Source organism: Sandaracinobacteroides sp. A072, from assembly GCF_052616365.1.
This window is the reverse complement of sequence record NZ_JBQXGU010000001.1, coordinates 836,947-892,321: the sequence shown is the minus strand read 5'-3', so window position 1 is coordinate 892,321 and position 55,375 is coordinate 836,947. Positions and strand designations below refer to the sequence as shown.

Annotated in this window: 55 protein-coding genes, 2 tRNA genes and 1 riboswitch (2 of these 58 running past the window's edge); of the genes, 28 read left to right on the top strand and 29 right to left on the bottom strand. The window is 65.9% G+C overall.

The annotated features are described in order from the left end of the window. From nuoI to tkt, 16 genes are all read right to left on the bottom strand, one after another. Nucleotides 1-409, bottom strand: the 5' portion of a protein-coding gene (gene nuoI / locus ACUJ46_RS04360) for an NADH-quinone oxidoreductase subunit NuoI (RefSeq protein WP_445389211.1). The gene continues 77 nt to the left of window position 1, outside the view; 409 of the gene's 486 nt are visible here — the first part of the coding sequence; the start codon lies at nucleotides 407-409; its stop codon lies beyond the left edge, outside the window. After that, nucleotides 406-1,461, bottom strand: a complete 1,056-nt coding sequence (gene nuoH / locus ACUJ46_RS04355; RefSeq protein WP_445389530.1) for an NADH-quinone oxidoreductase subunit NuoH — start codon at nucleotides 1,459-1,461, stop codon at nucleotides 406-408. The genes nuoI and nuoH overlap by 4 nt, the downstream gene beginning before the upstream one ends. Next, on the bottom strand, nucleotides 1,461-3,473 hold the full coding sequence (gene nuoG, locus ACUJ46_RS04350; protein ID WP_445389210.1) for an NADH-quinone oxidoreductase subunit NuoG: 2,013 nt from the start codon (nucleotides 3,471-3,473) through the stop codon (nucleotides 1,461-1,463). Before nuoG ends, nuoH begins: the two co-directional genes overlap by 1 nt. Nucleotides 3,474-3,476: 3 nt before the next feature. Continuing rightward, nucleotides 3,477-4,784: an NADH-quinone oxidoreductase subunit NuoF gene (nuoF, locus tag ACUJ46_RS04345; protein ID WP_445389209.1), complete on the bottom strand. Its 1,308-nt coding sequence runs from the start codon at nucleotides 4,782-4,784 to the stop codon at nucleotides 3,477-3,479. Then, nucleotides 4,774-5,376 (bottom strand): NADH-quinone oxidoreductase subunit NuoE, encoded by a 603-nt coding sequence (gene nuoE, locus ACUJ46_RS04340; protein WP_445389208.1) that lies wholly within the window; start codon nucleotides 5,374-5,376, stop codon nucleotides 4,774-4,776. Before nuoE ends, nuoF begins: the two co-directional genes overlap by 11 nt. Continuing rightward, entirely contained in the window at nucleotides 5,373-6,599 is a 1,227-nt protein-coding gene (locus ACUJ46_RS04335) for an NADH-quinone oxidoreductase subunit D (RefSeq protein WP_445389529.1), read from the bottom strand. The genes nuoE and ACUJ46_RS04335 overlap by 4 nt, the downstream gene beginning before the upstream one ends. A 17-nt stretch (nucleotides 6,600-6,616) precedes the next feature. After that, nucleotides 6,617-7,246, bottom strand: a complete 630-nt coding sequence (locus tag ACUJ46_RS04330; RefSeq protein ID WP_445389207.1) for an NADH-quinone oxidoreductase subunit C — start codon at nucleotides 7,244-7,246, stop codon at nucleotides 6,617-6,619. Between the two features lie 11 nt (nucleotides 7,247-7,257). Further along, entirely contained in the window at nucleotides 7,258-7,869 is a 612-nt protein-coding gene (locus ACUJ46_RS04325; RefSeq protein ID WP_445389206.1) for a NuoB/complex I 20 kDa subunit family protein, read from the bottom strand. After that, nucleotides 7,866-8,261, bottom strand: coding sequence for an NADH-quinone oxidoreductase subunit A (gene ndhC / locus ACUJ46_RS04320; protein ID WP_445389205.1), 396 nt, complete (start codon nucleotides 8,259-8,261; stop codon nucleotides 7,866-7,868). Before ndhC ends, ACUJ46_RS04325 begins: the two co-directional genes overlap by 4 nt. A gap of 87 nt (nucleotides 8,262-8,348) precedes the next feature. Beyond that, entirely contained in the window at nucleotides 8,349-9,146 is a 798-nt protein-coding gene (locus tag ACUJ46_RS04315) for an inositol monophosphatase family protein (protein ID WP_445389204.1), read from the bottom strand. A 68-nt stretch (nucleotides 9,147-9,214) separates the two neighbouring features. Beyond that, a complete protein-coding gene (efp, locus tag ACUJ46_RS04310; protein WP_445389203.1) occupies nucleotides 9,215-9,778 on the bottom strand; it encodes an elongation factor P in 564 nt (187 codons plus the stop codon). A 36-nt stretch (nucleotides 9,779-9,814) separates the two neighbouring features. Further along, complete coding sequence (thiE, locus tag ACUJ46_RS04305) at nucleotides 9,815-10,495, bottom strand: thiamine phosphate synthase (protein ID WP_445389202.1); 681 nt, start codon at nucleotides 10,493-10,495, stop codon at nucleotides 9,815-9,817. Then, nucleotides 10,492-11,406, bottom strand: coding sequence for a class I fructose-bisphosphate aldolase (locus ACUJ46_RS04300; RefSeq protein WP_445389201.1), 915 nt, complete (start codon nucleotides 11,404-11,406; stop codon nucleotides 10,492-10,494). Before ACUJ46_RS04300 ends, thiE begins: the two co-directional genes overlap by 4 nt. Continuing rightward, nucleotides 11,403-12,611 (bottom strand): phosphoglycerate kinase, encoded by a 1,209-nt coding sequence (locus ACUJ46_RS04295; protein WP_445389528.1) that lies wholly within the window; start codon nucleotides 12,609-12,611, stop codon nucleotides 11,403-11,405. The genes ACUJ46_RS04300 and ACUJ46_RS04295 overlap by 4 nt, the downstream gene beginning before the upstream one ends. Then, a complete protein-coding gene (gene gap, locus ACUJ46_RS04290; RefSeq protein ID WP_445389200.1) occupies nucleotides 12,608-13,612 on the bottom strand; it encodes a type I glyceraldehyde-3-phosphate dehydrogenase in 1,005 nt (334 codons plus the stop codon). The genes ACUJ46_RS04295 and gap overlap by 4 nt, the downstream gene beginning before the upstream one ends. 49 nt (nucleotides 13,613-13,661) lie before the next feature. Then, nucleotides 13,662-15,650 carry a transketolase gene (tkt, locus tag ACUJ46_RS04285; protein ID WP_445389199.1) on the bottom strand — a complete coding sequence of 663 codons (1,989 nt, stop codon included), beginning with the start codon at nucleotides 15,648-15,650 and terminating at the stop codon, nucleotides 13,662-13,664. Nucleotides 15,651-15,927: 277 nt separating this feature from the next. On the opposite strand from tkt, the gene ACUJ46_RS04280 reads away from it, so the two are divergent. The 6 genes from ACUJ46_RS04280 to ACUJ46_RS04255 all read left to right on the top strand — a co-directional run bounded on the left by ACUJ46_RS04280 (nucleotide 15,928) and on the right by ACUJ46_RS04255 (nucleotide 18,942). Next, entirely contained in the window at nucleotides 15,928-16,089 is a 162-nt protein-coding gene (locus ACUJ46_RS04280; protein ID WP_445389198.1) for a hypothetical protein, read from the top strand. Then, nucleotides 16,082-16,399, top strand: coding sequence for a cell division protein ZapA (locus ACUJ46_RS04275; RefSeq protein ID WP_445389197.1), 318 nt, complete (start codon nucleotides 16,082-16,084; stop codon nucleotides 16,397-16,399). Before ACUJ46_RS04280 ends, ACUJ46_RS04275 begins: the two co-directional genes overlap by 8 nt. Before the next feature lie 343 nt (nucleotides 16,400-16,742). Beyond that, on the top strand, nucleotides 16,743-17,351 hold the full coding sequence (locus ACUJ46_RS04270; protein WP_445389196.1) for a 5-formyltetrahydrofolate cyclo-ligase: 609 nt from the start codon (nucleotides 16,743-16,745) through the stop codon (nucleotides 17,349-17,351). Next, nucleotides 17,348-17,557 carry a DUF2842 domain-containing protein gene (locus ACUJ46_RS04265; RefSeq protein ID WP_445389195.1) on the top strand — a complete coding sequence of 70 codons (210 nt, stop codon included), beginning with the start codon at nucleotides 17,348-17,350 and terminating at the stop codon, nucleotides 17,555-17,557. Before ACUJ46_RS04270 ends, ACUJ46_RS04265 begins: the two co-directional genes overlap by 4 nt. Then, nucleotides 17,554-17,883, top strand: a complete 330-nt coding sequence (locus tag ACUJ46_RS04260) for a chorismate mutase (protein ID WP_445389194.1) — start codon at nucleotides 17,554-17,556, stop codon at nucleotides 17,881-17,883. The genes ACUJ46_RS04265 and ACUJ46_RS04260 overlap by 4 nt, the downstream gene beginning before the upstream one ends. Before the next feature lie 63 nt (nucleotides 17,884-17,946). Beyond that, nucleotides 17,947-18,942, top strand: a complete 996-nt coding sequence (locus ACUJ46_RS04255) for an NADPH:quinone oxidoreductase family protein (RefSeq protein ID WP_445389193.1) — start codon at nucleotides 17,947-17,949, stop codon at nucleotides 18,940-18,942. Nucleotides 18,943-19,028: 86 nt separating this feature from the next. Here the strand turns inward: ACUJ46_RS04255 and ACUJ46_RS04250 are convergent. After that, nucleotides 19,029-19,105, bottom strand: a tRNA-Asp gene (locus tag ACUJ46_RS04250). Nucleotides 19,106-19,227: 122 nt separating this feature from the next. Between ACUJ46_RS04250 and hemF the strand changes: the two genes are divergently transcribed. After that, nucleotides 19,228-20,112, top strand: coding sequence for an oxygen-dependent coproporphyrinogen oxidase (gene hemF / locus ACUJ46_RS04245; RefSeq protein WP_445389192.1), 885 nt, complete (start codon nucleotides 19,228-19,230; stop codon nucleotides 20,110-20,112). 27 nt (nucleotides 20,113-20,139) lie between these two features. On the opposite strand, the gene ACUJ46_RS04240 is transcribed toward hemF, so the two are convergent. From ACUJ46_RS04240 to ACUJ46_RS04220, 5 genes are all read right to left on the bottom strand, one after another. Next, entirely contained in the window at nucleotides 20,140-20,919 is a 780-nt protein-coding gene (locus ACUJ46_RS04240; RefSeq protein ID WP_445389191.1) for an ABC transporter ATP-binding protein, read from the bottom strand. Nucleotides 20,920-20,927: 8 nt separating this feature from the next. After that, a complete protein-coding gene (locus tag ACUJ46_RS04235) occupies nucleotides 20,928-21,896 on the bottom strand; it encodes a FecCD family ABC transporter permease (protein ID WP_445389190.1) in 969 nt (322 codons plus the stop codon). After that, the gene (locus tag ACUJ46_RS04230) at nucleotides 21,893-22,675 is read right to left on the bottom strand and encodes an ABC transporter substrate-binding protein (protein WP_445389189.1); all 783 of its coding nucleotides are present in this window, start codon (nucleotides 22,673-22,675) and stop codon (nucleotides 21,893-21,895) included. The genes ACUJ46_RS04235 and ACUJ46_RS04230 overlap by 4 nt, the downstream gene beginning before the upstream one ends. Then, the gene (locus ACUJ46_RS04225) at nucleotides 22,662-24,569 is read right to left on the bottom strand and encodes a TonB-dependent receptor plug domain-containing protein (RefSeq protein WP_445389188.1); all 1,908 of its coding nucleotides are present in this window, start codon (nucleotides 24,567-24,569) and stop codon (nucleotides 22,662-22,664) included. Before ACUJ46_RS04225 ends, ACUJ46_RS04230 begins: the two co-directional genes overlap by 14 nt. A gap of 122 nt (nucleotides 24,570-24,691) precedes the next feature. After that, nucleotides 24,692-24,901: riboswitch (cobalamin riboswitch) on the bottom strand. 72 nt (nucleotides 24,902-24,973) lie between these two features. Next, nucleotides 24,974-25,759: an SDR family NAD(P)-dependent oxidoreductase gene (locus ACUJ46_RS04220; protein WP_445389187.1), complete on the bottom strand. Its 786-nt coding sequence runs from the start codon at nucleotides 25,757-25,759 to the stop codon at nucleotides 24,974-24,976. Between the two features lie 74 nt (nucleotides 25,760-25,833). On the opposite strand from ACUJ46_RS04220, the gene ACUJ46_RS04215 reads away from it, so the two are divergent. From ACUJ46_RS04215 to ACUJ46_RS04205, 3 genes are read left to right on the top strand one after another with little or no spacing between them, the layout of a single operon-like run. Then, complete coding sequence (locus ACUJ46_RS04215; protein WP_445389186.1) at nucleotides 25,834-27,336, top strand: FGGY family carbohydrate kinase; 1,503 nt, start codon at nucleotides 25,834-25,836, stop codon at nucleotides 27,334-27,336. A 2-nt stretch (nucleotides 27,337-27,338) separates the two neighbouring features. Then, on the top strand, nucleotides 27,339-27,560 hold the full coding sequence (locus ACUJ46_RS04210) for a hypothetical protein (protein ID WP_445389185.1): 222 nt from the start codon (nucleotides 27,339-27,341) through the stop codon (nucleotides 27,558-27,560). 18 nt (nucleotides 27,561-27,578) lie between these two features. After that, nucleotides 27,579-28,301, top strand: a complete 723-nt coding sequence (locus ACUJ46_RS04205; protein WP_445389184.1) for a MerR family transcriptional regulator — start codon at nucleotides 27,579-27,581, stop codon at nucleotides 28,299-28,301. On the opposite strand, the gene ACUJ46_RS04200 is transcribed toward ACUJ46_RS04205, so the two are convergent. From ACUJ46_RS04200 to ACUJ46_RS04190, 3 genes are all read right to left on the bottom strand, one after another. Next, entirely contained in the window at nucleotides 28,298-29,659 is a 1,362-nt protein-coding gene (locus tag ACUJ46_RS04200; protein WP_445389183.1) for an NfrA family protein, read from the bottom strand. The two genes, ACUJ46_RS04205 and ACUJ46_RS04200, sit on opposite strands and share 4 nt — an antisense overlap. Next, the gene (locus ACUJ46_RS04195) at nucleotides 29,652-31,037 is read right to left on the bottom strand and encodes a glycosyl transferase family protein (RefSeq protein WP_445389182.1); all 1,386 of its coding nucleotides are present in this window, start codon (nucleotides 31,035-31,037) and stop codon (nucleotides 29,652-29,654) included. Before ACUJ46_RS04195 ends, ACUJ46_RS04200 begins: the two co-directional genes overlap by 8 nt. A 208-nt stretch (nucleotides 31,038-31,245) precedes the next feature. Next, entirely contained in the window at nucleotides 31,246-31,863 is a 618-nt protein-coding gene (locus ACUJ46_RS04190; protein WP_445389181.1) for an acyl-homoserine-lactone synthase, read from the bottom strand. A gap of 288 nt (nucleotides 31,864-32,151) precedes the next feature. Between ACUJ46_RS04190 and thyA the strand changes: the two genes are divergently transcribed. The 5 genes from thyA to ACUJ46_RS04165 all read left to right on the top strand — a co-directional run bounded on the left by thyA (nucleotide 32,152) and on the right by ACUJ46_RS04165 (nucleotide 35,526). Continuing rightward, nucleotides 32,152-33,066 carry a thymidylate synthase gene (gene thyA, locus ACUJ46_RS04185; protein ID WP_445389180.1) on the top strand — a complete coding sequence of 305 codons (915 nt, stop codon included), beginning with the start codon at nucleotides 32,152-32,154 and terminating at the stop codon, nucleotides 33,064-33,066. A 35-nt stretch (nucleotides 33,067-33,101) separates the two neighbouring features. Continuing rightward, a complete protein-coding gene (locus ACUJ46_RS04180; RefSeq protein ID WP_445389179.1) occupies nucleotides 33,102-34,223 on the top strand; it encodes a beta-ketoacyl-ACP synthase III in 1,122 nt (373 codons plus the stop codon). 92 nt (nucleotides 34,224-34,315) lie between these two features. Beyond that, nucleotides 34,316-34,402: transfer RNA gene (locus tag ACUJ46_RS04175), tRNA-Leu, on the top strand. Between the two features lie 207 nt (nucleotides 34,403-34,609). Beyond that, nucleotides 34,610-35,197 (top strand): DUF2478 domain-containing protein, encoded by a 588-nt coding sequence (locus tag ACUJ46_RS04170; protein WP_445389178.1) that lies wholly within the window; start codon nucleotides 34,610-34,612, stop codon nucleotides 35,195-35,197. After that, entirely contained in the window at nucleotides 35,194-35,526 is a 333-nt protein-coding gene (locus ACUJ46_RS04165; protein WP_445389177.1) for a carboxymuconolactone decarboxylase family protein, read from the top strand. Before ACUJ46_RS04170 ends, ACUJ46_RS04165 begins: the two co-directional genes overlap by 4 nt. 26 nt (nucleotides 35,527-35,552) lie before the next feature. Here the strand turns inward: ACUJ46_RS04165 and ACUJ46_RS04160 are convergent, their stop codons facing one another. After that, nucleotides 35,553-36,311 carry a cyclic nucleotide-binding domain-containing protein gene (locus ACUJ46_RS04160; protein WP_445389176.1) on the bottom strand — a complete coding sequence of 253 codons (759 nt, stop codon included), beginning with the start codon at nucleotides 36,309-36,311 and terminating at the stop codon, nucleotides 35,553-35,555. 309 nt (nucleotides 36,312-36,620) lie between these two features. Here ACUJ46_RS04160 and ACUJ46_RS04155 point away from each other — a divergent pair, with 309 nt between their 5' ends. From ACUJ46_RS04155 to ACUJ46_RS04120, 8 genes are read left to right on the top strand one after another with little or no spacing between them, the layout of a single operon-like run. After that, a complete protein-coding gene (locus ACUJ46_RS04155) occupies nucleotides 36,621-39,305 on the top strand; it encodes a nitrate/nitrite transporter (protein WP_445389175.1) in 2,685 nt (894 codons plus the stop codon). 12 nt (nucleotides 39,306-39,317) lie between these two features. Further along, nucleotides 39,318-43,052 (top strand): nitrate reductase subunit alpha, encoded by a 3,735-nt coding sequence (locus tag ACUJ46_RS04150; RefSeq protein WP_445389174.1) that lies wholly within the window; start codon nucleotides 39,318-39,320, stop codon nucleotides 43,050-43,052. After that, nucleotides 43,049-44,575, top strand: a complete 1,527-nt coding sequence (gene narH, locus ACUJ46_RS04145; protein WP_445389173.1) for a nitrate reductase subunit beta — start codon at nucleotides 43,049-43,051, stop codon at nucleotides 44,573-44,575. The genes ACUJ46_RS04150 and narH overlap by 4 nt, the downstream gene beginning before the upstream one ends. Nucleotides 44,576-44,578: 3 nt before the next feature. Beyond that, the gene (narJ, locus tag ACUJ46_RS04140) at nucleotides 44,579-45,292 is read left to right on the top strand and encodes a nitrate reductase molybdenum cofactor assembly chaperone (RefSeq protein WP_445389172.1); all 714 of its coding nucleotides are present in this window, start codon (nucleotides 44,579-44,581) and stop codon (nucleotides 45,290-45,292) included. A gap of 3 nt (nucleotides 45,293-45,295) precedes the next feature. Continuing rightward, nucleotides 45,296-46,078, top strand: a complete 783-nt coding sequence (narI, locus tag ACUJ46_RS04135) for a respiratory nitrate reductase subunit gamma (protein ID WP_445389171.1) — start codon at nucleotides 45,296-45,298, stop codon at nucleotides 46,076-46,078. Further along, complete coding sequence (locus tag ACUJ46_RS04130) at nucleotides 46,075-46,938, top strand: peptidylprolyl isomerase (RefSeq protein ID WP_445389170.1); 864 nt, start codon at nucleotides 46,075-46,077, stop codon at nucleotides 46,936-46,938. The genes narI and ACUJ46_RS04130 overlap by 4 nt, the downstream gene beginning before the upstream one ends. After that, nucleotides 46,935-47,243: a hypothetical protein gene (locus ACUJ46_RS04125; RefSeq protein WP_445389169.1), complete on the top strand. Its 309-nt coding sequence runs from the start codon at nucleotides 46,935-46,937 to the stop codon at nucleotides 47,241-47,243. The genes ACUJ46_RS04130 and ACUJ46_RS04125 overlap by 4 nt, the downstream gene beginning before the upstream one ends. Continuing rightward, on the top strand, nucleotides 47,240-47,809 hold the full coding sequence (locus ACUJ46_RS04120; RefSeq protein ID WP_445389168.1) for a hemerythrin domain-containing protein: 570 nt from the start codon (nucleotides 47,240-47,242) through the stop codon (nucleotides 47,807-47,809). Before ACUJ46_RS04125 ends, ACUJ46_RS04120 begins: the two co-directional genes overlap by 4 nt. Here the strand turns inward: ACUJ46_RS04120 and ACUJ46_RS04115 are convergent. Further along, nucleotides 47,806-49,023 carry an NnrS family protein gene (locus ACUJ46_RS04115; protein WP_445389167.1) on the bottom strand — a complete coding sequence of 406 codons (1,218 nt, stop codon included), beginning with the start codon at nucleotides 49,021-49,023 and terminating at the stop codon, nucleotides 47,806-47,808. The genes ACUJ46_RS04120 and ACUJ46_RS04115 overlap by 4 nt on opposite strands. Next, the gene (locus ACUJ46_RS04110; RefSeq protein WP_445389166.1) at nucleotides 49,023-50,216 is read right to left on the bottom strand and encodes a hypothetical protein; all 1,194 of its coding nucleotides are present in this window, start codon (nucleotides 50,214-50,216) and stop codon (nucleotides 49,023-49,025) included. The genes ACUJ46_RS04115 and ACUJ46_RS04110 overlap by 1 nt, the downstream gene beginning before the upstream one ends. Before the next feature lie 9 nt (nucleotides 50,217-50,225). Here ACUJ46_RS04110 and ACUJ46_RS04105 point away from each other — a divergent pair, with 9 nt between their 5' ends. From ACUJ46_RS04105 to ACUJ46_RS04085, 5 genes are all read left to right on the top strand, one after another. Further along, a complete protein-coding gene (locus ACUJ46_RS04105) occupies nucleotides 50,226-50,858 on the top strand; it encodes a hypothetical protein (RefSeq protein ID WP_445389165.1) in 633 nt (210 codons plus the stop codon). 121 nt (nucleotides 50,859-50,979) lie between these two features. Continuing rightward, nucleotides 50,980-51,576 (top strand): TetR/AcrR family transcriptional regulator, encoded by a 597-nt coding sequence (locus ACUJ46_RS04100; protein ID WP_445389164.1) that lies wholly within the window; start codon nucleotides 50,980-50,982, stop codon nucleotides 51,574-51,576. Next, complete coding sequence (locus tag ACUJ46_RS04095; RefSeq protein WP_445389163.1) at nucleotides 51,573-52,751, top strand: efflux RND transporter periplasmic adaptor subunit; 1,179 nt, start codon at nucleotides 51,573-51,575, stop codon at nucleotides 52,749-52,751. Before ACUJ46_RS04100 ends, ACUJ46_RS04095 begins: the two co-directional genes overlap by 4 nt. Next, a complete protein-coding gene (locus ACUJ46_RS04090) occupies nucleotides 52,748-53,950 on the top strand; it encodes an ABC transporter permease (protein ID WP_445389162.1) in 1,203 nt (400 codons plus the stop codon). Before ACUJ46_RS04095 ends, ACUJ46_RS04090 begins: the two co-directional genes overlap by 4 nt. Continuing rightward, nucleotides 53,943-54,641: an ABC transporter ATP-binding protein gene (locus ACUJ46_RS04085; protein ID WP_445389161.1), complete on the top strand. Its 699-nt coding sequence runs from the start codon at nucleotides 53,943-53,945 to the stop codon at nucleotides 54,639-54,641. Before ACUJ46_RS04090 ends, ACUJ46_RS04085 begins: the two co-directional genes overlap by 8 nt. 22 nt (nucleotides 54,642-54,663) lie before the next feature. Here the strand turns inward: ACUJ46_RS04085 and ACUJ46_RS04080 are convergent, their stop codons facing one another. Then, nucleotides 54,664-55,375, bottom strand: partial view of a class I SAM-dependent methyltransferase gene (locus tag ACUJ46_RS04080; protein ID WP_445389160.1) — the 3' portion only. The gene runs 8 nt beyond the window's last position; only the last 712 of its 720 coding nucleotides appear in the window; the start codon falls outside the window, past its right edge; it ends in the stop codon at nucleotides 54,664-54,666.

The following is a 55,375-nucleotide window of genomic DNA, read 5'->3' as shown; positions in this document are numbered from 1 at the left end:
GCTTGTCATAGAGCAGTTCCTCCCGCGTCTCGGTTGCAAACTCGAAGTTCGGCCCCTCGACGATGGCATCCACCGGGCAGGCTTCCTGGCAGAGGCCGCAGTAGATGCACTTCGTCATGTCGATGTCGTAGCGCGTCGTCCGGCGGCTGCCATCGGCGCGCGGCTCCGCTTCGATGGTGATGGCCTGCGCCGGGCACACGGCCTCGCACAGCTTGCACGCGATGCAGCGCTCCTCGCCATTGGGGTAGCGACGCAGCGCATGCTCCCCGCGGAATCGCGGCGAGATCGCCCCCTTTTCATAGGGGTAGTTCACCGTGCTCTTGGGGCGGAACGCATATTTCAGCGTCAGCCAGTGGCCCTGGATCATTTCCAGAAGCAGGAGCGACTTTGCAGCCTGGAAAAGGCTCATGCGGCACCTCCGGAGAAATGGCCGGTGAAGACCAGCCAGCCCGAGACGAGAACGACCCAGAACAGCGACAATGGCAGGAACACCTTCCAGCCCAGCCGCATCAGCTGGTCATAGCGGTACCTCGGCACCGTCGCCTTCACCCAGGCAAAGACGAAGAACATGAAGACGATCTTCAGGAACAGCCAGACAAGGCCCGGCACATGATAGAGCGGCGCCCAGTCGACAGGCGGCAGATAGCCGCCGAGGAACAGGATGGACGTCAGCGTGCACATCAGCAGGATGTTCATATATTCGCCCAGGAAGAACAGGGCGAAGGTCATGGACGAATATTCCACCTGATAGCCGGCAACCAGTTCCGCTTCCGCTTCCGGAAGATCGAAGGGCGGGCGGTTGGTTTCGGCCAGCGCCGAGATCAGGAAGACGATTCCCATGGGAAACAGCAACGGGTTGAAGATGTTGCCGTTCAGGAAACCCAGGATGTTGCCGCGCTGGCTTTCGACGATGTCGGAGAGGTTGAAGCTGGAGGCATAGAGCACGACCGTGACGAGAACGAAGCCGAGGGAGACTTCGTAGGACACCATCTGCGCCGCCGAGCGTAGGCCGCCGAGGAAGGGGTATTTCGAGTTGGAGGCCCAGCCCGACATGATGATGCCATAGACGCCCATCGACGAGATGGCGAAGAGGAAGAGCACGCCGACATTGATGTCGGAGAGCACCCAGCCGGCATCGAAGGGAATGACAGCCCAGGCGACCAGCGCCAGCACGAAGCTGATGATGGGCGCGATGAAGAAGACACCCTTGTTCGCGCCCGAAGGAACGATCGTTTCCTTCAGGAACAGCTTGAGGCCATCCGCGAAGGGCTGGAGGATGCCGATGGGGCCGACGACGTTCGGGCCGCGGCGCATCTGCATCATCGCCCAGACCTTGCGGTCCACCCAGGTGGACAGCGCCATGGCGAGCATGACAGGCAGCGCAATCAGCAGGATCAGCGCGAGATGGGCCACGACATAGCCGCCAATCTCACCCAGAAAGCCCTGGAACCATTCGACGATCATTCCGCGGCCTCCAGTGCGGCCGGCGCGCGGCCTTCGAGTATCTCGGCGACACAGGCCCGCATGGTCGGGCTGGCGCGCAGGATCGGGTTGGTGGAATAGAAATCGCGCACCGGGCGCTTCGCGGGGCCGGATGGCGTGCTGGCGGAAAGCTGCGCCGGCTGCCAGCTTGCCGAAACCATGCCCTCCTGGCCCAGTTCGGGCCATTCGGCGGCGATCCGGGCGCGCAGCTGGTCGGCATTGTCATAGCCGAGGCGGATGCCCAGCACATCGGACAGGGCGCGGAAGATCGTCCAGTCCTCGCGCGCGTCGCCCGGCGGGAAGGTGGCGCGCAGCGATCGCTGCACCCGGCCTTCCATGTTGACATAGGTGCCGGGCTTTTCGGCCCATGCAGCTGCCGGAAGGATGATGTCTGCGGTGGCGGCGCCGGCATCCCCGTGGGAACCGACATAGATCTTCACGGCCGCGGCGAACGGCGCAAGCTCGATCTCGTCCACACCCAGAAGGAACAGCACGGATGGCGGGCTGGCCACCATGGCGTCCAGCCCCTCCCCTGCCCAGCCGGTCATCATCGCGCCAAAGCGCGAGGCAGCCGTGTGCAGGATGTTGAAGCCGTTCCAGCCATCCTTGACGAGATGCGGCGCAAGTGCATGGGCCGCAGCGAGCACGGCGGGCGTGGCGTTGCGGCTGCCGAGGATGAGGGCCGGGCGCTGGGCGGCCGTCAGCCTTTCGAGTGCGGCGCCGGGCAGGTTGGCAAGAATGCCCATGTCGTCGCCGAGATTGGTGACGGGGTAGCTCGGATCGAGGCCTTCGCCGATTCGGAAGACGACGGCGCCGCCCCGGCGCACCGCCTTGCGGATGCGGCTGTTGACCAGCGGCGCATCCACACGCGGGTCGGCCCCGACGATCAGCACCACGTCCGCCGTCTCGAGGGCTGCAATGCCGGTGTTGAAGCGCCAGTGGGCGGCAGGGCCTTCATAGGCTGCGCCGTCGGTGCGGCATTCCAGCCGCTTCGAGGCGAGGCCAGTCAGCAGATCCTTTGCAGCCACCAGATCCTCTACCGCGCAGAGATCGCCGGCGATCGCGGCGACCTGTTCGCCGGGCTTGCCCTCGAGCGCCTTTGCAACGGCGGCGAAGGCCTGTGCCCAGCTGGCGGGCTGCAGCTTGCCGTTCACGCGCACCCATGGCCGGTCGAGCCGGCGCTCCTTCAGGCCATCGGCCGAGAAGCGGGCGGTATCCGAAATCCATTCCTCGTTCACATCGTCGTCAAGGCGCGGCGTGACGCGCACGACAGCGCCGGACCGGCTGCCGATCACGATGTTGGAACCGACCGCGTCCATCACGTCGATGCCGTCGGTGCGCTTCAGTTCCCAGGGGCGGGCCTGGAAGGCCGTGGGCTTGGAAGTGAGCGCGCCGACCGGGCAGAGGTCGATCACATTGCCCGAAAGTTCGGAGCTGACCGCCTTTTCCAGATAGGAGGTGATCTGCATGTTCTCGCCGCGGTAGAGCGCGCCGATTTCCTCGACGCCCGCCACTTCCTCGGAAAAGCGAACGCAGCGGGTGCAGTGTATGCAGCGCGTCATCACCGTCTTGATGAGCGGGCCCATGTGCTTTTCGGTGACGGCGCGCTTGTTCTCGTCAAAGCGGCTGAAACCCTTGCCATAGGCCATGGCCTGGTCCTGCAGGTCGCATTCGCCGCCCTGGTCGCAGATGGGGCAATCCAGCGGGTGGTTGATGAGCAGGAACTCCATCACCCCCTCGCGGGCCTTGCGCACCTTGTCGCTTTCGGTGGTGATCACCTGGCCTTCGGCGGCGGGCAATGCGCAGCTTGCCTGCGGCTTGGGCGGGCCGGGCGACACCTCGACAAGGCACATGCGGCAATTGCCGGCAATCGACAGGCGCTCATGGTAGCAGAAGCGCGGTATCTCCTTGCCGGCCAGTTCGCAGGCCTGCATCACGGTGGCGCCTGCCGGCACCTCCACTTCGATCCCGTCTACGGTCAACTTGGGCATGGCTTACTCCGCCGCCTGCGGCAGGCCGGGCACCTGTGCGAACCCGCGCCTACTGGCGATGCGTGCTTCGATTTCGGGGCGGAAATGGCGGATCAGGCCCTGGATCGGCCAGGCGGCCGCGTCGCCGAGGGCGCAGATGGTATGGCCTTCCACCTGTGTCGTCACATCGAGCAGCGTGTCGATTTCATGGGGTTCGGCATCGCCGGTCGCGAGCCGTTCCATCACCCGCCACATCCAGCCGGTGCCTTCGCGGCACGGCGTGCACTGGCCGCAGCTTTCATGCTTGTAGAAATAGCTGATGCGGGCAATCGCGCGGATGATGTCGGTGGATTTGTCCATCACGATCACCGCCGCCGTGCCGAGGCCCGACTTCAGGTCGCGCAGGCCGTCGAAATCCATCGGCGCGTCCATGATCTGGTGCGCGGGCACCAGCGGCACCGACGATCCGCCCGGAATGACGGCAAGCAGATTGTCCCAGCCGCCGCGAATGCCGCCGCAATGCGTCTCGATCAGTTCGCGGAAGGGCACGCTCATCGCCTCTTCCACCACGCACGGGCGGTTCACATGGCCGGAAATCTGGAACAGCTTGGTGCCGGCATTGTTGGGCCGGCCGAAGCTGGCGAACCAGTCGGCGCCGCGACGCAGGATGGTGGGAACGACGGCGATCGATTCGACATTGTTGACCGTGGTCGGGCAGCCATAGAGGCCGACGCCGGCCGGGAACGGCGGCTTCAGGCGCGGCTGGCCCTTCTTGCCCTCGAGGCTTTCGATCATCGCGGTTTCCTCGCCGCAGATGTAGGCCCCGGCGCCACGGTGGACAAAGACGTCGAAGTCATAGCCCGAGCCGCAGGCATTCTTGCCCAGGAAGCCCTTCGCATAGGCTTCCTCGACCGCTGCGAACAGCACCTCGGCTTCGCGGATATATTCGCCGCGAATGTAGATATAGGCTGCCCGCGCCCGCATGGCGAAGCCGGCGATCAGCGCCCCCTCGACCAGCTTGTGCGGATCGTGGCGGATGATCTCGCGATCCTTGCAGGAGCCGGGCTCGGATTCATCGGCGTTGATGACGAGGAAGGACGGCCGGCCATCCTTCGATTCCTTGGGCATGAAGCTCCACTTCATGCCGGTGGAGAAGCCGGCGCCGCCGCGACCGCGCAGCCCGGAATCCTTCACCGTCTGGATGATCGCGTCCTGGCCGATCGCCATCAGCGATTTCGTGTCGGCCCAGTCACCGCGCTTCATCGCATGCTCGATGCCCCACGGCTGGAAGCCGTAGAGGTTGGTGAAGATACGGTCCTTGTCAGCCAGCATGGGCCATGTCCTTCAGCGTCGTCGGCCCGCCTTCCGGGCAGCTCGCCTGCCGGCCGGTCTGGCTGCCGGGCTTCGGCGCGCGGCCGGCAATCAGGTCATCGAGGATGGCCGACATGCTCTCGTAGGTCAGGTCCTCGAAATTGTCGTCGTTGATCTGAACCATGGGGGCGTTGGCGCAGGTGCCCATGCATTCCACCTCGGTCAGGGTGAAAAGGCCGCCGTTGGTGATCGCGCCCTTCTTCAGCCCCTTGTCATGGCAGGCGCGCATCACGTCGTCGGAGCCGCGCAGCATGCAGGGGGTGGTGCCGCACACCTGAACGTGGAAACGGCCGACCGGCTGCAGATTGTACATGGTGTAGAAGGTGGCGACCTCGAGCGCGCGGATCTTCGGCATGCCGATCTGCGCCGCCACATATTCGATCACCGGCAGCGGCAGCCAGGCAACGCCCGTCTGCTCGCGCATCTGATATTGCGCCAGCCAAAGCAGCGGCATGATGGCCGATGCCTCGCGCCCCTTGGGATAACGGCCGATGATCTCCTCGGCCCTGGTGGCGTTTTCTGCCGTCCACTGGAAATCGCTGTAGTCGCTCACCGGTCAACCTCGCCGAACACGATGTCGAGGCTTCCAAGCACGGCCGGCGCGTCGGCCAGCATGTGCCCCTTCAGAAGGAAGTCCATCGCCTGCAAATGGCTCATCCCCGTCGCGCGGATGTGGCAGCGATAGGGTTTGTTCGTCCCGTCCGAGACGAGATAGATGCCGAATTCGCCCTTGGGGCTTTCTGTCGCCACATAGACTTCGCCCGGCGGCACCTTGAAGCCCTCGGTATAGAGCTTGAAGTGATGGATGAGCGCTTCCATCGAACGCTTCATCTCGCCCCGCTTCGGCGGCGCCACCTTGCGGTCGAGCGTCGCGATCGGCGCGCCCTTCAGATGCTCGAGCCTGTTGAGGCACTGCTCGATGATGCGGAGCGACTGGCGCATTTCTTCCACGCGCACCATGAAGCGGTCGTAGCAGTCGCCATTGTTGCCCACCGGAACCTCGAAATCGAGGTCGGCATAGATTTCATAGGGCTGGGACTTGCGCAGATCCCAGGGGATGCCGGACGCGCGGAGGCACGGGCCGGTGAAGCCCCAGGCAATGGCGTCCTTGGCGGAGATGACGCCGATGTCGACATTGCGCTGCTTGAAGATGCGGTTGTTGATGACGAGGGTGGTCACCTCGTCCAGCACCGTCGGGAAATGGGCGATGAACGCGCGGATGTCCTCGGCCAGGCCCTCGGGCATGTCCTGGTGGACGCCGCCGGGGCGGAAATAGGCCGCATGCATGCGCGCACCGGAGACTCGCTCCGAGAAGCGGTAGATCTTTTCCCGCTCGGCGAAGAGCCAGATGATGGGCGTCAGCGCGCCCACGTCCATGGCATGGCTGCCCGCGTTCAGGATGTGGTTCGATATGCGCATCAGTTCCGCCCACAGCACGCGGATCACCTGCGCGCGGATCGGAACCTCGACGCCCATCAGCTTCTCGATGGCAAGCACATAGCTGTGCTCCATCGACATGGGCGAACAATAGTCCAGGCGGTCCATATAGGGCAGCGCCTGAAGGTAGGTCTTGTATTCGCACAGCTTTTCGGTGCCGCGGTGCAGCAGGCCGATGTGCGGGTCGCAGCGCTCGATGACTTCGCCGTCAAGCTCCAGCACCAGGCGAAGCACGCCATGGGCCGCCGGGTGCTGCGGCCCGAAGTTGATCATGTAGTTCTGGATCTTCGTGTCAGGCGTGACCAGTGTCGGGTCGATCACCTGGCCTTCCAGTGTCACGGTCTCGGGCGCGTGGGTCATTGTCCGCCCTCCTGTCCTTCGGCCTTTTCATCGCCGGGCAGCTTCCAGTTCCCTTCCCAGGGAGACAGGAAGTCGAAGTTGCGGAAGTCCTGCTTCAGCCGCACCGGCTCGTAGATCACGCGCCCATGCTCCTCGGAGTAGCGCAGCTCGACATGGCCGGTCAGCGGGAAGTCCTTGCGGAAGGGATGCCCTTCGAAGCCATAGTCGGTGAGGATGCGGCGGAGGTCCGGATTGTTCTCGAAGAAGATGCCGTAGCAGTCCCAGGTCTCGCGCTCGAACCAGCCGGCGCAGGGGAAAAGCGCCGTCACGGAGGGCACGGCCTCGACTTCGTCCGTCGTCACCTTCACCCGGATGCGGCGGTTATGCTTCATCGAAAGCAGGTGATAGTTCACCTCGAACCGCTCGGCCCGATCGGGATAGTCGGCGCCGCAGATGTCGAGCAGCTGCTCATAGGCAAGATCGGGCGTGTCGCGAAGCGTGCGCAGGACCAGCGCGATGGATTCGCGGCGCACCAGAAGCGTCAGCTCGCCGACAGCCTCGGCGGCGTCGATCACATGCTCGCTCAGGATGGAAAGCGCGCGCTCGGCGACACCCTCGTTTCCGGCAACGGCGGGAACATGGCTCATCGCTTGGGCTCCTAGCGCTCGAACGTGCCGGCGCGGCGGATCTTCCGCTGCAGCGCCATGATGCCATAGAGCAGCGCCTCGGCGCTCGGCGGGCAGCCGGGCACATAGATGTCGACCGGAACGATCCGGTCACAGCCGCGCACGACCGAGTAGCTGTAATGATAATAGCCGCCGCCATTGGCGCAGCTTCCCATCGAGATGACGTAGCGCGGCTCGGGCATCTGATCATAGACGCGGCGGAGCGCAGGGGCCATCTTGTTGCACAGCGTGCCGGCCACGATCATCACGTCGGACTGGCGTGGCGAAGCGCGCGGCGCAGCGCCGAAGCGCTCCATGTCGTAATCCGGCATGGAGGCGTGCATCATCTCGACGGCGCAGCAGGCAAGGCCGAAGGTCATCCACCAGAGCGAGCCGGTGCGCGCCCAGTGCGTCAGATCCTCGAGGCTGGTGACAAGGAAGCCCTTGTTGTCCAGCTCCTTGCCGACATCGGCAAAAAACTGGTCACCGGCGGAAAGCGGGGTGCCATCGGGCCGCACGAGGCCGCCCGATGCCTTGCTGGCGCCGGGGGCGCCGGCTGTGTTCAGGGCGCCGGGGGCGCCGGAGGCGAGAGCGTTGCCCATCATTCCCAGTCCAGAGCTCCCTTCTTCCATTCATAGATGAAGCCGACCGTGAGAACGCCGAGGAAAAGCATCATGGAGCCCCAGGCGAAAACGAGATCCGGCCCCATTTCCTTCAGGCTGACAGCCCAGGGAAAGAGGAAGGCAACCTCGAGGTCGAAGATGATGAACAGGATAGACACAAGATAGAAGCGCACGTCGAACTGGCCGCGCGCGGACGAGAAGGCGGGGAAGCCGCTTTCATATTCCGACAGCTTGCCGCTGTAGGGCTTGTTCGTGCCGACCACGTTCGAGACGAGGATCGGCAGGGCCACGAAGGCGAGCGCGAACAGGATCGCGACGCCGAAGAAGAGAAGAATCGGGAGATACTCCCGTCCGATGTCGGCAAGCTCTGGCATGGCGGTTCCTCTAGGGAAGCTGGCGCGGCCCGGCAAGCATCAGAATGGCCGCAATGACCATGCCGCCGAGCGGAAAACCGGGGTCTGCTAGCGCAGCGCTCCGGCAACCAGCCTGTGCAGCCTCGAATGGATCTGGTCATTGGCGGCGATCACCTCGCGGCGCTCCACCATCTGTTCGCTGCCGCGGAAGTCGGTCACGAAGCCGCCGGCCTCCTTCACCAGAAGCATGCCGGCCGCCACGTCCCAGTGGCTCAGCCCCTGTTCCCAGAAGCCATCGAAACGCCCGGCCGCGACCCAGGCGAGATCGAGGCTCGCGGCACCGAAGCGGCGGATGCCGGCGACTTCGGGCATGACATTGTGGAGGATCGACTCGAACTCGGCCTGCTTCCCATGGCCCATATAGGGAATGCCGGTGGCAAGCAGCGCCTGATCGAGATCGCGCCGCCCCGAAACCCTGAGCCTTGCGTTGTGAAGCCAGGCGCCACGCCCGCGCTCGGCCCAGAAACTCTCGTCCGTCAGCGGCTGGTAGATCATGCCGGCCACCACCACGCCCAGATGCTCGACGGCGATCGATATGGCGAAATGGGGAATGCCGTGCAGGAAATTGCTGGTGCCATCCAGCGGGTCGATGATGAAGCGCGGCGAATCCGCTTCCTCGCCTGGAATCTCTCCGCCCTCTTCCAGCAGGAAGCCCCAGCCAGGCCTCGCCTTCTGCAGTTCCTCGACAAGGGTGTTCTCGGCTGCCCTGTCGGCCTGCGAGACGAAATCCGCCGGCCCCTTGCGGGACACCTGAAGCTGGCTGACCTCGCCGAAGTCGCGGCGCAGGCGCGGCGCCGCCTTGCGGCAGGCCCGCTCCATGACGGTGATGATGGCGGATTGCGACACGCTGTTCTCCCTTGCGCCGCCATGCCTTCTTCGGCGCGGCGGACGTGGGCCACTCCTGAAGTCGGGCCTCAGTCGGCCCGGCGGACGTAGGCCTGTTCGTAAACGTCGACGATGATGCGCGTGCCGCTTCCAATATGCGGCGGCACCATGATGCGGACGCCATTGTCAAGGATCGCGGGCTTGTAGCTGGACGAAGCCGTCTGCCCCTTCACCACGGCGTCGGCCTCGACGATGGTGCATTCGACCTGATCGGGCAGCTGCACGCTGAGCGGCCGCTCCTCGTAGAGTTCCATGGTGACGTCCATGCCATCCGAGAGGAAGGCCGCTGCATCGCCGAGAAGATCGCGCGGCAGGGTCACCTGATCGTAGGTATCCTTGTCCATGAAGACGAGATTGTCGTCCTCGGCATAAAGATACTGGAAATCCTTGGTATCGAGACGGACCCGTTCCACTGTTTCCGCCGAGCGGAAACGAACGTTGGTCTTGCGGCCGTCGATGAGGTTCTTCATCTCGACCTGCATATAGGCCCCGCCCTTGCCCGGCTGGGTGTGCTGGGTCTTGACGGCGCGCCAGATGCCGCCCTCATACTCGATGATGTTGCCGGGACGGATGTCGACGCCGCTGATCTTCATGGATTCACCTGTGGGCTTGAAAGAGCGTGGCGCGCCTTAGCGCATCGCACGGGCGAATGCCAAGATGGCCTCTGCGGGATCCTCCGCATTCCAGACGCCGGCAGACACCGCGAGGAAATCCGCCCCTGCCTCGACGAGCGGGCGGCAATTGTCGGCGGTGATCCCGCCGATCGCCACGCACGGGATGGGGCTGATCCCGGTCCACCAGGCGAGAATGTCGGGGCTGGCATGATGCGCGACCGTCTTGGTGCCGGTGGGATAAAAGGCCCCGAAGGCGACATAATTGGCCCCGGCCTCCCCTGCCTCCATGGCGAGGTGCCGGCTGTCGTGGCAGGTCACGCCGATCTGGGCGTCATGGCCGAGAAGGCGACGCGCCGATTCGACGCTGCCATCCGACTGGCCGAGATGGACGCCATCGGCGCCACATGCCTTTGCGAGATCGGCGCGGTCGTTCAGGATGAAGGCGACATCATGAGCGGCGCAGATGGGCATCAGCCGGGCCGCCGCCGAAAGGATGGCGTCATCCGGCACGCCCTTCAGCCGCAGCTGATAGGCCGCAACCGGGCCGCCTCCGGACGCGCCGCCCGCCTTGAGCGCAGCGTCAAGGGCTGCCGCATGCGCCTCGATATCGGGCGCCGGCGGCGAAATCAGGTAGAGCTGGCAGGGAGGACGCGCCTCCCTGCCGAACCCGTCGAGACTGTCGGTGGTCCCGCTCATTCCTTGTTAAGATAGATGCGGACGATGCGGTCGAGCAGCGCCAGCGCTTCCTCGCGCGGGCGCTGGAAGCTGTTGCGGCCGATGATCGAGCCATTGCCGCCGCCGTCACGGATGGCGCGGGCATCCTCGTAGACAGCGTCGGCGCCCTTGGTCGCGCCGCCCGAGAAGACGACGAGACGGCGACCGTTGAAGCAGCTCTGCACCACATGGGCGACACGCTTGGCCTGGGTCGACCAGTCGCCGCCCTCATAGGCCTTTTTCGCATCCTTCTGCTCGATATGGTCGGACGGCAGCTTCACCTTGATGATGTGGGCGCCGGCAAGCGCCGCCATATGCGCCGCATAGGCCCCGACATCGAGCGCCAGCTCCCCTTCCTTGGAAAGCGCGCCGCCGCGCGGATAGGACCAGATGACGGTGGCGATGCCGACGGACTTGGCTTCGGCCGACAGTTCGCGGATTTCCTCGAGCAGTTCGAAGAAATATTCGGAACCCGGATAGATGGTGAAGCCGATGGCCGAGCAGCCGAGGCGCAGCGCATCATCGACCGAAGCGGTCACGGCCTGGTCCTTGGCGTCGGCCCAGCTGTTGGAGCTGTTGGCCTTCAGGATCGTCGGGATCTGGCCGGCGAAAGTGTCGGCGCCGGCTTCCAGCATGCCGAGCGGAGCCGCAAAGGCGTTGAGGCCGGCATCGATCGCCAGCTGAAAATGATAATGGGGGTCATAGCCGGCCGGATTGGGCGCGAAGCTGCGCGCCGGTCCATGTTCAAAGCCCTGGTCGACGGGCAGGATCACCATCTTGCCCGTGCCGCCGAGGCGGCCCGCCATCAGCATGCGGGCGATATTGGCCTTGGTGCCGGGGTTGTCGCTCTCGTAATTGGCCAGAATCTTGCGGACAGTCTTGGTCATCTTCATGCGTGATCTCCTGATTTCAGGGCTTCCACGCCGGGAAGCGCCTTGCCTTCCATCCATTCCAGAAACGCGCCGCCAGCTGTCGACACGAAGGTGAAGCTGTCGGCGACGCCAGCGTGATTGAGCGCCGCGACCGTGTCGCCGCCGCCGGCGACCGAAACAAGTGCGCCTTCCTGCGTAAGCGCAGCAGCGGTCCGGGCCAGCGCCACGGTTGCTGTATCGAAGGGCTCCAGTTCGAAGGCGCCCAGCGGCCCGTTCCAGATCAGCGTCGCGCAGGTCTTCAGCGCATCGCCGAGCGCCTCGACAGCGTGCGGCCCGAGGTCGAGGATCATTTCCTCCGCCTCGACATGGTGCACGTTCACGATGCGGTTGTCGGCATGGGCCTTGAATTCGTGCGCCACCACCACGTCCCACGGCAGGTGCACGGTGCAGCCAGCCGCTTCGGCGCGGGCGAGAATGTCGCGCGCGGTATCGGCGAGGTCGTGCTCGCACAGGCTCTTGCCAACCGCGATGCCCTTGGCGGCGAGGAAGGTGTTGGCCATGCCGCCGCCGATGATCAGATGATTCACCTTGCCGACAAGGTTCGTCAGAACGTCGAGCTTGGTCGAGACCTTGGCGCCGCCGACAACGGCCGCTACCGGGCGTCTGGGCTGGCCGAGCGCTGCTTCCAGCGCCTTCAGCTCGGCTTCCATCGCCCGGCCGGCAAAGGCCGGAAGCACATGGGCCAGGCCCTCGGTCGAGGCGTGGGCGCGATGCGCCGCCGAGAAGGCGTCGCTGACGAAGAAATCGCCCAGAAGCGCCATGGCGGCGACAAGGCCGGGGTCGTTCTTTTCCTCGCCCTTGTGGAAACGGGTGTTCTCGAGGACCGTGATGCTGCCATCGGCGAGCTTGCGGGTTTCGTCCGCCATGTCGGCGCCCTGGCAATCGGCAAGGAAGCCGACGCTGCGGCCGAGCACGTCGGCCAGCGCCGGCACCACCATGCCCAGCGACATGTCTTCACGCACCTCGCCCTTCGGCCGCCCGAAGTGCGACAGGACAAGCACCTTCGCCCCCCTGTCGGCCAGTTCGGCAAGAGTCGGCACGGCTGCGGCAAGACGGGTCGCGTCGGAAACGGCGCCCCCCTGCATCGGCACGTTGAGATCGCAGCGGACCAGCACGCGCTGGCCCGCCAGATCCCCCGGCATGTCGTCGAGCGAGCGGAACATCAGAGGAAGCGGCCCATCGCCACCGCAGTGTCCGCCATGCGGTTCGAGAAGCCCCACTCATTGTCGTACCAGGAGACAACGCGGACGAGTTTGCCCTCGATCACGGCCGTTTCCAGGCTGTCCACCGTGGAGGAAGCCGGGACATGGTTGAGGTCGATGGAGACCAGCGGCTCGTCCGAATAGTCGAGGATGCCCTTCAGGGCGCCTTCGGACGCGGCCTTCAGCGCCGCATTCACTTCTTCCTTCGTGGTGTCGCGGCCGGGCACGAAGGTGAGGTCGACAAGGCTGACGTTCGGGGTCGGCACGCGGACGGCCGAGCCGTCGAGCTTGCCCTTCAGTTCCGGCAGCACTTCGCCGACGGCGCGGGCAGCGCCCGTGGTTGTCGGGATCATCGACACGCCGGCAGCGCGCGCGCGGCGCATGTCGGAGTGGATCTGGTCGAGGATCTTCTGGTCGTTGGTGTAGGCGTGGATGGTCGTCATCAGGCCGCGCTCGATGCCGACGAGGTCGTTCATCACCTTGGCGACCGGAGCGAGGCAGTTGGTGGTGCAACTGGCGTTGGAGACGATGCGGTGATCGCCCGTCAGCTTGTCGTGGTTGACGCCATAGACGACGGTAAGATCGACACCCTTGCCCGGCGCCGAGATCAGCACCCGCCTGGCGCCCGCCTCGAGGTGCGCGCCCGCCTTGTCGGCATCGGTGAAGAAGCCGGTGCACTCGAGCGCGATGTCGACGCCCAGTTCCTTGTGCGGCAGCTTCGAGGGGTCGCGCTCGGCGGTGACGCGGATGCGCTTGCCGTCGATCACCAGGTCATTGCCATCGGCCTCGACGGTGCCGGGATAGCGGCCATGCACGCTGTCGCGCTTGAACAGCATGGCGTTGGACTTCGCATCGGCGAGGTCGTTGATCGTGACCACCTCGATGTCGGAACGGCCCTGCTCCAGAATGGCCCGCAGAACAAGGCGGCCAATGCGCCCGAACCCGTTGATCGCAACCTTCATCATCCTGCTCCTTGCTCGATCCGCTATGCTTTAGCTGTGTTGAAACCCGGCGTCAGGCCGAGGCGAGGCGGCGCGCCACCCCGTCGGCGATTGCCTCGGCCGTCAGGCCGAAATGGCGGTAGAGATCGGCCGCCGGCGCGGATGCGCCGAAGCTGTCGATCCCGAACATCAGGCCGTCGCGGCCCACGATCCGTTCCCAGCCGAAGGTCGCGCCGGCTTCCACGGAAACCTTGAGCACGTCATCGGGAAGAAGGGCCGCGCGCGCTTCGGCCGGCTGCTCCAGGAACCGCTCCCACGAAGGCATGGAGACGACATCGGCGCCGATGCCCTGCGCTTCCAGACGCTTTGCGGCATCGATCGCCAGACCGACTTCGGAACCGGTCGCCACCAATATGGCCCGGCGCTCCCCGCTGGCGGCGCGCAGGCGATAGGCGCCACCGGCCGAAAGATTCACATCGGCTTCGGTGCGCAGTAGCGCCAGATTCTGCCGGCTCAGCGCCAGCACCGAAGGCCGGTGCGCATCGGCGAGCGCCAGTTCCCAGCATTCGGCCGTCTCGATGGCGTCGGCAGGCCGGTAGACGGCAATGTTGGGCATCGCCCTGAGGGAAGCCAGATGCTCGATCGGCTGGTGCGTCGGGCCATCCTCGCCAAGGCCGATGCTGTCGTGGGTCAGCACATAGATGACGCGCTGGCCCTGAAGCGCCGACAGGCGGATCGCGCCACGGCAATAATCGGCAAAGACAAGGAAGGTGCCGCCATAGGGAATGACGCCGCCATGCAGCGCCAGCCCGTTCATGGCCGCCGCCATGCCGAATTCGCGGATGCCGTAATGGATGTAGCGCCCGCCCGGGTTGGCGGCATCGAGCACGGCCTGGCCGGAAGAGCGGGTGTTGTTGGAGCCGGTGAGGTCGGCCGAACCGCCGATGGTCTCGGGCACTTGGGCATTGATGACGTCGAGCGCCATCTCGGACGCCTTGCGGCTTGCAACCGGCTTGGCGTCGGCCAGCAGTTTCGCCTTGAACGCGGCGAGGGAGAAGCCTTCGGGCAGCTTGCCGGCCTTGCGGCGCTCGAACTCGGCGCGGGCCGGATGCGCTGCAAGGCGGGCTTCCCACGCCTTGCGCGCCTCGGCGCCACGGGCGCCGGCACGCGCCCAGGATGCTGCGACATCGGCGGGAATTTCGAAAGGCGCGGCCTTCCAGCCAAGCTTCTCGCGCGCGCCGGCGATCTCGCTCGCCCCCAGTGGCGAGCCATGCGTCTTTTCGGAGCCGGCCTTGGTGGGCGCGCCAAAACCGATGACAGTGCGGCACTGCACCAGGCTCGGCAGGTCGCTGGCCTGTGCTTCAGAAAGCGCCGCACGGATCGAGGCCGGGTCGTGCCCGTCGCAGGAAACGACATGCCAGCCGGCAGCCCGGAAGCGGGCGGGCACATCCTCGCTCGAAGCCATGGCAATCGGGCCATCGATGGAAATGCCGTTGTCGTCCCAGAGAATGTTGAGGCCACCAAGCTTCAGATGGCCGGCGATGCCGATCGCCTCGTGGCTGATGCCTTCCATCAGGCAGCCGTCGCCGGCGATCACCCAGGTCCGGTGGTCGACGATGTCGGCGCCGAATTCCGCCTTCAGGTGGCGTTCGGCAATCGCCATGCCGACAGCCGTTGCAAGGCCCTGCCCCAACGGGCCGGTCGTTGTTTCGACACCGGGCAGTTCATGCTGTTCCGGGTGGCCGGCGCAGGGGCTGCCAAGCTGGCGGAAGCGCCGGATGTCATCCATCGTCGGCTGTTCGAAGCCGCTGAGGTGCAGCAGCGCATAGATCAGCATCGAGCCATGGCCCGCCGAAAGCACGAAACGGTCGCGATCCGCCCAGCGGGGGGCCTTCGGGTCGAACTTCAGGAATTCACCCCACAGCATGGTCGCCACATCGGCCATGCCCATGGGCATTCCCGGGTGGCCGCTGTTGGCGGCTTCCACCGCATCCATGGCGAGTGCGCGAATCGCATTCGCCATCCTGCGCGCTTCGTCGTCTGCCAGCCTGTACGATGCCATTTGGGGCGCCCTGTCCTCGGATGTTCAATGAAGGTCGTGTGGCCCGTTCAGGCCCGATTCGCGACACGCCGAGTCTGCTGCCAGACATGGCGTGGCGCCTCCCTTGCAAAGCAACTGACATAAATCAACGTCGCGCGGCTTCGGCAAGGCCACATGGCGCGTCCTTGCAAAGTGTAGACAATTTCTTACCTTTCCGTGGCAAGATATTGAAAGACCACCTCTTGACGGGAAAGGCGATTCCGTATCATCCGTATTCCGACACCTTGGGATGAGCGCGATGACTGATATCCTTGCGCGGATCGATGCCGCTTTGCGGCGTGCGGAAACCGCGGCCGACAGGCTTGACCGACGCCACCGTGCCCTGCGCACGGCGACCCGGGAAACCGTGTCCGAGCTCGACCGCCTCATCGAGGTGGAACGGCGGCGGAGCAATGGCTGAAGTCGCCCTCAGCATAGGCGGCAGATCCTATCGCCTGGCCTGCCGCGATGGCGAGGAAGACGAGCTGCGCGCGGCAGCGGGCCTGCTCGATGCGCGCATGACGGCCCTGGTCGAGAATCTCGGAACCGTGGCCGAGGCCCGGCTGCTGCTGATGGCCGCGCTGCTCGTCAGCGGTGAGCTGATCGACCGCGATCGCGACGGCCCTTCGGGCAGCAGGGGGCCATATACGGACGCCGCCGCTCTCGAAACGCTGGCCCGGCGCGCGGAACTTCTTGCAGACAGGCTTGAGAAAGCGGCCGACGCCGCCTAAATCCAGTCGTGGCGGGTTCTGCCCGATGCGCGCAACGAACATCCCTGAGGCGATAAACACATCCAAGGGGGCTGTCCCTGCCGGGATTCCGGTCCTGATCACATGGCTCCCACCTGACGTTCTGGCGTCAGAGGATTTTCAGGCAAACGGTCGATGCGGGCCCGCCACCCTTCCCGCCCCCCCTTTTCCTTGACAGCCTGCCGCGGCAGGCGCGGCCTCGAAATCGCGCCAGCGCCGCTGGTGCGTGCATGATGGGGCTTGCCCACCGCGCCGGAATGCGGACAGTGTCTTGCACAGGTGCTGGAACATATGTGCTGGAATACTGGGGGGAGACAGGCGCCAGATGACGACAACCGGCACGCGCATCGCCGCACGCAAGGAACAGCGCGCCCACGCCCGCGAAATCCGGGCCGCCTTCACCGCCGCCCTGTCGGCCCCGGCCCGTGCCGCGCTCGAGCAGGCCCTGGCCGAAAGGGTGGTGCCGCACCTAGGGTCGCCCGGGATCCTCGGAAGCTATGCCCCGGCCGGCTCGGAAATCGCGCCGGCAGCCGTGGAACGGGCCGCCCGGGCGCTCGGCTGGCTGCTCGCCTTTCCCCGTGTCACCGGCCCACAGCCGCTGGACTATCATCTCGCCGGGCCGGAAGATCTCGTGCCCGGCTTCCGGGGCATATTCCAGCCGCCAGAGGACAGGCCCGCAGCGCGGCCGGACGTGGTGCTGGTGCCGCTTCTGGAAGCCGACCGCCGCGGCCACAGGCTTGGCCAGGGCGGCGGCCACTATGACCGCACCCTCGCCAGCCTCAGGTCTTCCGGCCCGCTGCTCGCAATCGGCCTCGCCTGGGACGTGCAGATCGTGCCGGCAATCGAAGCCGAACCATGGGACCAGCCGCTCGACGCCATTGCGACACCTTCGGACTTCCACCACGCCGGCGCTGCGGCTAGACGCACGGGATGACACCAAGCCTTCGCCGGCCGCTGGGCATTCTCGCCCTCCTTGCCGGCATATTCGCCTATGCCATTTTCGTCGTCTGGCTGTTCGAGCCGGTGGCGACCCTTCATCCGCTGATCCAGCTGCCCATATGGCTGGTGCTGGGCATCGCCTGGGTGTTTCCGGTGAAGCCCCTTCTCGTCTGGATCGAAACAGGAAAGTGGCGCCCATGAGCCGCATCCCGCCCGAAGCCTGCGAGACGATGGCCGAGGTGCGCGCCGGGGTCGATTCGATCGACCGCGCCCTTGTCACGCTTCTGGCCGAGCGCATGCGCTTCATGGATGCGGCCGCCCGCATCAAGCCCGGCCGCAACATGGTGCGGGACGAGCCGCGCAAGGCGCAGGTGATCGCCAATGCGCAGCGCGAGGCCGAGGCCCTGGGCCTCGACCCGGCACTGGTCGGCCAGCTGTGGGAACAGCTGGTCGAAGCCTCCATCGCGCATGAAACCATCATGTGGGACAGGCTGCGCGCCCAAGGCGACGACAACGCCCGCGATTGACCCGCAACGCCCCGACGGCGCATCACCCCGCTCAGGCCAGCGGCCAGACCCCGAGGAGACGCCATGAGGATCGTTGAAGCCCAATCGCTCGACAGCATCGCGGATTATCAGCTCAAGGAAGCCGGAATGCCCGCGCCGGCGGACGGCGAGGTGCTGGTGCGCGTCTCTGCCTGCGGTGTCGGCTATGTCGATGCGCTGGTCTCGCTTGGACGCTATCAGGTGAAGCCGCCGCTTCCCCATGTGCCCGGCCAGGAAGCTGGCGGCTGGATCGAGGCCGTGGGCGCCGGCGTGAAGGGGCTGACCCCCGGGCAGCGCGTGATGGCGACCGTGCGCGGCGGCTTTGCCGATTTTGCCATCGCGCCAGCCGCCATGGCCACCCCCGTGCCCGACGCAATGAGCCTCGCGCAAGCCGCAGGCTTCCGCATCAACCACCTGACCGCGCTGCACGGCCTTCGCGACAGGGCCAGGCTGCAGCCAGGCGAACATCTTCTGGTGCTTGGCGCGGCGGGCGGTGTCGGCATGGCGGCCGTGCAGGTCGGCAGAATATTGGGCGCGCGCGTGATCGCTGCGGCATCGAGCGAGGAGAAGCGGGCGCATTGCCTTGCCCATGGCGCGGACGCCGTCATCGACACGCAGGAAGAAGGCTGGCGGGACAGGCTGAAGGCGGCCAGCGGCGGCCGTGGCCCCGATGTCATCTTCGATCCCGTATGCGGGCCGCTTTTCCAGCCCGCCTTCCGCTCGCTGGCATGGGGCGGGCGGCATCTGGTCGTCGGCTTCGTGGGCGGGCCAATCCCCGCCCTGCCGGCCAATCTCACCCTGATGAAGGGCGCGGGCCTGCTGGGTGTCGATGTGCGGCAATTCCTGCTGTTCGAAGGCAGGCGCGCCGCCGGGCAGCTGGATGAGCTTCTGGGCTGGGTCGCGGATGGTCGGCTCGACCCGCCTGTCGGCCGATGCTTCGCCTTCGAGGATTTTGCCGCCGCGCTGGAATTCGCCCTGTCGGGCAAGGGGCTCGGCAAGACGGTCCTGACCGTCGCGAGCGAGGACGCGCCGCCGGATTGAGGGGCAGCGACAGGAATCAGATTGTCTGTGGGGTTTATTTTCCCCGGGATATCAGTGTTTTGAAACAACTGTTATCCCGGGGGAAATGGCGCGAGTGACGGGGCTCGAACCCGCGACCTCCGGCGTGACAGGCCGGCACTCTAACCGACTGAGCTACACCCGCGTTGTGTGGAGCGCCCATCTATTGGCCGGCCGCCGGGCTGTCAAGCGCACAAAGCGGCCGCTTCGAAAATTCTCCGCTGGCAGCCGTTGCCGCCCCGCCCTTCCGGTGGCACTCAGGCGCGCATGACCCAGTTTGATCAGCAACAGCTCGCCGCCGAAGCCTGGTTCCGCTCGCTTCGCGACCGCATCACCGCCGAATTCGAAACGCTGGAGGATGAAGGCGAAAGCCTTCCGGCGCTGACCAATGCCCCGGCTGCACCCGGCCGCTTCGTCTATACCCCCTGGGAGCGGACCGATCACAGCGGCGCACCCGGCGGCGGCGGCACCATGGGCGTGATGAAGGGGCGGGTCTTCGAGAAGGTCGGCGTGAATATCTCGACTGTCCATGGCCAGTTCAACCCGGAGTTCGCGAAGTCCATCCCCGGCGCCGATCAGGATCCCCGATTCTTCGCGACGGGAATCAGCCTTGTCGCCCATATGGCCAACCCGCATGTGCCGGCCGTTCACATGAACACACGCTTCCTCGTCACGTCGAAGCGCTGGTTCGGCGGCGGGGCCGATCTCAACCCTGCCCTCCCGCACGAGGAGGACACCGCCTTCTTCAAACAGGCCTTCGAGCAGGCCTGTGACCGTCACGACCCGGCACACTGGCCGAAATTCTCGGCCTGGTGCGACGAATATTTCTACGTGCCGCACAGGAAGCGCATGCGCGGTGTCGGCGGCATCTTCTATGACTGGCTGAACGTCGAGAAGGAGGGCGATTTCGACCGCAACTTCGACTTCACCCGCGATGTCGGCGAAACCTTCCTGACGACCTTCCCGGCCATCGTGCGCCGCCGCATGGGCCTGCCCTGGACCGAGGAAGACCGCCTCGCCCTGCTGCGCTATCGCGGCCTCTATGCCGAATTCAACCTTGTCTATGACCGGGGCACCACCTTCGGCCTGAAGACGGGCGGAAACATCGACGCCATATTGATGAGCCTGCCCCCCGAAGCCCGCTGGGACTGAACCGCCAGAGAGCGGCAGCCCCTCCCCTCAGCGAACTGGCAGCACCAGCAGCCCGGTCTCGGGGTCGTCGCGGATGACCGCGTCGATCCCATAGGCTTCGCGGATGAGGCCGGGTGTCAGCACGTCGCGCGGCGGGCCTTCACCCAGAAGCCTGCCCCCGGCCAGCAGCATCAGCCTGTCGGCCGCGCGCGCGGCGGCTGAAAGATCATGCACCACCAGCACGACAGCCGCCCCGGCATCGGCCGCGGCCCGGAACAGCGCCAGCGATTGCAATTGGTGGCGCGGATCGAGGTTGGCGAGCGGTTCGTCCGCAAGAATCAGTTGCGGCTCTCCGGCCAGTAGCCGGGCCAGCAGCACGCGCGCCCGCTCCCCGCCGGATAGGCCGAGCACGAGGCGATCGGCCAGAGCCGCCGCGTCCGCCTGTTCCAGCGCCTGTTCGATGGCGGCATGGTCGCTCACCGAAAGCCGGGCGAACGGCCCCAGGTGCGGGGCACGCCCAAGCGCCACGAGATCGCGCACCCTCAGGTTCCAGTGCACTTCGCCGCCCTGGGGCAGATAGCCGATGCGCCGCGCCCGTTCGCGCGCGGGCATGTCAGAAAGCGGCCTGCCATCCAGCAGCACCGCTCCGGCGGACGGCTGCCTCAGCCCTGCCATGACTTCGATCAGGCTCGACTTGCCGGCGCCGTTCGGGCCGAGCAGCACGCACACTTCCCCTGGCCGGATACTGGCGGTGAGGCCCGACAGGATCGTCCGCCCGCCGCGCGCCACGGACAGGTCATGCAGGTCGAGGCTCAGATCGGGACTCATGTGGGGCCTCACGGCAGGCTCTCCCGGTGGCGCCACAGCAGGAACAGGAAAAAGGGCGCGCCGATCAGCGACATGGCGATGCCCAGCTTCAGTTCCACCGGGCCGGGCGCAAGCCTGACAGCCGCATCGGCCAGCAGCAGAAGCGCTGCCCCGCCCAGCGCGGACGGGAAAATCAGGTCGGACGGACGCTCCCCCACAAAGGGGCGCAGGATGTGCGGCACGATGAGGCCGACGAAGCCGACGACCCCGGTGACGGCAACGCCAGCCCCGACGCCGAGGCCGGTGCCCGCAATCACCAGCAGCCGGGTGCGCCACGGATCGACACCAAGCGACCGCGCCGCCGCCTCCCCCAGCGCCAGCGCATCAAGCGCCCGGCCCGTGGGCGCCAGAAGCAGCAGCCCGATGCCCACGAAGGGCAGCACCCGAAGCGCATCGGCAAGGCTGCGGTCCGTCAGCGCTCCCATCAGCCAGGTGACGATCTCGCCAAGGGCAAAGGGGGTGGGCGCAAGGTTGATGAGCAGCGCCGTCAGCGCACCGGCAAGGCTCGACAGGACGACGCCTGCCAGAATGAAGCTTATGGCGCTGGCCGAGCGGCCCGCCATGAGCGCCAGCAGCAGCATCGCGCCAAGAGCCCCCGCCATGCCGAAGGCCGAGACGATGAAGGGCGAGGCGGCCAGCCCCAGGAAGATGGCAAGCACCGCGCCGAGCGCCGCGCTGGCGGAAATGCCGAGCAGGCCGGGATCCGCAAGCGGGTTCCTGAGATAGCCCTGGAGCACCGCCCCCGAAGCCCCCAGCATAGCCCCGATTCCCAACCCGAGAAGCGCACGCGGCAGGCGAAGCTCGGCCATGATGAGCGCCTCGGGCGTGCCGGAAACAAGGCCGAAGGGGCTGATCCAGACCTTTCCGGCTACAAGGCTCGCCCCGAAGGCGAGAAGCGTGACGAGCAACAGGATGGCGAGAAAGCTGCCGCGCTTCATGGCTGGCTGTCCCTGATGGCGGCCAGCCGCCGGGCGGCGGCGATCATGGTGGGGCCGCCGCAGTTCAGCAGGTGACGCGGGAATTCGGCCACACGGATGGGCAGGCGCCGCAGCACGGGATGCAAAGCGTCGGGCCGGTCCGTCAGCAGAAGCGGCGGTGGTTTGGCAGCGAGCGGTTCGAGGGGGAGGATGTCCCACATGGCAAGCCCATGGCTTGCGGCAAGGCTACGAAGGCCGCTGTTCGCCATCAGCGCCTCGGCCAGCGTGCCGGGGCCGGGGACGAGGCCGGACCCCATGCGCATCAGGGCCGGCCTTGGCGGGCCGGGCCGACGCGCCTCGGCCAGCGCCTGCCCAATCCGTCCCGCGAGCGCCTGCCCCCGCCCGGCATGGCCCGCGGCGGTGGCGATGGCGCGCACCTGCGCCAGCGATTGCCCGGCGTCGGCCGGAACGCCGATCGCCAGCATGGGTACACCCAGCCGCTCCAGCGCCGTGCGCGTTGCCAGCGGCGTGTGCGGGGACAGGATGACGAGGTCGGGCTTCAGCGCGATCACCTCTTCGGCCGTGCCGCCATGGGCAGGGATGGCCTCAGCCTGCGCCAGCGGCATGGAGGTCGCCTCCGGATCGTGGGACCAGTGGCTGATGGCGGCAATCTGCCCCCTGTCCGCCACCTCGGCCAGGATGGCGTCGGTGCAGGGGTTCATCGAGACAATGCGCGCTGGCCGCGCCGAAAGCGGCGCAGCCAGCAGCGCAAGCGCCAGCAGAAGGCTAGAAATGCGCACGGACACCGACGGCCGCCTCGCGGCCGGGCTGGCCGTAGAAGCTTGTCGTCTCGTATCGTTCGTCGAACAGGTTGGTCACCCGGCCGAACAGTTCGATGCCCTCGGCAAGCGGGGCGGCGGCGCGGATGTCGGCCAGCACATGACCCGCAATGGGCCGGCTGCTGGCGGCATCGTCGAAACTGCCCGAAACCAGCTGCACCGAGGTGCCGATGCTGAAACCCCGAAAGGCATAATCGAGCGTGGCGGACAGGCTGTGCGCCGGCCGCCGCGCGAGCCTGCGGCCTTCATTGGGGCTGCCGGCGGTGCGGTTGCGCGAATCCGTCCAGCTGTACTGGGCCGAGACATCGAGGCCTTCCACCGGGCGCGCTTCGGCCACCAGTTCCAGCCCGCGCGCTTTGGCGCGCAGCACATTGTCATAGGTGCCAAACGGACGACCTTCGCAGATGGGCGACACCAGGCCGAAGCAGGATACATAATCGATCAGATTGCGGGTGCGACGCTCGAACCAGGTGGCGGAGGCGGTGAAGCCTTCGCTTTCCAGCGCGATGCCCGCATCCCAGCCGATCGCGCGCTCGGGCCGCAGCGCGGCATTGCCATAATCGGAAAAGAGCTGGAACAGCGTCGGCGCCTTGAAGGCTTCGCCATAGCTGGCCTTCAGCCGAAGGGGCGTGCCGGGAATGCGGGCGCTGCCGCTGGCGCCAAGGCTCGTGGCGCCGCCAAAGCGGTCATGCTCGTCATGGCGAACCCCACCGGACAGCGTCACCGCCTCGACAGGCCGCACGATGGCCTGAACGAAGCCGCCATCGAGGGTGGCGCGGGCGCGGAACGGCGCCGGCTCCGGATCCCATGCCGAAGGCGAGGCCGTTTCGAGGCGGGAAACCTCACGCTCCAGACCGCCCGAAATCGACAGAAGATCGGACAGCACCCAGCTTGCCTGCGCGTCCACCCGCTCGAACCGGCCTTCCGAACGGAAGCTGGTGAAGGGTTCAGCCCCGGGCATGAAGTTGCGCCGGAAGGTGTCGGAAATCTGCCAGCCGAGCCGCGCCGTCACGCCGCCCCCGGCATAGCGCAGGCCGGCAGCGCCCGAGACATCGCGCACGCGGCTGCGGTCATCGGTATCGGCGAAGGCGTAGAGGGGCGGCGGGAAGCCATCCATCTCGAATTCCGAGGATTGCAGCCGCCCCCTCAGATCGGCCGTGAAGCCGCCACCGAGCGAGACATCGGCGCGGGCGTGGACGCCATGGCTTTCGAAATCGTCCCGTTCTGCACCACCGCGCGCTTCGGCGAAGCTCGATATGCCGTCGCTGCGCTGCCAGTTGCCGCCCAGCCGCAGCGCAACCGGCCCGAGGGCGATTCCGCCCGTGGCATCGGCCGCCCAGTGCCCGTGCGAACCGCCCTCCACCCGGCCGGACAGCATCCCCCCGGTATCGGGCGCCAGCGTCTCGACGGCAATCACGCCCCCGATGGCCTGGCTTCCCCAGGCAAGGGACTGCGGCCCGCGCAGGATTTCCACGCGGCCAATGCCAGCCGAGGCAAGGGTCCCGAAATCGACACCGCCGCCGGGGCTGGCCGGGTCGGCGACCTTCACGCCATCGATCACCAGCGTCGTGTGCTCGCCCTCGGCGCCGCGAAGGCGGACAGCGGTGAACCCCCCTGCCCCGCCATTGCGGGAAAGGCTGAGTCCGGGTTGCAGGCGCAGCACATCCAGCAGCAGTGGCGCCTGCAACCGCTCGATCTCGGCCCTGTCGATCACGGTGACGGAAACGCCCGCCTCGTCGACGGACATAGGCATGCGGGCGGACACGAGAATGTCGGAGCCAAGGAGTTCGCCCGCGACGGCGGAATCGGACGAGACGAAGGCAAAAAGACAGATTGAGGACAACAAGAGGCGCACAGGCAGAGCCTTTCTTCGCATTGGGTTCGACACAAGCGTCGCCCATGCGAGAAAGCCGCGCCCGGCCGCGCCATGCAGCCGGATGCACCTGCCTCGGTCGCGTCGGAGTCCCCGCCGGCGTGACTGGACGACCGGGGCAGGCAGGTCTCCTGGCTTCCGGGTCATCGGCTGTTGCGAACACCTTCCCGCCGCTTTCACGGCAGTGGCATATGGCTCGCACGCCTACCCGGTTACAGTTGCGGGGACAGCGCCGGACTGGGCGGTTACCCGCCGCACCGGCTTCCCTTTTCACCCTGGCTCACCACCCGGGCACCTGCTCCGATGGGGGGCCTGCTAGGATGTGCGGCGGATTGGCGCAAGCCCCGGCGTTCCCCGATGCGCCCCGGTGGGAGACGCGGAGGCTGCTAGACGAAGCGACCGGGCACGGTCGGGTGGCTGGACGACAGGCCGCCATCGACGGCGATGGCCTGCCCGTTCACATAGCTCGCATCGTCCGACGCGAGGAACAGGGCGACGTTCGCGGCCTCTTCGGGCCGTGCGTAGCGGCGCAGCGGGTTCAGTTGGCCCAGCTTGTGCTCGCTGCCGCGGGCGCGGGCCTGTTCGAAGACCGGCGCTGTCATCCCCGTTTCCGTAAGGCCCGGGCAGATGCAGTTCACGCGCACATTGGTTCCGCCAAGCTGGTTCGCGCTGGTCTGCACAAGGTTGATGACCCCGGCCTTCGACGCCGAATAGGGAATGCCCCCCGCGCCCGACCGCAGGCCAGCGACACTGGCCGTGCACACGATCGAGCCGCCGCCCTGCGGCACCATCACCCGCGCACCTTCGCGGATGGCCAGGAAAACACCGACAAGGTTGACGTGCAGCACGCGTTCCCATTCGGCGACCTGAAGGTCGGCCAGAAGGGTCATGCCGCCGGAAATCCCGGCATTGGCGAAAATCGCATCCAGCCGCCCACGGGCGGCAACCGCGCGATCGACGGCGGACGCGATGAAGGCCTCGTCGGCGGCATCGCCCTGTAGGGCCTGTGCGCACCCGCCATCGGCGTTGATGGCATCCGCCGTTCCGGCAACCGCATCGGCCTGGTCGAGGCAGAAGACGAACGCACCCTCGCGCGCGAATCGCAGGGCGGCTGCCCGGCCGATTCCCGATGCAGCCCCCGTGACCAGAACCGTCCTGTTGCTGAAGCGCATGTCTTTCTCCCTCTTCTCCCTTGCGGACACTGCGGCCTTGCGCCCGCCCGCGCAAGCGGCCAGCAATGGCGGCCATGGATCCGCTGCTGCTCGCCATCGATTCCGGGACCACCTCCACCCGGGCGCTTGCCTTCGACCTCACCGGAAAGCCGGTGGATGTGGCGCAGCATGCCATCAGCCAGCATTTCCCCCGGCCGGGCTGGGTGGAGCATGACGCGGCCGAAATCTGGGCCCTCACCCGCCGGGCCATCGAGGATGTGATGGGCCGCGCAGGTGCGCGTGTCGCCGCCATCGGCCTCACCAACCAGCGCGAGACGATCGTCTTCTGGTCCCGCCGGCGTGGCGAACCGCTGGCGCCCGCCATCGTCTGGCAGGACCGCCGCACCGCCGAGGCCTGCGCCAGACTGCGGACAGACGGCAAGGAAGCCACGGTGCAGGCCATCACCGGGCTTCTGCTCGACCCCTATTTCTCGGCCAGCAAGATCCGCTGGGCGCTCGACACCTGGCCCGATGTCGCGGCCGCCGCCGAAACAGGCGACCTTGCCGTCGGCACCATCGATTCCTGGCTGCTGTGGAAGCTGACCGAAGGCCGCACCCACGCAACGGACGCCAGCAACGCCGCCCGCACCCTGCTGATGGACCTGGGCACCGCCCGCTGGTCGGATGACATGCTGGCGCTGTTCGGCGTGCCGAAAAACGCCCTGCCCGACATCGTGCCGACATGCGGGCCGCTGGCCGAAACCCGGATGTTCGGCCGGGCCATTCCCATTACCGGCATGGCGGGCGACCAGCAGGCGGCCGCCATCGGCCAGGCCTGCCGCGAACCCGGCCTTGCCAAATGCACCTATGGCACCGGCATCTTCCTGCTTGCCCATGCCGGCGCTGAACCACCGAAAAGCCGGAACCGCCTGCTCGCGACCTATCTCGGCTCGGACCCGCTGGCCTATGCGCTGGAAGGCTCCATCTTCGTGGGCGGCGATGCCATCAAATGGCTGCGCGACGGGCTGGGCATCATCGACGCGCCGGCCGAATCCGAGGCGATGGCCCGTTCCGTGCCCGACAGCGGCGGCGTCATCTTCGTGCCCGCCTTCGCCGGCCTTGGCGCGCCGCACTGGCAGCCGCTGGCGCGCGGGCTTCTCACCGGACTGACAGGCGGCACGACACGCGCCCACATCGTGCGCGCGACGCTGGAAGCCATGGGCCAGCAGACCGCCGATCTCATCGACGCCTTCCGCGCCGACGGGGTCAGCCCCACCAGCCTGAAGGTGGATGGCGGCATGGTGGCGAACGACTGGCTGTGCCAGGACATCGCCGACGCGACGGGCCTGGTAGTGGAGCGCCCGCGCAGCATCGAGACGACAGCGCTGGGGGCCGCCATGCTCGCGGGCACGGGCGCCGGGCTCTTTTCCAGCCTTGCGGAAGCCGGGGACGCGATGGTCCATGCCGACCGCCGCTTCACCCCGCAGCAGGAAGATGCGCTAAGAGGCGAACGGCGCGCGGCCTGGAAGCGGGCCGTCGCACAGACGCTTGCCGGGCTGGAACCGGCGCCCGCCACAACCGCCATGAAAGGTGCCTGATCATGTTGAGCTGGGCTTACGGGCTTGCGATGCTGGCGGCCATTGTCCTTCTGCTGGGCGGGGCGAAGCTGTGGGCTAGGGATCGCAAGCGCGCGCTTCTGATGATCGGGGCCGCAGCCGTCACGATCCTGAACGTGATCCTGTGGTCGGGCATGCCGGATGCGGCCCGGCCAGACACAAACCAGCCGGATTCTGCGGGGGTGACAGCGGCGGCCGGGGGCTGATAAGGCCCCCCGATGCGCATGCGCGATCTTGAAAAGGCCTCCGGCATCTCGCGGGAGACGATCCGCTTCTACATCCGCGAAGGGCTGTTGCCCGAGCCGGAGCGCACCCACCGCAACAGTGCCACCTACACCGAGGAGCATCTGTCGCGGCTGTTCGCCATCCGCCGGCTGAAGGATGAGCGCTTCCTGCCGCTTTCCGTCATCCGCGCCCTGTTCGAGGGTGACCAGCCGGACTGGCTCGAACAGCAGATGATGCCCGAGATCGACCATCTGCTGCGCGCCCGGCTGGATGCCGAGGAAGAGCCGGTGGATGCCGTCGGCTTTGTCCAGTCCCTCGGCGGCGACCCTGACCATCTTGCCGATACGATCGCGGCCGGGGTCGTGAACGTGGGGCCGGACGGGCGGCTTTCCCCGCGCGACGCACGCATCCTGCGGTTGCTCGTCGAAGCCTCGCGCATCGGCTTCACGCGCGAACGCGGCTATGCCGGCGCAGGCTTTGGCCGGCTGGCGGAGATCATGCGCAGCCTCGCCGAATCCGAAGTGCGGGACTTCCTCGCCCGTGTCGCGCCCAACGTGGGCGAACTGGAAGCGGTCGACATGGCCGAGCGCGGTATCGGCATCCTGAACCAGCTGATGGCCGAACTGTTCACCCGCGAAGTGCTGGCGCAGCTTTCCGAACGGCGGCGTATCGCCAATGACAATCAGGGAACAGCCGGAACGGTCGAGGAACAGGGGCGCTAGAAGCTTCCCGCCACCGTCACGACAGGACCGGAACCGGGCATTGCATTGCCTGCCGCGCGCAGGCGGTAATCGATGCGGGCATGGAAGGGCCAGGGGGCGATGGCGATGCCCGTCGATGGCCCGATGTCGACCCTCGATGCCGCAACCCCCAGATCGCGCTGCATCGCCGCCCATCCGCCGAGGCCGGCATCGAAGCTGACCCTGCCAAGGCTGGCAAGCGGGGTCGCCGCCCTTGCCTGCCCGCCGGCGTACAGATCCGGGCTGGCGCGAAACCCGACAAGCCCGGCTTCGGCATAACCCTCATAGTGCAGCGGCATCCCGCCAAGACGCCCCCGGTGCTGGCCGCCGCCGCTCAACCGCAAGGCCCAGTCGTTGCGGGCCATGATGCCAAGGGCGATGCGCCGCTCGACATCGATGGCAAGCGGCGTGCCCGGCAACGGTTTCCAGCGCAGCCCGAGGGCGGCCTCGGCGGTTTCGCGATCCAGCGTGCCCGCCGGGGTTGACGCCGCCGTGATCCGGGCGATGGCCGAAAGCGGCCGCCGCGCCAGCGGATCAAGGGCATAGCTGATGGTGGCGCCGCTCTGGCCGCCGCCCAGCACTGGCGACGCCGCAAGCGAATCGCCCGATGCACCGTCACGCGCCAGCGTATAGGCGCTGACGCTCCAGCGGCGGTTCAGCTGCCCGAGGTCAGCGGCCCATGCCCCTGCCTGCGGGGCATCGGGCGCCATGGCGAGCGCCCGCCGCAGACCCTGCACCGCCGCCCGGCGGTTCCCAGCCCGCAAGGCGGTATAGGCATCGTCCGCCGCCCGGTGGGCCTTGGCATGGGCAGCGGCCTGCCCTTCTTCCCTGCCCGGCGTGATGTCGGAAACCGTCGTTTCGCGCGCAACTGGCGCATGTGGTGCGGGCGCGACTGGTTCGAGCGTCCAGCCGGCGAGCGACGACCTGCCGGGACTGCCTGACTCCACGTCCGGCACCGGTTGCTGCTGCAGGTGAACGACGGGCGGCAGCGCTACCCCACGCGGGCCCCAGCCCGCTGCCAGCAGCCGCGCCACCGTTTCATCCGCCACACGGGTTGCGACATCGGCCGCTACCTGCGCCGCCACGTTGGCGACAAGCATGGCCTCGCGCTCCTGCGCAGAAACCAGGCTGTCGGCATCGGCCGGCAAGGCGGCAGCGGGCTGCGGCTGTGCGAGGGATTCGACCGTCATCTCCGCCCGCAGGCGGGCTGCCTGCGCCTGCATTTCGGTCAACAGCTGCGGCATGCGGCCCACAAGCCAGCCGGCGGCCAGCACGATCAGCACCTGGTGCAACCGGAGGGCATGGCCATGGCGGACCGGGGTTCCCGCGCCTTCAGCCACGGGCCGGCTCCCTCTCATCGGCCGGGAAGCGGTGCATGGTCTTGTCCCAGGCGGGCGCATCCGTTGCGCCAAGGGCGCCATAGTAGCGGCGCATCGCCCGCAGGCTGGCGAGGAAGTTGATCGCATTGGCGAAAACGGCGCGGGGAATGGCGCGTAGCCCCTCCGCCAGCCCATGCTCATGCAAGGTGAGAAGCCCGCGCGTGAGGAGCCGCCAGCCGAGGATCAGCGCGTTCAGCAGCAGAATCTGTTTCAGCAGCATATCATCCTGCCCCAGCAGCGGCGGCAGCCCGGGTGGCCCGAAGTGACGGAGAAGCGCCCAGACGAGGGCGAGGCAGGCGGCCAGATAGGCCAGCATGCTGATGGCCGAAGTCACCAGCCCCTTGCGATCCCTGAGCAGCATCCAGCGCGTGGAAAGCGGGCCTGCCCAGCCCAGACGGTCCGTGCCGGCGAGTGCGATTCCGAACAGCCAGCGCGATTTCTGGCGAATGGCCGCCTCCAGCGAGGCCGGGAAATATTCGCGCGTCGCCACCAGTTCGCCATCGATCCTGTGGCGCACCATGCGCCCGCGATGCCCCAGGGCATGCAGCCGATGGCCGATCTCGTAATCCTCGGTCAGGCAGGTTTCATCGAAGGGCGCGCGTCCCGGCCCGGCCAGCGCCAGCAGGGCATCGCGCGCAATGGCGGTGCCGACGCCCGCCGACGGCACGGGCGCATCGAGGGTGGCGCGCACCATCATGTCGCGCTGGTGCGTTTCGGCGAACTCGTCGAGATAATGGCCCGACACCCAGCGCGACTGACGGTCCGGCAGTGGCAGCACGGGCAGTTGCACCATGGCCAGCGCCGGAATGTGGCGATCATGGACGGACAGGCTCATGGGGTGGAGCACATCCTCGGCATCATGAAGCACGATCGCCTTCCAGGGCCGGCCCGCCCGCGCTTCGGCCACCATGGCGGCGCGCCACAGCTGGTTGAGGCAATCCGCCTTGGTCGTGGGGCCGGGCCGGTCGGTGATGATGAGGGTGACACGCGGATCATCCACTCCCCGCACGGTCGCGATCGTTGCCGGATCATTCGGATAAGCACCGACGAACACATGATAATCCGGATGATCGAGCGTGCCGAGAAGGCGCCTGAGCATCGCCCCGATCACCGCGCTTTCGTCCCAGGCGGGCACCAGTATGGCAAAGCGGCCCGGCGTTGCGGGCGGCGGGGGCAGCACTGCCCGCCGCTTCGGCAGGACGCGCAGTATCCAGACACAATCGACCGCCAGATCGTCGATGCCGGACAGCAGGATGGAGACGGCGGCCAGCCACATCAGTTCGCGGGCAAGCACGAACAGGCCGGCAAGAATGAGGGCGGTATCGGGCAGGTGTTGCACCCCATATCCCTGTCAGCGAAAAAGCGCCGACGGGGGGCGCGGTAGGGTGAGCTTGCCACCGGCAAGGGTGGATGCTCCGGCCCGGCGGCCCGGGAACCACGGGGAGGGCCGTGGAACCTTGCCTGTTGCCGGTGCCGGAGCACCCGAGGATGGAGGAAGGCTTCAGGCGGCGCAGGGTCGGAAATCGCCGCCGGAAACCACCGCCATCCTATTCCGCGAGATCGAGCCTGAGCACAGGCCCGCTGATTTCGAACTGGCTGCGGAACAGCTGCAGCGTGGAAGGATGGACATTGACCTGGAGCGCGCCAAGCATCTGGCCGCCGATATCCTGCGGCAGGCCGAGCGGCTCGCAATCCCAGCCCAGCGCCAGCAACGGCGACAGGAAGGCCATGTGCGTCATCATGGTGTAGCGGGTGATGCCCGTGGTGAGGGCATATTCGATCACCGCCATGGCCAGCTGCTGCCGCACCGCCCGGTGGGTTTCGGCATCGGCCAGATGCGGCGAGGTGCACAGCCGGGTGATCTCGAACACGTCGGGGCCACGGGGAATCTCGCCCTCGACCAGCATGGGGAAGATATCGCCCAGCAGATGCTTGCGGGTGGTGGGCAGCAGCCTGACAGAGCCGAGATGCTCATTGGTGCCGGGGCGGGTGGCGATCAGATAGACGGCATGCTCATTGTCGAACTCGTCGATCTCGTAGCGGCCATCCACGACGGGAATGTTCCACTTGAGGCCGTCCACGAACACGCGCTTGCGATCCATGTGCATTGCGGTCAGCGCCTCGGCGCTCCTGTACCTGTTATTATTGTCCACCAGTCGGATCATGTCCGCGCTCCCTTGCAGGCCTTGTGCGCCAACCGCGCTTGCGCGCCCTGTCAGCCTTGTGTGCCCTGTCAGCCTTGTGCGACCTGTCCGCGCGTCCCGGTTCGTGGCAGCCTGTCCATTGGCTGCCCCTCACGCTTCCTGTCCGCGCTTCCTGTCTCGTGGAGCCTTGGTGGCGGAGGCGGCGGCATTCGGCACTATCCCCGATCAGGGATAGTGCGGACCGGGGCATGGCGTGGCATGGATCACTGTCGCTTGCGGGCCGGGCCGCTGATCGGCTAGCCAGACAGGATGCCCGCCCCCATCCATCCGGAAACCGCCGTCCTCGATCTCATCCGGCGGGTATGGGAACAGGGCCATGAGCGCGTGGACCGCACCGGGGTCGGCACCCGCGCCCTGTTCGGCGCCATGCTCCGCTTCGACCTGTCGGATGGCACCGTCCCCCTGATGACGACCAAGCGGGTGTTCTGGAAATCTGCCGTCAAGGAGCTGATCTGGTTCCTGAATGGCGAAACCAGCATCCGCCCGCTGGTGGAACAGGGCGTGCACATCTGGACCGACTGGCCGCTCGACCGCTACCGCCGCGAAACCGGCGAGGCGATCGACCGCGACGCCTTCGAGGCCCGGATCCTGGGCGACCCGGCATTCGCCGCGCGCTGGGGCGATCTCGGCCCGGTCTATGGCAAGCAGTGGCGCCGCTGGCAGGGGCCGGACGGGCGAGAGCATGACCAGATCCGGGCCCTGGTGGAGGGGCTGAAGACAAACCCGGCCAGTCGGCGGCACATCTTCACCGGCTGGAATGTCGCCGAACTGGCCGAAATGGCGCTGCCGCCCTGCCACATGACCTACCAGTATTTCGTGGAGCCGGGCGCGGACGGCGGTGGCCGCCTGTCGTCCATCCTCTACCAGCGCAGCTGCGACCTCGGGCTGGGCTTTCCCTTCAACATCTTCGAGGCCGCCCTCCTCCAGCGCATGCTGGCGCAGCAATGCGGCCTCGAGGCTGGCGAACTGGTCTGGATGGGGGCGGATGTGCACCTCTATCTGAACCACGCCCATCTGGTGGAAACGCTGCTCGAAAGGGCGCCCCGGCCATTGCCCCGCCTCGATCTCCGCCCCGCAGCGGACATCTTCTCCTACCGGCTGGAGGATGTGTCGATCACGGGCTATGATCCCCATCCTCATGTCGCAGCGCCCGTCGCCGTTTGAACGGCCGGCCGGCGAATCCTGAAGCGGAGTCCAGCTTGGCCGATCCCGTCATTTCCGCAACCGGCCTTTTCACGCCGGCCGAAAGCATCAGCAACCAGGAACTGGTCGAAAGCTTCAACTGCTGGGTGGCGCAGCACAACAGCGACAATGCTGCCGCCATCGCGGCCGGCGAAATCACCGCCCTCACCCCCTCTTCCGTCGAGTTCATCGAAAAAGCGAGCGGCATCAAGGCACGCCATGTCATGTCGAAGGCCGCCATCCTCGACCCCGCCATCATGGCCCCGCGCATTCCCGAACGGCCCGATACAGAGCTGTCCGTGCTTGCCGAAATGGGTGTGGCCGCCGCTCGCGATGCGCTGGCGCGCGCCGAGCGCGATGCAGCCGATGTCGATGCCGTGCTGTGCGCCTGCTCCAACCTGCAGCGCGCCTACCCCGCCATCGCGATCGAGATCCAGGCAGCGCTCGGCATCGAGGGCTTTGCCTTCGACATGAATGTCGCCTGCTCCTCGGCAACCTTCGGCATCCAGACGGCGGCCGATTTCATCCGCGCCGGGCATGCCCGCTCCGTTCTGGTGGTGAACCCGGAAATCTGTTCCGGCCATCTCAACTGGCGCGACAGGGACAGCCATTTCATCTTCGGCGACGTGGCGACGGCGATTCTCGTCGAATCGGCCGATATCGCCCCTTCACCGCACTGGGCGATTCTCGGCACCCGCCTGAAGACAATGTTCTCCAACAATATCCGCAACAATTTCGGCTTCCTGAACCGCGCCGCGCCCGAGGGAATCGGCAAGCCCGACAAGCTGTTCCGGCAGGAAGGCCGCAAGGTCTTCAAGGAAGTGGTGCCGATGGTGGCCGACCTCATCACCAGCCACATCGCCGATCTCGGCATCGCCGCATCGGGCCTCAGGCGGCTGTGGCTGCACCAGGCCAATGCCAACATGAACCGCCTGATCGGGGAAAAGGTGCTGGGCCACGCGCCGGCGGCCGATCAAAGCCCCACCGTGCTCGACACCTATGCCAACACATCCTCGGCCGGCTCGATCATCGCCTTCCACCTGCACAGCGACGACATGGCTGCGGGCGACACCGGCCTGATCTGCTCTTTCGGGGCAGGATATTCGGCTGGAAGCATAATCTTGCGAAAGGTGGCTTGAACAGCCGCGCAGGGGCTGCTAGGGCGCGCGCTCACCAGTTGGTGGGGATGCCCGCGCCGCAAGGCAGAAGGCCCCTCATCAGGCATCGGCGTGCGGTCGTGGCGGAACTGGTAGACGCGCAGCGTTGAGGTCGCTGTGGCCGAAAGGCCGTGGAAGTTCGAGTCTTCTCGACCGCACCAGACATCCCCGAAAGAAAATGAAATTCCCCCCCACAGGGGTTCCCGATTGCTAGCGTGCCGCAGCATGCGCCCCGGTCATCGCGTCCAAGGGGCGCAACCGTGCAGGCGTGGCGACTGCGCCGGAGCGTCTGCAAGCCCGGCCTTGATGATCATCAATCCTCGCACGGCTTCACCGCTATAGCCTGACAGGGCGAAGCGAGGTTCTGCATGACCATGGATGCCACCAGCACACAGCCGCCGATCACTGCGATCGTCTATGGCGCCGGCGAAGAGGTTGACCCTCTGCTGTGCGCGCTGGCCGGGCGGCTGGCTGCTGGCGGGGTTCGCCTTGCTGGCATGGTCCAGCATGCGCCCGGCCCGGACGGACGCAGGGGCTGCGACATGGAATTGCACGTGCTGCCGGGCGGCCAGCGCATGATCGTCTCGCAGGATCGCGGCCCCGGCGCGCGAGGATGCCGGCTGGATCATGGCCTGCTGCTGGACGCCATCGGGCTTGCGGAACAGGCCCTGCCGGGCGCCGATCTGCTGATCCTCAACCGCTTCGGCAAGGTGGAAGCCGATGGCGGCGGCGGGCGGGATCTGATCGTCGCGGCCGTCGCGCTGGGCATTCCTGTCGTGCTTGCCGTGCCCTGGCGCAACATCATGGCCTTTCGGGCCTTTGCCGGCGAACTGGCGCAAGAGGTTGGACTGGCCGCATTCCGCGATTCAGCCCGCTTTTTCCACCCAGACGCGCAACGGGGCGGCCCTGTCCATCCGGCCGGACCACGGGCCATCCAACAGGAGATTTATCCATGACCGACAAGCCCGAGGCCGCACACGGCCTGCCAGCCCGCGCCGGCAAGCTCGTGCGGGATCATCCCGCAATTTGGGAAGCCTATGAATCCCTTGGCGAAGCCTGTGCCGCCGCCGGCCCGCTGGATGCGGCGACCCAGCGGCTGGTGAAGCTGGCGCTGGCAGCTGCGGCCGGATCGGAAGGCGCCGTCCATTCCCATGCGCGCCGCGGGCTGGCCGAGGGCCTTGACCCGAAGGCACTGGAGCAGGTCGCCCTGCTGGCAGTGCCGACGCTGGGATTTTCAGCGGCAATGCGGGCGCTGTCGTGGATCGAGGACGTGACCGGAGCGTAAGCGCCAGGCTCTGGCCGCAGCAGTCTTCAGGCCGAACGCCAGGCCGCCGACATTTCCGCCTGATATTCCGCCCGGGCTTCGTGGCTGTTGTCAAACGGCTTTTCGATCAGCGGGTCGGGCTTGGCAAGCCGCCGGAGGTCGGCGACGAGGCGCAGATGGACGTCCGAGCCATTTACCTCGACACCATAGGGTTTCAGAGCCTGGAAAGCGCGCGAGAGGTTTTCGGGCGCCATGCCCAGCAAGGAGGCGAGGATGCGCTTTTCATGCGGCAGGGAAAACAGATCCGCGCCGCCAGCGCGCGCATGCAGTTGCAGCAGGTAATTTGCCAGCCGCTCCACGCCACTTCTGAGCTTCTGGTTCTTGATGGTGCGCACAAGGCCGCGGTAGCAGCCGGACAGTTCCTTCGAGACAGCAACGGCAAAGGCTGCATCCTCTGCCATGCGCGCCCGGATGGCCTCGCCCGGGATCATCAATATGTTGGACCGGTCCAGCACGCGCGCGCCCATGAGGGCGACGGCATCGAGGACGACGGCGGCGAGAATGAAGGTCGAGACCGGGCGCAGGATCGTGAGGACCGTATCCTTGTCATTCCATGTGCCCGACAGTTCGACCTGTCCGTCGATCAGCACGTACAGGAAGTCGACCGGGTCGCCTTCGAGGAGGAGCTGGGTGTTGGCAGGAAAGCGCTGCAGGAACGCCGGTCCGGTGATGGCGGCATAGCTGCGCTCATCAAGGCTTGCGAACAGGGGAAGAGATCGTACCCGCTCCGAATCGCCTGGGCGCATGCGCTTGTCTCACTTTCCTGACCCATGCTCTGAATCGCCTTTCCCTTGATGATCGTCAAGCATGGAGGCGACTATTGTCGACACAGGCCTTGACGCACCTTCGCCCCCGCCTTGTTTGTGCGCCGCACTGGCCTGCCACTTGACGAGGATCAAGCGTGCCGGGGGCGCCACCACTAACCTCGTGCCAGTGCCGTGGTGAAACGGGTGCGGCACGGTTTCCTTGGGGTGAATATGGCCAGCCAGACAGATTCAGCTGCATCAGCCGGGCATCATGAACTTCCCGGGGCTGGCGCGACCGTCGCACTCGGAATGTCCACTGCGGCCTTCACGGTCTGCTTTGCGGCCTGGACGATCTTCTCGATCCTGGGAATCCAGATCCAGAAAGACCTCGGGCTGAACGAAACCCAGTTCGGCCTGCTGATTGCAACCCCCATCCTCACCGGATCGCTCATCAGGCTGGTGCTGGGCGTGTGGACCGACCAGCTGGGCGGCCGCCGCATGCAGGTCATCGTGATGCTGGCTGCCGCCATGGCGACCTACCTGATGACCTATGCGACAACCTATCCGCAGTTCCTGCTTGCGGCGCTGGGCGTGGGCATTGCCGGTGGCGCCTTCGCCGTCGGCGTGACCTATGTCTCCAAATTCTATCCGGCCGGCAGGCAGGGCACCGCGCTCGGCATCTTCGGCGCAGGCAATGTAGGGGCAGCCATCACCAAGTTCCTGGCGCCGGTCGTCATGCTGGCCATGGGCTGGGAAGGCGTTGCAAGAATCTGGGCTGCCGCCCTTGTGGTCATGGCGATCCTGTTCTTCATTACCACGAAGGACGAGCCGGACCTTGCCGAACGCCGCGCCCTCGGGGCGAAACCGAGAAGCTTTGCCGAACAGTTCGCGCCCCTCAGGAACGTGCAGGTCTGGCGTTTTTCGCTCTATTATTTCTTTGTCTTCGGCGCATTTGTCGGCCTGTCGCTCTGGCTTCCGCGCTATCTGATCGGCGTCTATGGCTTCGACATCAAAACAGCCGGCCTGATTGCCGCGGCCTATTCGGTGCCGGCTTCCCTCTTTCGCATATATGGCGGCCACCTGTCAGACAGGGTTGGCGCACGCACCGTGATGTACTGGACCTTCCTTGTCTCGGTGGTGGCGACATTCCTGCTGTCCTATCCGCCGACATCCTATGTCGTCGACGGGATTGACGGCCCGATCAGCTTCCGGCTTGCGACGGGGCCATTTGCCTTCATCGTCCTGATCTTCGTGCTCGGCTTCTTCATGAGCCTGGGCAAGGCGGCGGTCTACAAGCACATCCCCATCTACTATCCCGGCAATGTCGGCTCGGTAGGCGGCATGGTGGGCATGATGGGCGGATTGGGCGGCTTCATCCTGCCGATCGCGTTCGGCGCGCTGAACGACCTGACCGGAATCTGGCAGAGCTGCTTCATGCTCCTGTTCCTGATATCGGCGGGGGCACTCATCTGGATGCACACTGCCATCCGCCAGATGGAGCGCGAGCAGGCCGGCGAAATGCTGCAGAAGCTGCCGGAACTTCCCGAAATGCGCCCGATCCATGGCGTGCGCGAGGAGGGGGCCCTCAAGGGCCATGTGATCACCGACTGGCGCCCCGAAGACCCGGTCTTCTGGGAAACGAGCGGCCGCGCGATCGCCCGCCGCAACCTGTGGATTTCCATTCCGGCCCTGTTCCTCAGCTTCGCGGTCTGGATGGTGTGGTCCATCGTCGTTGCCAAGCTGCCGCTTGTCGGCTTCCGCTACACCACCGACCAGCTCTTCTGGCTGGCGGCGCTGCCGGGCCTTTCCGGGGCGACGCTGCGCATCTTCTACAGCTTCATGGTGCCGGTCTTCGGTGGGCGGCTGTGGTCAACCCTCACCACCTGGTCGCTGCTGATCCCGGCAGTCGGCATCGGCCTTGCCGTTCGCAACCCGGATACGCCCTACGGCATCATGCTGCTTCTGGCGCTGCTGTGCGGCTTCGGTGGCGGCAACTTCGCCTCATCCATGTCGAATATCGGATTTTTCTATCCCAAGTCCGAAAAGGGCAATGCGCTCGCCCTCAACGCCGGGCTGGGCAATCTGGGCGTTTCGGCGATGCAGTTCCTGGTGCCCGTCGTCATCACGGCAGGCGTGTTCGGCGTGCTGGGCGGCGGTGCGCAGACGATTGTCGAAAACGGGGCTGAATCCAGCATCTACCTGCAGAACGCAGGCTTTATCTGGGTGCCTTTCATCATCGCCTCGGCCTTTGCCTGCTGGTTCGGCATGAACGACCTCTCGTCCGCCAAGGCAAGCTTCGCCGACCAGTCGATCATCTTCACACGCAGGCACAACTGGATCATGTGCTGGCTCTACACAGGCACCTTCGGCTCGTTCATCGGCTTCTCGGCCGCCTTCCCGCTGCTGACGAAGCTGCTGTTCCCCGACGTGAACGCACTGAAGATCGCCTTCCTCGGCCCCCTTGTCGGCGCCCTCTCCCGCTCGTTCACGGGTGGAATTGCCGACCGGTTTGGCGGCGCGCGCGTCACCATCCTGGTCTTCCTGGCAATGATGGCCGGAACGGCGGGCCTCATCTGGGTGCTGGGACAGCCAGACCAGCCATGGGCCTTCGGCGCCTTCTTCGCGCTGTTCCTGCTGCTGTTTTTCGCGACCGGGGTCGGCAATGCTTCCACCTTCCAGATGATCCCGGCGATCATGCGCTCGGAAATCGCCCGCCTGGAGCCGGGCCTGTCCGCCGAAGACCAGCGCCGGCAGGCTGAAAAGGAAAGCGCAGCCATCACCGGCTTCACGTCTGCGATCGCCGCCTATGGCGCCTTCTTCATCCCCAAGAGCTTCGGCTTGTCGATCGACATGAGCGGCGGCGCCAATGGCGCGCTTTGGGGCTTCCTCGCCTTCTACATGTCCTGCCTTCTCATCACCTGGTTCGTCTATGCGCGGCCCGGTGGCCTTCTCCACGCGACCGAACGCGGGCTTCGCCTGCAACCGGCAGAATAAGGGCCCAATTCCATGAGCCACGTCCTCGACCGCCTCACCTTCTTCCGCCGGAAGTCCGAGCCCTTTTCCGACGGGCACGGGCAGATGAACAATTACGACCGCAAGTGGGAGGATGCCTATCGGCACCGGTGGCAGCACGACAAGGTCGTGCGCTCCACCCATGGTGTGAACTGCACCGGCTCCTGCTCATGGAAGATTTACGTGAAGGGCGGGATCGTTACCTGGGAAACCCAGCAGACGGACTATCCCCGCACACGGCCGGACCTGCCCAACCATGAACCGCGCGGCTGTTCGCGCGGCGCGTCCTACAGCTGGTATCTCTATTCAGCGAACCGGGTGAAATATCCGCTGATCCGCGCGCGGCTCCTGAAGCTCTGGCGCGAGGCGCGCGCCACCATGGCGCCGGTTGCGGCCTGGCAGTCGATCGTCAGCGATGACAGCAAGCGCGTCTCCTGGACCAGGCGCCGGGGCGGTGGGGGCTTCGTGCGGGTCGGCTGGGAAGAAGCAAACGAGATCATCGCGGCCGCCAACGCCCATACGGTGAAGAAATGGGGGCCCGACCGGGTGTTCGGCTTCTCGCCCATCCCGGCGATGTCGATGATTTCCTATGCTGCCGGCGCGCGTTACCTGCAGCTTCTCGGCGGGGTCACCGGCTCTTTCTACGACTGGTATTGCGACCTTCCGCCAGCCTCGCCGCAAACCTGGGGCGAACAGACGGACGTTCCCGAAAGCGCCGACTGGTACAATTCGGGATTCATCATCGTCTGGGGCTCGAACGTGCCGCAAACCCGCACGCCGGATGCGCACTTCTTCACCGAGGTCCGCTACAAGGGCACCAAGGCGGTCGTCATCAGCCCGGATTATTCGGAAGCGTCCAAGTTTGCAGACCTGTGGATTTCGGTGAAGCAGGGCACCGACGCCGCGCTGGGCCTCGCCATGGGTCATGTCATCCTGAGCGAATATCATCGCGACCGGCAGGTGCCCTATTTCCGCGATTACTGCCGCCAGTACACCGACATGCCGCTGCTGGTGCGGCTGGTGGAAAGCGATGGCCGGCTGATTCCGGAGCGCCTGCTGCGGGCGTCCGACTTTGCCGACGGCCTCGGGGAAAGCAACAATCCCGACTGGAAGACGGTGGGCATCGACGAGGCGACGGGCAAGCCCGTCGTGCCGCTGGGCTCGATCGGCTTCCGCTGGGGCGAGCAGGCGAAATGGAACCTCGCGGAGAAGAACGCCAACGGGGACGAACTGAAGCTCCGCCTTGGCCTGATGGGCGTGCATGACGAAGTCGCCGAGGTCGATTTCCCCTATTTCGGCAACAGCGCCGCCAACGGCTTCGCCTCCACCAGCCACCCGGACAGGCTGATGCGCCGCATCCCGGCAAAGCGGCTGGCCCTGAAGGACGGCGAGGCGCTGGTCGCTTCCGTCTATGACCTGTTCATGGCGAACTATGGTGTCGACCAGGGTCTTGGCGGCGACCATCTGCCGGCTAACTTCGATGACCCGGCGCCCTATTCGCCCGCCTGGGCCGAGGCCATCACCAGCGTTCCCAGGGACCAGATCATCGCCACTGCCCGCGGTTTTGCCACCAATGCCGAGAAGACCAGCGGCAAGTCGATGATCATCATCGGGGCGGCGATGAACCACTGGTACCACATGGACATGAACTACCGCAGCGCCATCAACATGCTGGTGATGTGCGGCTGCGTCGGCCAGTCGGGCGGTGGCTGGTCGCACTATGTGGGCCAGGAAAAGCTGCGTCCGCAGACCGGCTGGGCGCCGCTCGCCTTCGCGCTGGACTGGGCGCGCCCGCCGCGTCAGCAGAATTCCACCAGCTACTTCTATGCCCATTCGGACCAGTGGCGCTATGAAACGCTGGATGTTTCCGAAATCCTCTCCCCGACCGAGCCAAAGGCCGGCTGGGAACAGACCTTCCTCGACCTGAACGCCAAGGCCGAGCGCATGGGCTGGCTGCCGAGCGCGCCGGCGCTGAAGACCAACCCGCTCGAGATCTGCAAGGCGGCCGAGACAGCCGGCATGGATCCGAAGGATTATGCAGTGCAGGAAATGGCGGCAAAGCGGCTGGAAATGAGCTGCATGGACCCTGACGCACCGGAAAACTGGCCGCGCAACATGTTCGTCTGGCGCTCCAACCTTCTGGGCTCCTCGGGCAAGGGGCACGAATATTTCCTGAAGCATCTGCTGGGCACGGCGAACGGCGTTCTCGGCAAGGACCTGGGCCACACAGGCCGCCGCAAGCCTGTCGACGTGCGCTGGCATGACGAGGCGCCTGAAGGAAAGCTCGACCTTCTCGTCACAATCGACTTCCGCATGTCGACGACGGCGGTCTATTCCGACATCGTTCTGCCCACGGCCACATGGTACGAGAAGAACGACCTCAACACGTCCGACATGCACCCCTTCATCCACCCGCTGACAAGCGCGGTGGATCCGGCGTGGGAATGCCGCTCGGACTGGGAGATCTTCAAGGGCATCGCCAAGACATTTTCCAGCGTGGCCCCGGAAGTGCTGGGTGTCGAGAAGGATCTGGTGCTGACCCCCATCCAGCACGACAGCCCCGCGGAAATGGCGCAGGGCGGCGAAATCCGGGACTGGTGGAAAGGCGAATGCGACCTCATCCCGGGCAAGACGGCGCCCGCCATCTCGGTCGTGGAGCGGGATTATCCGGCGCTCTACGAACGCTTCATCTCGCTCGGGCCGCTGATGACCAGCATCGGCAATGGCGGCAAGGGCATGGCCTGGAACACCGAGCATGAGGTGGGGCTGCTGGGCAAGCTGAACGGGGTCGTCACCGATGGCCCGGCCAAGGGCCTGCCGCGTATCGTGACCGACATCGACGCCTGCGAGGCGGTGATGATGCTGGCGCCCGAGACCAATGGCGAAGTGGCGGTGAAGGCCTGGGCTTCGCTTTCGAAGCAGACCGGGATCGACCACACTCACCTTGCACTGCCCAAGGAGGAGGAGAAGATCCGCTTCCGCGACATTGTCGCCCAGCCGCGCAAGATCATCTCCTCTCCGATCTGGTCCGGCCTGGAAAGCGAGCATGTCTGCTACAACGCCGGCTACACCAACGTGCATGAGCTGATCCCCTGGCGCACCCTTTCGGGCCGGCAGCAACTCTACCAGGACCATCCCTGGATGCGGGCGTTCGGCGAAGGCTTCTGCGTCTACCGCTCGCCTGTCGACATGAAGACGACAGAGCCGCTGCAGGACAAGCACGGCAACGGCAACGCCGAGATTGCCCTCAACTTCATCACACCGCACCAGAAATGGGGCATTCACTCCACCTATACCGACAATCTGCTGATGCTGACCCTGAACCGGGGCGGCCCGGTGATCTGGATATCGGAAACCGACGCGAAGAAGGTCGGCATCGAGGACAATGACTGGGTGGAGGTCTTCAATTCGAACGGCGCGCTGACGGCCAGGGCGGTCGTGTCCCAGCGGATCCGCGAGGGTACGACATTCATGTATCATGCCCAGGAAAAGACGGTGAACGTGCCGGGTTCCGAAATGACCGGCCAGCGTGGCGGCATCCACAACAGCGTCACGCGCACGGTGCTGAAGCCAACCCACATGATCGGCGGTTATGCCCAGCTTTCATATGGCTTCAATTACTATGGCACCGTTGGCGCAAACCGCGACGAATTCGTTGTCATCCGCAAGATGAACAAGGTCGACTGGCTGGAAAACCCCGCGGTCCCCGCACTGGAGTTCACGAAATGAAAATCCGCGCGCAGATTGGAATGGTCCTGAACCTGGACAAATGCATCGGATGTCATACCTGTTCGGTGACGTGCAAGAATGTGTGGACCAATCGTGAAGGTGTCGAATACGCCTGGTTCAACAATGTCGAGACAAAGCCCGGCATTGGCTACCCCAAGGAGTGGGAAAATCAGAAGAAGTGGAACGGCGGATGGGTCAGGAAATCCAATGGCAGGATCGAACCGAAGCTTGGCGGCAAATGGAGAATCCTTGCCAAGATATTCGCCAATCCGGATCTTCCGGAAATCGACGATTATTATGAACCGTTCGACTTCGATTACGCCCATCTGCAGACAGCGCCCGAACTGCAGGCCTTCCCAACCGCCCGCCCGCGTTCCGCGATCACCGGAGAGCGGATGGAGAAGATCGAGTGGGGCCCGAACTGGGAAGAGATCCTCGGGGGCGAATTCTCCCGGCGTTCGAAGGATGTGAACTTCGAGGGCGTGCAGAAGGAAATCTACGGCCAGTTCGAAAACAGCTTCATGATGTATCTGCCGAGGCTGTGCGAGCATTGCCTCAACCCCACCTGCGTCGCCGCCTGCCCGTCAAGCGCCATCTACAAGCGCGAGGAGGACGGCATCGTCCTCATCGACCAGGAAAAGTGCCGCGGCTGGCGCATGTGCGTTTCGGCCTGCCCCTACAAGAAGATCTATTACAACTGGTCTTCGGGCAAATCCGAGAAATGCATCTTCTGCTATCCACGGATCGAGGAAGGCCAGCCGACCGTCTGCTCGGAAACCTGCGTCGGCCGCATCCGCTATCTGAGTGTCGTTCTCTATGATGCCGACCGCATCGAATGGGCGGCATCTGGCCCTGAAGACGAGCTTTACGAACGCCAGCTCAGCATCTTCCTCGACCCCAATGACCCGAAGGTGATCGCCCAGGCGCGGGCGGATGGCATTGCGGAACCATGGCTGGACGCCGCCCGCAAGAGCCCTGTCTACAAGATGGCGATCGACTGGCGCGTCGCCTTCCCGCTGCACCCGGAATATCGCACCTTGCCAATGGTCTGGTACATACCGCCGCTGTCGCCGATCCAGTCGGCTGCAGCCAAGGGCGCCATCGCCGATGACCGTGGAATGCCCGATGTGAAAAGCCTGAGGATCCCGGTCAGGTATCTCGCCAATCTCCTGACGGCAGGCGAAGAGGCCCCGGTCGTATCCGCCCTGGAGCGCATGCTCGCGATGCGCAGCTACATGCGCGCCAAGACGATCGAGGGCGTGATCGACGAAGGCATCGCCGCCCGGGTCGGCCTGACGCCGGCTGCCATCGAGGACATGTATCATGTCATGGCGATCGCGAACTACGAGGACCGTTTCGTGATCCCGACAGTTCACCGCGAAAAGGCGACCGACGCTTATCATCTGCGCGGCACGACCGGCTTCAGCTTCGGCAACCAGGCTTCAGGCGGACTCTCGGAAGTGGGACTGTTCGGACAGGTGAAGCGCCGCTCGCCGAAGCCGATGATGCCGCAGGAGAACTGAGACATGGCACGCACCTTCAAGGCGCTGGGCATGCTGCTCAGCTATCCGTCCGCCGATGTGATCGACGTGGCGCAGGCCGCAGTCGAAGCCATTGCCGCGGAAAGGTTGCTGCCCGCGCAGCTCGTCAGCCAGCTTCGGCTTCTGGCTGACGAACTGGCGACCGAAGACCGGTTCGATCTGGAGGGCCGCTATCATCAGCTGTTCGACCGGTCGCGGTCCCTTTCGCTCAACCTGTTCGAGCATGTGCACGGCGAAAGCCGGGACCGGGGGCAGGCAATGGTGGAGCTGCTCGGCCTTTATGAATCCCATGGCTACATGCTCGATGCCCGCGAACTTCCGGATTATCTGCCGCTGTTCCTGGAATTCCTGTCGGGGCTGCCGGTGGACGAGGCACGGGCGCTGCTGAGCGAAGCCAGCCATGTGGTCGCCGCGCTGGCGGAGCGGCTGAAGAAGCGCCAAACACCCTATCAGTGGCCGATGCTGGCGCTCGCCCATCTCGCCGCCAGGACGGATCCGGCCGCGCTGCAGTCGCTGCTGGCCCAGCCGGAGGACGACCCGGACGATCTGGAGGAACTGGACCGTATCTGGGCCGAGGAAGCCGTGGCCTTCGGGCCTACGACCCCCGGCTCCACCGATGGCTGCCCCCGCGCAGCCGCCATCATCGACAGCATGAATGTCGACACCATGACGGCCGATACCGTCACCAAGGGAGCCTGACCCATGTCGGACAATGTCGCGCATCCCGCGCTCGAGCCCATCACGCTGGACTTCTGGATGAACCAGCTGATGTTCGGGGCTTTTCCCTACATCGCGCTTTCCGTGTTCATCATCGGCTCGATCGTGCGGTTCGACCGTGAACAATATAGCTGGCGCACCGGCTCCTCGCAGTTGCTGCGGCGAAAACAGCTGATGTGGGGATCAAACCTGTTCCACCTGGGAATCCTGTTCCTTCTTCTCGGCCATACGGTGGGCCTGCTCACCCCGCATTCCATCTACAGCCATGTGATCACGGCCGAGGCCAAGCAGTTGCTTGCCATCGTCGCGGGCTCGATCGCGGGCGTGGTCTGCCTGGTCGGGCTTGTCATTCTCATGCATCGCCGCTTTCTGGATCCACGCATCCGCCGGACTTCCACCTTCAGTGACAACGCCATTCTCGTTATCCTGTTCGTACAGCTGGTTCTGGGGCTGGTGACGGTTCCATTCTCGCTTTCACATGCGGATGCCAGCGTGATGCTGAGGCTGTCGTCCTGGGCGCAGGGGATTCTGACCTTCCAGCCGGGCGTCGCACACTATGTGAAGGGGCTGGACTGGCCCTATCAGGTGCATCTGTTGCTGGGCATGACAATCTTCCTGCTGTTCCCCTTCACCCGCCTTGTGCACATGCTGTCCGCACCGATCTGGTATCTGAACCGGAAAGGCTGGCAGGTGGTGCGCACGGCACGGCCCGACATGACTCCACCGTCCGAAATCCCGACGAGCATCCCCTCGGAGCAGTTCCGGTGAGCGGGCTTGCAGGAAGCGGCACCATCGCCGACGCGGGCGGCTGCGGCGGCTGTGGCTCCGGCCCGCGCCCGGCAGCCATACGCGGGGCATCGGCCCCGCCGGTGTTCGTCGACGGTGTGGAAATTCCGGAAGAGGCGATCGCGGCCGAAGCCCAGAACCATCCGGCCGAAAACCCTGCCGCCGCCAGGGCAACGGCCGCACGTGCGCTCGTGATCCGGCATCTGCTCCTCAAAAGGGCGGAAGAGCTGGGGCTGGAGCCCGCGCCCGAAACGGACGAGTTCGGCCGCCGTGAGACAGGCGAAGAAGCGCTGATCCGGCAGTTGTTCGAACTCGAACTCACGCCCGAGGAGCCGGACGAGGAAGCATGCCTGCGCTACTGGCGAACCAATTCGCTGGCGTTCACGGCCCCTGCCCTGTTGGAGGCGAGCCACATCCTGTTCGAGGATGCACCGGACCTGCCCTCGGCCGATGCCCGGGCCGCCGCGGCCATTGCCCGCATCGACGGGCGTGAAGACCGGTTTCGCGCACTCGCCAGAACGGAATCCGCATGTCCCAGCGGGGCGGCGGGAGGATCGCTGGGGCAGCTTAGGCCGGGTGATCTTGCAGAAGAAGTGGAAGTCGCGCTCGCCAGTCTGGAAAGCGGGCAGATCGCGGACGTGCCGGTGCGCAGCCGTTTCGGCGCACATGTGGTGCGGCTCGACCGCAAGGTGCCCGCACGCCTCATCCCCTTCGAGGTCATGCACGACCGCATCCGTGACAGGCTGCGCGCGCGCGCCTGGACCACGGCTGCCACCCGCTATGTTGCCGGGCTTGGCCGCAAGGCGCTGATCGAGGGCCTGACGCTGGAGGCGGCGGGATGAGCACGACGACGGAAGCCGCACCCACGCTGGGCGAGATACTGACCTCGGCGCGCAGCCAGTCCGGCGCGTTTGCGGACTGGCTGATGCGGAACGATCCGCCGCTTCATGCGCGGCTCGGCGCCGCCCTGGGCCCCGGTGAAACGCATATCGGGCATATCAGGGCGGCCGTTGGCGCCTTTGCGCATTCGGCCGGGCATGAGGACTGGGTTCGACTGGTATCGGCGGTGCGCGATGGCGACAGCCCCGGTCTTGCCGCCCTGCATGTGATGCTCGATTGGTCCCTCGCGCAAGAACAGGCAGGATGAACAGCCCGCCGGAACTGTCGCCAGCGCATGCTGTGCGGGCAGTCCCGGCCGGTTTGCTTGCAAGGCCGCTGGCCTTCCTGCTGGCCGAGCATTTGCACTTTCGCCACCAATGCCGCGCCCTCGAAGAGGTGACTGTCATGCAGGCTGTGCCGCCGGATCTCTTGCAGTGGCTGGCAAACTTCCTGAAGACCGGCATGCCGCTTCACCACCGTGACGAGGAAGAGGGTCTGTTTCCCATTCTCTGCCAGCGGGCCGCGCCCGAAGACGATATCGGGCGCGTGATCGGCATCCTGAGCGCCGACCATGATGCCGACCGGGCCATGGCCCTGGAGCTGGAAGCCCGGCTGGACGCTTCAGGTGGCGGCGGCTTCGCAACCCAGCCGGCGCTGGTCAGGATGATAAGGTGTTTTGCTGCCCACAAACGGCGCCACATTGCGCTTGAAAATGCCGTGGTCATGCCGATCGCGCAATTGCGCCTGACTGCGGCGGATCAGCAGCGCCTCTCCCGCTCCATGGCGGCGCGGCGTGCGGGGCAACCTGTCAGGATGATCGGCCAGCTGGCCTAGCTGCGCGGCGCTACCGCCGCCGGGCGCTTTTTCGCCAGCATGGGGCCATAGGCAATGGCAAACAGCAGCATGCCCGCCGACCAGAAGACGCCCGCAACCGATGCCCCCAGAGAATAGGACAGGGGCGTGAATGGCAGCAGCAGGCGCAGCAGGGCGCCCGTGAAAATGCAGGCATAGATGCCGACGGTCACTGCGTCCGCCTCCAGCGCGCGGCCGCTGTGGCCCCGGGTGGCGCGGGTCATGACGGCCAGGGTGAGCTGCCCGATGGCGCCCGCTGTAAGGGCATGAAGCGCGCTCGTGCCCTCGAACAGGCCGGGCGCGAGGGTCATGACCCCCAGCAACAGAAAGGCAACTGCCAGCCACAGATAGGAAATGTGGAGAATGGTGACGAGCGGCTCTGCGCCGGTCAGCCAGCCGCGCCAGCGCAGCAGGCGCGCCACATGGGCAACGCCGGCAAGGCTCAGAAGCCAGCCTGTGATGACCGAGGCAGGAAAGACCAGCCAGCCGGCCAGGCCCGCCATGGTGAGTGCCAGCACTGCCTTGTCGAACCGGTTGAAGGGCTGTGGCAGGGGCGCAATCTGCGCCTTCTTCATCCAGTTGGTCGTGAAGGAGGGGATCACGCGCCCTCCGATCAGCGCCATCAGCAGGGCGAGGGATGCCAGCGCCAGCCGTTGACCGAGGCCTTCCAGTTGCGCGCCGGATTCTTCCAGATGCCAGAGGATATTGGCAAGCGTGAAGGCAGTCAGCAGGCCGGCGACCGGCAGGTTGCGCCAGTTCCGCCCGGACAGGATCTCACGCCAGACAGCACTGGCAAGCGCCAGCAGAAACAGGCTTTCGATGACCCTGCCGAAAGGACCCGCATCGGGAAGCGCCATGCCGATGCGGCCAGCCAGCCACAGGCCGAAGAGCAGCGCAAGCGGCACGCCCATAACCGGGGCGCGCCCGGTCCAGTTCGGAATGGCGGTCAGGAGGAAGCCGGCGACAACGGCCCCGGTATAGCCGAAGATCATCTCGTGCGCGTGCCAGCCAAGGGCATCACCGCCAGCCCCGACAGCATAGCCATGCGCGAAGGCCGCAAGCCAGACCGGAACCGCCAGGCCTGCGAACAGGGTGGCAAAGAGAAAGAATGGACGGAAGCCGAAGCTGAAGAGCGCAGGCCCCGCATAAGCCCGGCGCTTTTCGCCCGCATCCCGGCTGCCGCTGGCCGGCTTCATCAGAACCTGGCCTCTGCCTGAAGCCAGAGCTTCGTCGTGTCGGTTGCGAAACCGCGCGCCTCGTAAATAGCCGCCTTGGCAAGCACTGAAACCTGCCGCCAGACGGGCAGGCCCAGTTGCACATCCAGTTCACGGCCATAGGGCCGGTCACCGTTCGTGCTGCGGAAATCATGAAGAACCGCACGCAGGGACAGGCCCTTAGGAACGCCTTTGGCCCTGGGGGTCACGGCCACGTCCAGATAGAGGTCGCGCAGGCCGTCCGGCGGCGTCATGAGGAACTTGTCGGCCCAGCCATTGAAGGCGTGGAGCGTGGCGAGCGGTGTCTGCAGCGCGGTTGCGCCATTGCCCTCCAGCCGCTCATAGCCGATCCTTGCCGTGACCGGCCCGGCGCTGACACCCGGCTCCAGCAACAGATAGCTGAGCGCGAAATCGCCGGGATTGTCGCCGCGCTCGCTCTGCCGGGCAAATTCGGCGGTATAGAGAAGTGCCACATCTCCGAGCGGCTGCCGCCCTGCCAGCCGTGCCCCGAAGGTGCCGGACGAGGATGACGGGCTGTCGGGAATGTCGAGCAGCCAGGCATAGGCCAGCACGGTTCCGAGCGGTTTCACCTCGGCGCTGGCGCGCAGCAGGTGGATGTCGCTGTTCCGCCAGCTTCCCTGCGCAGAGCGCAGCCCGAACACGCGGTTTACCCGCCAGGCATGGCCATAGCCCAGTGTCACGCCCTTCAGCGCCGTCACGTCGGCCCGCACGATGTCGAGCGTCTGGTCATTCTGGCGCCAGCCGACCGAGCCGACCCAGCGCTGATTATCGTAATTCACGGCCTGCCTGCCGACAGAGACCGAGCCGACGGACTTGTCGCTCCAGCCCAGGATCGCCTGGTTCAGGAGATGGTCGGCAGGGTCCGCGACAACGGGAAACCGGGTGAGGCCGTTCACCGTGTCATTGTAATCCTCGGGACCGACGCGCGCGATTGCCTCGCCTTCAACCTGCGCGGTCACGCCGTTCCATGGCCCGGCCCTCAGACCGGCACGGACCCGCAATGTCGAGGCCGTCGCTTCCCGCGCTAGCCCGCCCTGGTCCACAAGCTCGAGCCGCCAGCGGAGATCGGCATAGGGATCGAAACCGCCATCGGCATGGGCTGCTGTCGGCAAGGCCATCAGGATGGCGGGAAGCAGGCAGGAAATGCGTCGCATTTCTGCTTCATGAGCCCTTTGCCCACCGGCCGGATTGATGATGGTCAAATGCGGACTTGTCATTTCGCAGATGGTTTCGCCGGCGCAATGTGTAGTCTGCGCGCACAGCCAGATACCGTCTGCGCGCCATGGACGATGGGCCGCAGCGGGCGAAAAGTGGAGCGCCGAATGCTGCCGAACACCGAAGCCATGACGGAAAAAGAACGCGTGAAGGCAGAAAGGACAGCCATCCTGGACAGCATACTGACGCGCGCGGCCGATCGGCTGGGCGATCTGCGCGAACCGGTGATGCAGCATTATTACAGGCGTTTCCCCGAAGCTCTGGCCTTGTTCGAGGAGCATGGGCTGAACAATCGCCAGAAGCTGGAAGGCGAAATGATCGAGTCCGTCCTTTACTGCATCATGTCATGGATCGAGAATCCAGCCGAAGTCGCCATCGTCCTGTTTTCCACCGTTCCTCACCATGGGGATACGCTGAAAGTCCCGGTCCGATGCTTTACCGGCCTCATCGACACGGCAATCGACCAGATCGCGGCCACATTACCGCCCGAGGCCAGTGCCGAAGCCGCATTGCTGGCAGAAATCCGTGACAGCTTGCGGAAAGAGACAGCAGACGCCGCAGACTATTATCATCTGACCTGACCGGCATGGCGGACCGGCATGGCGGTTGCCATGCATGTGATCGGGATAATGAGGCGTTCCCGACAGGAATCAGCCCGAAAAAGAAAGCGACTGCATGCTTTTTTTGGGTTAAGAAAAATCCATGAACCGCCCCTATCTCCCAGCCAGCCTCCGCAGGGCCGAGACCATCTCCACTGTCGTGAAGATGGCGGGAAGCCAGGATCCGGCAACGATGACGACCAGCCAGATCGCGGCGGCCATGGGTGTGTCCCAGGGGGCGCTGTTCCGGCATTTTCCCGACAAGCAGGCCATGTGGATGGCGGTGCTGGAGTGGACCAGAACCGAACTGGAGGCGCGCTTTGATGCCATTGCCGCCACTCTGCCACTCGACCGGCTGGCAGCCATGATGGAAGCGCACATCGCCTTCGTGGTCGGGCAGCCCGGGGTTCCGCGCATCCTGTTCGGTGAGCTGCAGCGGGCCGGCGACACGCCCACAAAGGCGATCGTGCGATCGCTGATGCAGGATTATCGCCAGCGTGTCGCCTGGGAACTGGAGGCAGCCCGTCGTGCCGGGACCATTGCCGCACAGGCCGACACAGAGGCGGCAACGATGCTTTTTCTTGCCATGGTGCAGGGCCTGGTGATGCAGTCACTGGCGATGGATGATTTTTCGGCGGCCGCCGCCATGGCGCGGCGCCTGTATGCCCAGTTTCGCACAAGCCTGGGGAGTGGCTCATGACCATGCCTGCACTGAGCCGACGTGTCCTGATGCTGCTGGCGGTGCTGCTACCGCTTGTGCTGCTGTTCGCATGGGTGGCGCTGCGATCCGGTCCGCTGGCGGCTGTGGACGTCACCACAACGGAAGTGGTGAATCGCGCGGTCCGGCCGGCGCTGTTCGGCATCGGCACGGTGGAGGCGCGCTATACCCACCGGGTAGGCCCGACCGCGCCGGGTCGGGTTACCGGCGTTCTGGTCGATGTTGGCGACAGGGTGGCGGCCGGGCAGCATCTGGCCAGTATCGATCCTGTTGATCTCGACGCGCGCATAAAAGCGGCCGTCGATTCCACCGAGCGTGCCGGCGCGCTGGAACAGGCGGCGGTCGCCCAGATAGCCGATGCCCGTGCCCGATTGGCATTCGCGCGCGACGACGCCCGGCGCAGCGAGCAGCTGTTCGCCGAAGGCTGGATGACACGCGCTGCCGTCGACCAGAAACGCCAGGCGCTGGCCGCAGCGGAAGCCGCGCTGGCGGCAGCAGAAGCCAGCCGCCGCGCTGCCGGCAATGAACGCGACAGAACCGGCTCCGAACGCATGGCCCTCGAGGAACAGAAGGCCAATCTGCGACTGGTCGCGCCGGTTGCCGGCCTTGTCGTGCGCCGGCTGGCCGAGCCGGGCACCACGGTGGTGGCGGGGCAGGCGGTAATCGATATCGTCGATCCGGCGGAATTGTGGATTGCGGCCCGTTTCGACCAGACCCGCGCCGGCGGCCTTGCGGCCGGATTGCCGGCCAGGATCATCCTGCGATCCCGCGCCGATGCACCGCTGACCGGCAAGGTGACGCGGGTTGAACCGCTGGCAGATGCCCAGACAGAGGAAATCCTGGCCAAGATCGGGTTTGACGAAGTGGTTGGCGCGGTGCCGGTTGGCGAACTTGCGGAAGTGACGGTCAGCCTGCCGCCACGCCAGCCGCAACCGGCCATACCCAATGCAGCCATCCTCCGGGTTGATGGCGAGATCGGCGTCTGGGCGATCCGGGACGGAGACCCGGAATTCGCGCCGGTGACGCTGGGCGTGGAAGACCGGGATGGCTGGGTGCAGATTCTGTCGGGCCTTGCCGAAGGCGATCGCATCATCCTGCACAGCGCCAGGCCGGTTTCCAGCCGCAGCCGGATCAACATCGTGGAACGCCTGCCGTGATCAGCCTTGCCGGTCGCGATATCCTGCACGGCTGGGGGAAGTTCGTTGCCACGGGTGTCGGGCTGGGCCTGCTGATTGGCGTCACCCTGTCGATGGCGGGTGTCTATCGCGGCATGGTCGATGATGCCCAGGCCATGCTGGACAACAGCGGGGCGGATCTCTGGGTCGTCCAGAAGGACACGCTCGGCCCCTATGCCGAGCCATCCAGCCTTCCGGAAGACATGGAGCGGCCGATCCGGGCAATGGCCGGTGTCGACCGTGCCGCAGGCATCACCTATCTCACCATGCAGATCGCGCACGCAGACAAGGATGTGCGGGTCATGGTGGTGGGGGTCGAGGTGGCCGAACCGGGCGAACCGGGCCAGCCGCCGCACCTCTTGGCCGGACGCCGCATAGTGCAGAGTCATTATGAAGCCATGGCCGATGTGAAGACCGGCTTCGCCATTGGCGATCAGGTGCGGGTGCGGCGCAACCTCTATCACATTGTCGGCCTTACGAGCCGCATGGTTTCATCCGGCGGCGATCCGATGCTGTTCCTGTCGCTCAAGGATGCGCAGGATGCCCAGTTCGAGAAGGACAGCGACGCCATCATGCGCCAGCGAGCGCGCACGGCCGCCAGCCCGGTCCTGAACCCGCCCGGCAATCCCGCCGTGGCCACGGCCGTCGCGGCTGCGCAGGAGGCAGGCGGCAATGTCAACGCCGTGCTGGTCACCGTGAAGCCCGGCGCCGATGCCGAGGATGTGGCCGCCGCCATCCGCCGCTGGCAGCGGCTGACCGTCTATACCCGGGCGCAGATGGAAACCATCCTGATCGACAAGATGATCGCCAATTCGGCGCGCCAGATCGGCATGTTCCTTGTCATCCTGGCGGTCGTCAGCGCCGCCATCGTCGCCTTCATCATCTACTCCATGACCATCGGCAAGATCCGCGAGATCGCCGTGCTCAAGCTGATCGGCACCCGCAACCGCACCATTGCCGGCATGATCATGCAGGAGGCGCTGGGGCTGGGGCTGATCGGATTCATGGTGGGCAAGATCGCCGCCACGCTATGGGCGCCCTTCTTCCCAAAATATGTGCTGCTGCTGCCGGCGGATTCGATCCTCGGCTTTGTCGCCGTCATGCTGATATGCGCCCTTGCCAGCCTGTTTGCCATCCAGGCCGCCCTCAAGATCGATCCGGCGGAGGCGATCGGTGGCTGACGGCATCTGCATCGAACGGCTGGTCAAGACCTATGGCAGCGGCGACACCGCCGTGCATGCCTTGCGCGGGGTGGAGATGGAGGTGGCGGCCGGCGAGGTTGTCGGCCTGATCGGGCCATCGGGATCCGGCAAGTCCACCCTGCTCAAATGTCTCGGCGCCGTCATCGCGCCGACATCGGGGCGGATGACCATCGGCACCGACGTGATCTTCGACGATGGCTGGAAGGTCGATGACCTGCGCGCGCTGCGCCGCGACCGGATCGGCTTCATCTTCCAGGCGCCCTACCTCATCCCCTTCCTCGACGTGACGGACAATGTCGCGCTGCTGCCGATGCTGGCTGGCAAGTCGAACGCCGAGTCGCGCAAGGAAGCCCGTGCCCTGCTGGATGCGCTGGATGTCGGCCACCGGGCCGCGGCCATGCCATCGCAGCTTTCCGGCGGCGAACAGCAGCGCGTGGCCATTGCCCGCGCCCTCGTGAACCGGCCGCCAGTGATCCTCGCCGACGAACCCACCGCCCCGCTGGACGGCGAGCGGGCGCTGGCCGTCGTGGCGCTGCTGAATGACATGGCGCGGCAGTTCGACACGGCGATCATCGTCGTCACGCACGATGAGAAGATCATCCCCACCTTCAGGCGCCTCTATCACATCCGTGACGGGGTAACGGTGGAGGAACGCCAGCCCGTGGACTGACGGTCACGGGAAGACCGCGCCGTCAGCCCGGCTTGCTGGCGGCAAGCGCGAGAAAGGCTGCACCCACTGTCGTGTGACGGCCGAGGGCAAGGTCGAAGCGTTTCGACAGCCGCGCGGCCAGGCTGATCCGCGGGTAGAATATGGCCCCGCGGATCACGGTGACCTGCAAACCGGCCTCTCCGGCATAGCGGCGCAATTCGCCCGGCGTGCGGAAATAGGCCTGTTGCCAGAGCCGTGAGCCCAGCCATGCGCGAACACGGCGCCGGGCGGCCCAGAGGCTCCATTTGCCGAGTTCGCCGATCACGAGGCGTCCGCCTGGCCGCAGGACACGCGCAACCTCGCGGAAAACCGGGGACGGATGCTCGACGAAGCACAGGATCGTGACTGCCGTGACAAGATCGAACCGATCGCGCCCGCAGGGAAGATCCTGCGCTAGCCCGACCCGGAAATCGACATCCACGCCTTCCCGCAGCGCCCGCGCCCTGGCTGCCCCGATCATTGCTTCGGAAGAGTCCATGGCTGTCACCACGGCCCCGCGCCTGGCGAATTCTACCGCCAGTTCGCCATCCCCGCAGCCCACGTCAAGAACATGCCTGCCGCGAACGTCACCCGCCAGTTCGAGGATCAGCCGGCGTTCGAGGTCTTCCGTTATTCTGCCAACGTCCGACGCGCGCCATACCGCATAGGCGTCAGGCCCAAGGTCCGGGAGACTCCGGCGCGCATCTTCCATGCAT

Bases quoted from the DNA above. Each gene is read 5' to 3' on its own strand.
- gap (WP_445389200.1), bottom strand. From the start codon at position 13,612: ATGATGAAGGTTGCGATCAACGGGTTCGGGCGCATTGGCCGCCTTGTT.
- narI (WP_445389171.1), top strand. From the start codon at position 45,296: ATGTCGGACAATGTCGCGCATCCCGCGCTCGAGCCCATCACGCTGGAC.
- ACUJ46_RS04190 (WP_445389181.1), bottom strand. From the start codon at position 31,863: ATGATCCGACTGGTGGACAATAATAACAGGTACAGGAGCGCCGAGGCG.
- ACUJ46_RS04125 (WP_445389169.1), top strand. From the start codon at position 46,935: ATGAGCACGACGACGGAAGCCGCACCCACGCTGGGCGAGATACTGACC.
- ACUJ46_RS04170 (WP_445389178.1), top strand. From the start codon at position 34,610: ATGACCATGGATGCCACCAGCACACAGCCGCCGATCACTGCGATCGTC.
- ACUJ46_RS04165 (WP_445389177.1), top strand. From the start codon at position 35,194: ATGACCGACAAGCCCGAGGCCGCACACGGCCTGCCAGCCCGCGCCGGC.
- narJ (WP_445389172.1), top strand. From the start codon at position 44,579: ATGGCACGCACCTTCAAGGCGCTGGGCATGCTGCTCAGCTATCCGTCC.
- ACUJ46_RS04275 (WP_445389197.1), top strand. From the start codon at position 16,082: ATGGCTGAAGTCGCCCTCAGCATAGGCGGCAGATCCTATCGCCTGGCC.
- tkt (WP_445389199.1), bottom strand. From the start codon at position 15,650: ATGGCATCGTACAGGCTGGCAGACGACGAAGCGCGCAGGATGGCGAAT.
- ACUJ46_RS04115 (WP_445389167.1), bottom strand. From the start codon at position 49,023: ATGAAGCCGGCCAGCGGCAGCCGGGATGCGGGCGAAAAGCGCCGGGCT.
- ACUJ46_RS04155 (WP_445389175.1), top strand. From the start codon at position 36,621: ATGTCCACTGCGGCCTTCACGGTCTGCTTTGCGGCCTGGACGATCTTC.
- ACUJ46_RS04235 (WP_445389190.1), bottom strand. From the start codon at position 21,896: ATGAAGCGCGGCAGCTTTCTCGCCATCCTGTTGCTCGTCACGCTTCTC.
- ACUJ46_RS04110 (WP_445389166.1), bottom strand. From the start codon at position 50,216: ATGCGACGCATTTCCTGCCTGCTTCCCGCCATCCTGATGGCCTTGCCG.
- ACUJ46_RS04205 (WP_445389184.1), top strand. From the start codon at position 27,579: ATGCGCGATCTTGAAAAGGCCTCCGGCATCTCGCGGGAGACGATCCGC.
- ACUJ46_RS04300 (WP_445389201.1), bottom strand. From the start codon at position 11,406: ATGAAGATGACCAAGACTGTCCGCAAGATTCTGGCCAATTACGAGAGC.
- ACUJ46_RS04265 (WP_445389195.1), top strand. From the start codon at position 17,348: ATGACACCAAGCCTTCGCCGGCCGCTGGGCATTCTCGCCCTCCTTGCC.
- narH (WP_445389173.1), top strand. From the start codon at position 43,049: ATGAAAATCCGCGCGCAGATTGGAATGGTCCTGAACCTGGACAAATGC.
- ACUJ46_RS04105 (WP_445389165.1), top strand. From the start codon at position 50,226: ATGAGCCCTTTGCCCACCGGCCGGATTGATGATGGTCAAATGCGGACT.
- thiE (WP_445389202.1), bottom strand. From the start codon at position 10,495: ATGAGCGGGACCACCGACAGTCTCGACGGGTTCGGCAGGGAGGCGCGT.
- ACUJ46_RS04260 (WP_445389194.1), top strand. From the start codon at position 17,554: ATGAGCCGCATCCCGCCCGAAGCCTGCGAGACGATGGCCGAGGTGCGC.
- ACUJ46_RS04240 (WP_445389191.1), bottom strand. From the start codon at position 20,919: ATGAGTCCCGATCTGAGCCTCGACCTGCATGACCTGTCCGTGGCGCGC.
- nuoF (WP_445389209.1), bottom strand. From the start codon at position 4,784: ATGCTGGCTGACAAGGACCGTATCTTCACCAACCTCTACGGCTTCCAG.
- ACUJ46_RS04210 (WP_445389185.1), top strand. From the start codon at position 27,339: ATGTTGAGCTGGGCTTACGGGCTTGCGATGCTGGCGGCCATTGTCCTT.
- ACUJ46_RS04255 (WP_445389193.1), top strand. From the start codon at position 17,947: ATGAGGATCGTTGAAGCCCAATCGCTCGACAGCATCGCGGATTATCAG.
- ACUJ46_RS04325 (WP_445389206.1), bottom strand. From the start codon at position 7,869: ATGATGGGCAACGCTCTCGCCTCCGGCGCCCCCGGCGCCCTGAACACA.
- ACUJ46_RS04270 (WP_445389196.1), top strand. From the start codon at position 16,743: ATGACGACAACCGGCACGCGCATCGCCGCACGCAAGGAACAGCGCGCC.
- ACUJ46_RS04220 (WP_445389187.1), bottom strand. From the start codon at position 25,759: ATGCGCTTCAGCAACAGGACGGTTCTGGTCACGGGGGCTGCATCGGGA.
- ACUJ46_RS04160 (WP_445389176.1), bottom strand. From the start codon at position 36,311: ATGCGCCCAGGCGATTCGGAGCGGGTACGATCTCTTCCCCTGTTCGCA.
- ndhC (WP_445389205.1), bottom strand. From the start codon at position 8,261: ATGCCAGAGCTTGCCGACATCGGACGGGAGTATCTCCCGATTCTTCTC.
- hemF (WP_445389192.1), top strand. From the start codon at position 19,228: ATGACCCAGTTTGATCAGCAACAGCTCGCCGCCGAAGCCTGGTTCCGC.
- ACUJ46_RS04330 (WP_445389207.1), bottom strand. From the start codon at position 7,246: ATGAGCCATGTTCCCGCCGTTGCCGGAAACGAGGGTGTCGCCGAGCGC.
- efp (WP_445389203.1), bottom strand. From the start codon at position 9,778: ATGAAGATCAGCGGCGTCGACATCCGTCCCGGCAACATCATCGAGTAT.
- ACUJ46_RS04120 (WP_445389168.1), top strand. From the start codon at position 47,240: ATGAACAGCCCGCCGGAACTGTCGCCAGCGCATGCTGTGCGGGCAGTC.
- thyA (WP_445389180.1), top strand. From the start codon at position 32,152: ATGCCCGCCCCCATCCATCCGGAAACCGCCGTCCTCGATCTCATCCGG.
- nuoG (WP_445389210.1), bottom strand. From the start codon at position 3,473: ATGCCCAAGTTGACCGTAGACGGGATCGAAGTGGAGGTGCCGGCAGGC.
- ACUJ46_RS04280 (WP_445389198.1), top strand. From the start codon at position 15,928: ATGACTGATATCCTTGCGCGGATCGATGCCGCTTTGCGGCGTGCGGAA.
- ACUJ46_RS04095 (WP_445389163.1), top strand. From the start codon at position 51,573: ATGACCATGCCTGCACTGAGCCGACGTGTCCTGATGCTGCTGGCGGTG.
- ACUJ46_RS04150 (WP_445389174.1), top strand. From the start codon at position 39,318: ATGAGCCACGTCCTCGACCGCCTCACCTTCTTCCGCCGGAAGTCCGAG.
- ACUJ46_RS04215 (WP_445389186.1), top strand. From the start codon at position 25,834: ATGGATCCGCTGCTGCTCGCCATCGATTCCGGGACCACCTCCACCCGG.
- ACUJ46_RS04100 (WP_445389164.1), top strand. From the start codon at position 50,980: ATGAACCGCCCCTATCTCCCAGCCAGCCTCCGCAGGGCCGAGACCATC.